We start from the raw sequence: 53608 nt of genomic DNA on the forward strand, positions 1-53608 counted from the left end.
GCGAGGACCAGGAGGTTCTCGCCGTTGCGGCGCATACGGGTGGCGAGGTGGTCCAGCCGGAAGAGGTTCTCCAGCTGGTCGGGGTCGGCCTCGTTGTTCTCCAGGTCGGTGATCAGGCTCAGCTGGCCCTCGATCAGCGACTGGTTGCGGCGCGACAGGTTGGTGAAGATCGCGTTGATGTTGCCCCGCAGCAGAGCCTGCTCGGAGGCGAGCCGGACCGCCTCGCGGTGCACCTGGTCGAAGGCGCGGGCGACTTCGCCGATCTCGTCGGTCGAGGTGATCGGGATCGGCTGGACCCGGGTGTCGACCCGGCCGGGGTCGGTGCGGGAGAGCTGGTCGACCAGCATCGGCAGGCGCTGCTCGGCGATGCCGAAGGCGGCGTTGCGCAGCTGGCGCATGGAACGGCTCATCTGGCGCGCCACCATGCCGGCCAGGATGAACGCGGCGAGCAGCGCGATCACGACCGCGGCACCCGTGATGTAGGCGTCCCGCTCGGCGTCGTCGGCGATCGTGGACGCCTCGGAGACCGCCTTGTCGGCCAGATCCGACTCGATCTTCTGGTACGCGTCGAACTTGAGGGTGTTGACCGCCCACCAGTTTTCCGGCGTGATGCCCTGCTGGGCCAGCTCCGCCCGCGCACCGGTGTCCGTGGAGTCCAGCTGGGCCAGCTCCGAGATCATCGTGGTGGGGTTGGACGGCGGCGGCACGTAGTCCGGGTCACTGGCCCTGGCCTCCTTGGCCATGGCCGCGCCGTCCGTCTTGAGCTTCGCCTCGGCGTCCTCGAGCTTCTGCGCGTCCGCCTCGGTACCGCCGCCGATGTACTCCTCGATCGCGATGCGCTCCAGGTAGGCGTACGAGGAGAGGGCGACCCGCTGGCTGGCGAGGTGGCTGGGGTCCGGACCGGGCTTGACCAGCATGTGCATGCCGATGGAGCGCTCCAGGGAGAGCGCCGCCTTGGTCAGGGAGATCGCGTAGACGGTACGGCCGTAGGAGGTGATGTTGCCGGTGCCCAGACCGAGTTCGTTGGCGAACTCCATCAGGGGGTGGGCCACACCGGTGTAGCCCTCCTCGGTCTCCACGCCCTTGAGCTTGGTGGTGTACGCGGCCGCCCGCAGCGTCTGGAGCTTGGGCTCCTGCTCGCGGAAGACCTTCAGCCGGCGCTCCAGACCCGGCTTGGCGGGCATGCCGGCCGCCGCCTCGTCGAAGGTGTCGGCGGCGTCGTCGGTCGCCTGACGGGCCTTGGTGACGGTCGCGTCCTTGTCGCCCTTGCCCTGCAATAGCGGGGCCGCCGTGATGTCGCGCTCGTTGTAGAGGGCGTTGGCGTACCCGAGGGAGGCCTGCACCAGACGCGCGGTGCTCTCCGCGTCCTCGGCGTCGCCCCAGGTGTCGATGGAGCTCTTCACCTGGAAGCCGCCCATGACCAGGCCGACCAGCACGGGTATGAGCAGGATCGCGTTCAGCCGGGTGGTCACCCGCCAGTTGCGCGGCGAGAAACGGCCACCGGCGGCGGCGGGTTCGTCCTGGGGTTCCGCAGCAGACGCGGGGGCGGGCGCCGCTGTGCGCGGCGGCGGGGTGAAGTTGCCCCGGGCCGATGGCTCGGGACTGTTCTTGCTTCGCCTCACTCGACCAACAACCTCTCGGCGGTCGGCACCTACGTCGTGCCGCTGTGTCTCAGAGCCCAGTCCGTCGACGAGTACGTGCTACTGCTGAGTACGTCTCGTGCGTGATTGACCCTTGGGCAGTTCTGGCATTCCAGCACGGCGACCAGCGCTCTTCCAAACAGTGGAACGCGGGGGTTACACGTGATGTAAGCCCCGCGTAAAACGGTCATAAAGAGCGAGGCCCGTCAAAAGACGGGGCCTTCGTGCGCGCAGCGAGAGCAGTTGACCGCGTCGCGTGTCGGTACCACCCGATTCCTCTGCCGAAACGTTATGAACAGCCGAGCCGACCGTGTCAAAGGACACAGCCGGCTCCGACCGGTCTACGACAAGTGCCGTAGGGCCCTGCCGACTTGGCCGCGATCACCCGCGGACCCGCGCGGCCCTACCGCAGGCGGGCCATCAGCGCGTGTTCCACCAGCGTGATCAGGGCGGACTTGGCGTCGGCGCGGTGCCGGGCGTCCGTCGTGATGATCGGGGTGTCCGGGCCGATCTGCAGCGCCTCGCGCACCTCGTCCGGGGAGTACGGCTGCTGCCCGTCGAAGCCGTTGAGCGCGACGACGAACGGCAGACCGCTGTTCTCGAAGTAGTCGACGGCCGGGAAGCAGTCGGCCAGCCGGCGGGTGTCGCAGAGCACGACCGCGCCGATGGCGCCGCGCACCAGGTCGTCCCACATGAACCAGAACCGGTCCTGTCCGGGCGTACCGAACAGGTACAGGATCAGGTCCTGGTCGAGCGTGATGCGGCCGAAGTCCATCGCGACCGTGGTGGTCGTCTTGTCACCGGCGTGTGTGAGGTCGTCGATCCCGGCGCTGGCAGAGGTCATCACGGCCTCGGTGCGCAGCGGGTTGATCTCGGAGACGGCGCCCACGAACGTGGTCTTGCCGACGCCGAAGCCGCCGGCGACCACGATCTTCGCGGAGGTGGTCGCCCGGCCTCCGTCAGAGCTTTCGAAGTCCACTGAGCACCCTTTCGAGCAGTGTCACGTCAGGTGCACCGCCGTTGTTCTCGTCCCCGCCGGGCTGGTGGATGGCGACGAGCCCGGCCTCCGCGAGGTCGGCGACCAGGATCCTGGCCACGCCGAGCGGCATCGCCAGCAGGGCCGACACCTCGGCCACCGATTTCACCTCGCGGCACAGGTGGCAGATCCGCTGGTGCTCCGGGAGCAGTCCCATGAGCGCTGCCGGGTCGGCCGTCGTGCTGATCAGCGCCTCGATGGCGAGCTGGTAGCGCGGCCTGGTCCGGCCACCGGTCATCGCGTAAGGACGTACCAGCGGCTGGTCGCCCTCGTCCTCGTACGGCTCCGCGTACGGATCATGAGAGGCGGTGGGCGGGGTCATGAATCCTCCGGGCGGGACAGCAAGTCGGTCAGTCAAGCCGTCTGATGTGGCCGGTGGGGGGATTGTGGCGGCCGGACGGTGATTTGGTAACACGGGTGGTGCCGGGGCGGATCAGTGGAGCAGACTTCCTTGTAGTTCAGCGCGCAAGTCGGGTGTGAGGACCGCACCCGCGCGGTCGACCAGGAGCGCCATCTCGTAGCCGACGAGGCCGATGTCGCACTCCGGGTGGGCGAGGACGGCCAGTGAAGAGCCGTCCGAGACGGACATGAGGAAGAGGAACCCACGTTCCATCTCCACGACCGTCTGCGCCACGTCGCCGCCCTCGAAGATCCGGGACGCCCCGGCGGTCAGCGAGGTCAGACCCGAGGCGACGGCCGCGAGCTGGTCGGCGCGGTCGCGGGGGAATCCCTCGGACATCGCCAGAAGGAGTCCGTCGGCGGACACGACGACGGTGTGGGACACCCCCGGGGTGTTGTCCACGAAATTCGTGATCAACCAGTTGAGGTTCTGTGCCGCCTGGCTCATCGGGCTCAACTAACGCTCCTGCTGGTGAGTGGGCCGCGGGTAGCTGCCGGTCTGGTTGGTACCGGCCTGACGGCCCTGTGCGATTCCCCGACGGAGATTGGTCAGCCGGCCGCGCACGTCGTCCGGCGCGCGCGAGATCTGCGGACCGTTCTGGTGCGACTGCTGCTGAGCCGTCCCCGGGACGAGGTTGGCCCGGGGGACGCGGCGCGGGAGGCCGGAGGTGGTGACCCCGCCCGCCGCCGGCTGCCGTACGCGTTCCGCCTGCCGGACGAGGTCGTCGTTGGGCGAACTGCGCCAGGCAGCGGTGGCGGGCCGCTGCGGGGCCGCCGGGGTCTGGGGCTGGGCGGCCTGCGGCTCCGGGGCGGCGGGCTGGGCCTGCTGCTGCGCCCTCGCCTCGCGGTCGCCGTGGAACCAGTTGGTCTCCAGCGTGTCGTACAGCGGCGTGCGCCCGTCACCGGGGCCGGTGGCCGGGGGCAGGGCCCAGCCGTCCTGGGGCCGCTGCTGCGCGGGGGTCCCGTTGGTGTGGCCGCCCGCGGGCTCCTGGTGGACGGGGCGCTGCGGGGACGGGGCCGGCGGGCGCGGTGCGCCGAAGTCGTTGCCGCCCTGCGCGCCGTTGACCTGCGGGCGCTCGAACGGGCCGGGGGCGGCCGGGTTCGCGCGGCTCGGCAGGCCCTGCTGTCCGGCGGAGCCGTTGTCGTACCCCTGGGCGCCGGCGAACCGGTCGGCCTGGGCGGGTCCGTTCGGGCCGGTCTGACGGGGCTGGCCGCCGAAGACGTCCGAGCGGACGAAGGCGCCGTTGCCCTGCTGCGGGCCGGTCTGCTCGGGCCGCGCGAACTGGTCGTTGCGCGGGGCGTCCGCGGGGCCGCCCTGACCGTACTGGTCCCGGCCGTACTGGTTCTGCGGGTACGCGCCCTGGTCGTACTGGTTCTGGTTCTGGTCCGGCCGGGTGAACTGGCCCGTGTTCTGCGGGACGTCCTGGCGAGGGGCCGGGGCGTCGAAGTCGGGGCGGGCGAACTCGGCCGTGGCGGCGGGGGACTGGGGCTCGCCGAACCGCGGCACGGCCGGCATCTCCGCCGTGGAGCCCGGGCCCTGCCGGTCGTCGAAGTCCGGGGTGCGGCGGGTGCGGGAGCTGTCCGGCTCCTCGTGGCCGCGCGGGGCGTCCAGCGGGGCGCGCTCCACGGACGGCTGCGCGTTCTCGTCGCTCCAGCTGGGTGTGCGGGGCTGCGGGTTGCCACCGGGCAGCTCGGCCCGCGGACCACCGCGCGGCGGCAGCTGCGGACGACGGCCCTGTCCGGCGTCGCCGTTGTTCCCGCGCTTGCCGCGCTGCGGCGGCGCGGCGGGACCGCGGCCACCGCCGAAGACGTCCTGGCCCTGCGGGGCGTTGCCCTGCGGCGCGTTCATGCCCGCGGCCTGCAGACCCTGCGGGGCACCGGGCGCCTGACCGGCACCGGCTCCCGCGCCGGCCGGGGCCGGTCGGTTCTGCTGGCCGGGACCGGCCGGGGACTGGGGACCGCGCGGACCGCCGGGCGCGCCCGGGCGGCCGTCCGTGTCCCGTCCGGGGAGCGCGGCCCGCGGACCCTGGGCGGCACCGAGCCGGCCGCCCGGAGCACCGCCACCACCGAGCGCGCCACCGCCGCCGAAGGCACCTCCGGCGAGGGCGCCGCCCTGACCGCCACGGCGGGCCGCGGCGACACCGGCGGCGGCCTGCGCGGCCGCCGGACCGCCGTTGCCGGAGGCGGACTGCCCCGGCTTCGGCTGCGGCTTGCGGCCGCCCTGGGCGACGTCCACGGGCAGCATGACCAGCGCGGTCGTGCCACCGGAGTCGGACGGCCGCAGCTGGATGCGGATGCCGTGGCGCTGCGAGAGGCGGCCGACCACGAACAGACCCATGCGGCGGGAGACGGAGACGTCCACGGTGGGCGGCGAGGCGAGCCGCTCGTTGATCGCGGCGAGGTCCTCGGGGGAGAGGCCGATACCGGTGTCGTGGATCTCGATCAGCACCCGCCCGTCGGGCAGCGCGTGACCGGTGACCTTGACCTTGGTCTGCGGCGAGGAGAACGAGGTCGCGTTCTCCAGCAGCTCGGCGAGCAGGTGCACGAGGTCGTTGACCACGCGGCCGGCGACCTCGGTGGTCGGCACGGAGGCCAGTTCGATGCGCTCGTACTGCTCCACCTCGGAGGCGGCGGCACGGAGCACGTCGACCAGCGGGACCGGCCGGGTCCAGCGCCGGCCGGGCTCCTCACCGGCGAGGACGAGGAGGTTCTCACCGTTACGGCGCATGCGCGTCGCGAGGTGGTCGAGCTTGAACAGCGAGGACAGCTGGTCCGGGTCGGCCTCGCGGGACTCCAGTTCGGAGATGAGCGAGAGCTGACGCTGGATGAGGCCCTGGGAGCGGCGCGAGAGGTTGGTGAACATCGCGTTGACGTTGCCCCGCAGCAGGGCCTGCTCGGCGGCGAGGCGGACGGCCTCGCGGTGCACGTCGTCGAAGGCCGCGGCCACTCGGCCGATCTCGTCCCGGGAGTGCACACCGACCGACTCCACCGAGGTGTCGACGTCCTGCGGGTCGGTCTCGGAGAGCTGCTTGACCAGCTCGGGCAGGCGGTCCTGGGCGACCTTGGTCGCGGTGTCCTCCAGGCGGCGCAGCGAGCGGATCATGGACCGCGCCACGACGAAGGCGCCGACCAGCGAGACGCCGAGCACGAGCAGGATGAGGACACCGGAGATGATGGCCTCGCGCTCGGACTCGTTGCGCAGCTCGCGGGCCTGCTGCTCCATGTCCTCCAGCAGCTTCAGCTCGATGTTCTTCATCTGCTGGATCTTGGTGGAGCTCTCGTCCAGCCAGTCCTGGTACGACCGGGGCTTGAGGTCGCCCAGGCCGTTGACGCCGCTGAGGGCGCGGCCGGCGTACTGGTCGGACGCCTCGATGACCGGGTTGCCCTCGGAGATCGGCTTGAGGAGTTCCTCGGCGCCGTCGCCGTAGATGCTGGTGAAGCTGCGGATCTCGGACGTCTGGCTCTGGAGCGCCGACTGGGCGTAGAGCCGGTCGTTCTCGGAGAGCTTGCCCTTGCTGGTGTTGTTCGCGGGGAGTGCCGCCGCCAGGACCGCGCGCTGGATGGACGCGTACTCCTTGGCCGAGGAGAAGGCCGACAGGGCGCGCGTGCGCTGAATCATGTCGGGGTTGCTGGTCGCCTCCGCCATGTCCTGCGAGAGGTCGAGCAGGTGGTTGATCAGGCGGTGGTAGGCCTCGACGGTCTGGGTCGAGTTCTGCTTGGCCTGGTAGGCCGTGCCGCGGATCTTGTTCAGGTCGTTCAGGTCGCTCGCGAGGCCGACGAGGCTGTCGCGGACACCGACGAGGTTGCCGTCCTTGCTGGCGGCGTCGATCTCCTCGGAGTTGTCGAGGAAGTTCTTGAGCGCCCGGTCGGTTTTCTCGCGGTCGCCCTTGACGGCGATGGCGCTGGACGCCGAGCCGTGTGCCAGGGGGCCGGCGGACTGGTCGCGCTCCTCCTGGAGCGCGGCGGCCAGTTCGGTGGCCTGCTTGGTCATCTCGGTCAGCAGCTTCATGTTGTCGAGCTGCTGGATGTCGTCCATCGACTGGCTGATGCGCATCGCGCCCAGCGAGGTGGCCGCGACCACCGGGAGCGCGAGCAGCGACACCAGACGGGTGGAGATACGCCAGTTGCGCAGGGCTATTCGCGGACCGGGGCCGCTCGGCGCGCCCTTGGCCGGCTTGGCGGACGGCTGCTGGCCGGGGGCGGCCGAACCGGCCGTCTGACCGGCGCGCTCTCCACTGTCGCCGGGCGGGGTCTGGCCCGGGTTCTGGGCGTGCTGGGGCGAGGAGCCGACGGCCTTGGGGCCGGTCCCGCCGTGCGGCTCCGGCTCCGCCGAAGCGCTGCCATCCCTCTTGAAACGTCCCTGCACTAGCGTCGCAACCTCTGGACCAGGCGCCCCTCCGCGTGAACGGCGGGACACGGTGTCGGCGTCATGGGAGCGCCCTGAATACGCCCCCGTGGTGGTCGTGAGTGACCGGCGCTGGTTCCCCCTTCTCGCCGCCGCCCGGCGCTGCTTTGCGCCCCCTGCGCGCCGGCTCGATCCTGCGGCGGTCCGTGGAATTCCAGCACAGTGCAGGATCTCCAACAAGGCCCGTGGGGTACGCCGTGAGATACGTGACAGCACGTGAGGGCCGAGTCACCAGACGTAGAAGATGATCACCCGCAAAAGGGACGTATGCCCGCGAGTTGTCGAGGTGCGGAGGGTGTCCCAGTCGCCATGATCAGGAGCGGAATGCGGGCTTCAACGGTGGAATGTCTTATTGGTCCCAGTGTCGCTGGAGTCGCAATTGACCGGTTTGACCCTTGATAAGTGAGCAAACTCACACGCAGATCGCGGGCCCTCCCCGAGTTGCCGGGGAATTGCATGTTTAGCCTGACGCTTTACAGAGAAGGCAAAACCGACAACCCGCGCCCTCGCAGGGGTCATCGCAGCCCCTCGGGCGCCCGGACACGACAGGGCCTCCCACAACCGTGAAGACGACGATGATGTTCCACCAGATCGCCAACCCGCGGCGCACGACGCTGGCGCACCTCGACGACGCCGACGACCTGCGCACGCAGGAGCAGCCGGAGCACGCCGTCGAGCTCCCCGCCCAGACCGCCAACCCCCGGCGCACCGTCCTCATGGAGGTCCCGGTCGGGGCCGCCGTCGCAGAGTAGTACGTCACCCCGGCGCCGCCCGTTCAGGCGGCCCCCTAGGGCCTGTCTGACCATTCCCGTCTGCCCCGCGACGCCATGCACGCACTCTCGCCGCACCGGGCGCAGAGCCAAGTACATCCAGTACGAGGCTCTACGCCCGGCACGGCGAGAGCACGCACCTGACGCCGCGAGGCCGCCCTTCCGGGCGACGACGGGAATGGTCAGACAGGCCCTGAGCACCAAGCGCCCGTCCGGCGGATCATGCCGGACGGGCGCGCCGCGTTAGCCTGGGGCGTCAGACTCCAGCCAGCTCAGTCAAGGGGCCAAGCAACCCGTGCGCATCGCCAGGTTCTCCATCGACGGGAACGTCGCCTTCGGCGCGGTCGAGGGCGACCAGCCGGACCAGCTCGTCCTCGACATCATCAAGGGCATCCCGTTCGGGGACTACGAGCTCTCCGGCACCAAGGTGCCCCTGAGCAAGGTGCGGCTGCTGCCGCCGGTGCTCCCGAACAAGGTCGTCGCCTTCGGCCGCAACTACGCCGAACACGCCCGCGAACTCGGCAACGAGGTGCCCGACGCCCCGTTCGCCTTCTTCAAGCCGTCCACCTCGGTGATCGGCCCCGGCGACGCCATCCAGTACCCCTCCTTCTCCGAGGAACTGCACCACGAGGCCGAACTCGCCGTGGTCATCGGCCGCATGTGCCGCGAGGTCCCGCGCGACCGCGTGCAGGACGTGATCTTCGGCTACACCTGCGCCAACGACGTCACCGCCCGCGACGTGCAGCGCCGCGAGAAGCAGTGGGCCCGGGCGAAGGGCTTCGACTCCGCCTGCCCGCTGGGGCCCTGGGTGGAGACGGACATCGACCTCGCCGCCGCGGCCGACCTGACCATCCAGCTCACGGTCAACGGCGCCCAGCGGCAGCTCGGCCGCACCAGCGAGATGATCCACTCCATCGAGGACCTGATCGTCAACATCTCCGAGGCCATGACGCTGCTCCCCGGCGACGTCGTCCTCACGGGGACCCCGGCCGGCGTCGGCCCCCTCAACGTCGGCGACGAGGTCGCCGTCACCATCGAAGGCATCGGCACTCTCACCAACAAGGTTGTCAAGCGTGGCTAGCGCACCCGGCTCACCCGTACGCGTACGTTTCTGTCCGTCCCCCACCGGCAACCCCCACGTGGGTCTGGTGCGCACCGCCCTGTTCAACTGGGCGTTCGCCCGGCACCACCAGGGCACGCTGGTCTTCCGCATCGAGGACACCGACGCGGCCCGCGACTCCGAGGAGTCGTACACCCAGCTGCTCGACGCGATGCGCTGGCTGGGCTTCGACTGGGACGAGGGCCCCGAGGTCGGCGGCCCGCACGCGCCGTACCGCCAGTCGCAGCGCATGGACATCTACAAGGACGTCGCCGAGAAGCTGCTCGCCGCCGGCCACGCCTACCGCTGCTACTGCTCCCAGGAGGAGCTGGACAGCCGCCGCGAGGCCGCCCGCGCGGCAGGCCGGCCCTCCGGGTACGACGGCCACTGCCGCGACCTGAGCGACGCCGAGGTCGAGGGGTACAAGGCCGAGGGCCGCGCGCCCATCGTCCGCTTCCGGATGCCCGACGAGGCGATCACCTTCACGGACCTGGTCCGCGGCGAGATCACCTACCTCCCGGAGAACGTCCCGGACTACGGCATCGTCCGCGCCAACGGCGCCCCCCTCTACACGCTGGTCAACCCGGTCGACGACGCCCTGATGGAGATCACCCACGTCCTGCGCGGCGAGGACCTGCTCTCCTCCACCCCGCGCCAGATCGCCCTGTACAAGGCGCTGACCGAGCTGGGCATCGCCAAGGAGATCCCGGCCTTCGGCCACCTCCCGTACGTCATGGGCGAGGGCAACAAGAAGCTCTCCAAGCGCGACCCCCAGTCGAGCCTGAACCTCTACCGCGAGCGCGGCTTCCTCCCCGAGGGCCTGCTCAACTACCTCTCCCTGCTCGGCTGGTCGCTCTCCGCCGACCAGGACATCTTCACGATCGACGAGATGGTGGCGGCCTTCGACGTCTCCGACGTGCAGCCCAACCCGGCTCGCTTCGACCTGAAGAAGTGCGAGGCGATCAACGGCGACCACATCCGGCTGCTGCCGGTGAAGGACTTCACCGAGCGCTGCCGCCCGTGGCTGAAGGCCCCGGCCGCCCCCTGGGCGCCCGAGGACTTCGACGAGACCAAGTGGGAGGCCATCGCGCCGCACGCGCAGACCCGCCTCAAGGTCCTCTCCGAGATCACGGACAACGTCGACTTCCTGTTCCTGCCGGAGCCGGTCCTCGACGAGGCGAGCTGGGCGAAGGCGATGAAGGAGGGCTCGGACGCCCTGCTCGTCACCGCCCGCGAGAAGCTGGACGCGGCCGACTGGACGTCCCCCGAGTCCCTCAAGGAGGCCGTCCTGGCCGCCGGCGAGGCGCACGGCCTCAAGCTCGGCAAGGCCCAGGCCCCGGTCCGCGTCGCGATCACCGGCCGCACCGTCGGCCTGCCCCTCTTCGAGTCCCTGGAGGTCCTGGGCAAGGAGAAGGCGCTGGCCAGGATCGACGCGGCGCTGGCCCGGCTCGCGGCCTGACGCCCGTACGCGCCCAAGGGGCGGCACCCGGACCACCGGGCGCCGCCCCTTCGCCGTTCCCCGGATCGGGCGGACACGGTCCGCCCCTCGGCGTTACCGTCGGATCATGAGCATCCGAGCCGTGGTCTGGGACGTCGACGACACCCTCTTCGACTACACCACCGCCGACCGGGAGGGCATGCGGGCCCACCTGGTGGCCGAAGGGCTCCTCGCCGGGTACGGGTCGGCCGAGGAGGCCCTCGTGCGCTGGCGGCAGATCACCGACCGGCAGTGGGCGCGCTTCTCCGCCGGTGAGGTGGACTTCGTCACACAGCGGCGCGACCGCATCCGCGAGTTCCTGGGCCGGCCGGAGCTGACCGAGGCCGAGGCCGACACGTGGTTCCAGCGCTACGTCACGCACTACGAGGCCGCCTGGTCCCTCTTCCCGGACGTGCTGCCCGTCCTCGACGCCCTCGCCGACAGCCACCGGCACGCGGTGCTCTCCAACTCCAGCCTCACCGTCCAGGACCGCAAGCTGCGCGTCCTCGGTGTGCACGACCGCTTCGAGACCATCCTGTGCGCCGCCGAACTGGGCGTCTCCAAGCCCGAGCCCGCCGCCTTCCTCGCGGCCTGCGACGCCCTGGCTCTCCCCCCGGCCGAGGTCGCCTACGTCGGCGACCACCCGGAGATCGACGGACGCGGCGCCGCCGACGCCGGGCTGCTCTCCGTGTGGATCGACCGGGGCGGCGTCTACGCGACGGTGGAGCCGCCGGAGGGGCCGCGCCGTATCGCCTCCCTCTCCGAACTCCCCGCGCTGCTCCGCGCCGATACCCGTTTTGGAGCCCCGTCCACCTTCGGGTAATGTTCTTCCTGCGCCGCCGAGGAGCGGGCCGAAAGGGCCGGGAACCGGAAGCGCGACGCTAGAGCGAAACCCCATCAGGGGCTTGCGTTCCAGTGGCCTATGGTGTAATTGGCAGCACGAGTGATTCTGGTTCACTTAGTCTTGGTTCGAGTCCAGGTAGGCCAGCTCGCAGAGCTATATCTGCAATGCCCCCGTTGTGTAGCGGCCTAGCACGCCGCCCTCTCAAGGCGGTAGCGCCGGTTCGAATCCGGTCGGGGGTACGGTGATCTCTCACGAGATGATCGCTAGGGCCCCCGTTGTGTAGCGGCCTAGCACGCCGCCCTCTCAAGGCGGTAGCGCCGGTTCGAATCCGGTCGGGGGTACGAACTGGTCTAAACCACATTGGTCTATGGTGTAATTGGCAGCACGACTGATTCTGGTTCAGTTAGTCTAGGTTCGAGTCCTGGTAGACCAGCTCGGATCTGCGGCGATTGAGCATGAAACGCCCGCAAGATCCACGCCCCCGTTGTGTAGCGGCCTAGCACGCCGCCCTCTCAAGGCGGTAGCGCCGGTTCGAATCCGGTCGGGGGTACAAGATCAGAAGGCCCTCCGCTTCGGCGGGGGGCCTTCTGGCGTTCCCAAGTACCCGTGGGTCCGCGCCGGTTCGGCGCAGCGGGCCCGGTCGGGGTCCTGACCGGGGGAGGGGCCGCCGCGGCGTTGAGGCGGGCCCGTCCCCGGTCACACAGGGGAAGGTGCCGGTCAGCCCGTACGGCGCAGCGCCTCCGAGAGGCGGCCGGCGGCGTCGATGATGGCCTGGGCGTGCATCCGGCCCGGGTGGCGCGTCAGACGCTCGATGGGGCCGGAGACGGACACGGCCGCCACCACGCGGTTGGAGGGGCCGCGCACCGGCGCCGAGACGGACGCGACGCCCGGCTCCCGCTCGCCGATGGACTGGGCCCAGCCGCGCCGCCGCACGCCGGACAGCGCCGTCGCCGTGAAGCGGGCGCCCTGGAGGCCGCGGTGCAGGCGCTCGGGCTCCTCCCAGGCCATCAGGATCTGCGCCGAGGAGCCGGCCTTCATCGTGAGCGTCGAGCCGACCGGGACCGTGTCCCTCAGGCCCGACAGACGCTCGGCCGCGGCCACACAGATACGCATGTCGCCCTGGCGGCGGTAGAGCTGAGCGCTCTCGCCCGTGACGTCGCGAAGGTGGGTGAGCACCGGGCCCGCGGTCGCCAGCAGCCGGTCCTCGCCGGCCGCCGCGGCCAGCTCGGCCAGGCGCGGGCCGAGAATGAAACGGCCCTGCATGTCGCGCGCCACCATGCGGTGGTGTTCCAGTGCCACGGCCAGGCGGTGGGCCGTGGGTCGTGCCAGTCCGGTCGCAGCGACCAATCCCGCGAGGGTGGCCGGGCCGGACTCCAGAGCGCTCAGGACGAGGGCCGCCTTGTCCAGAACGCCGACGCCGCTACTGTTGTCCATGAAACGATACTCCCGTCTCACTCTGTGAAACGCAAGTTCAATTTTCCATGGAACGCGCCACCCTGGATGGCACGAAGTCACAACGGCCCGTGACGTACGGGCCTGGTGGCGGTTGCCCGGAAACACAGGGGTGCGGGCGCCGCTTCCCCAAAGATCTCTAGTTGGGCCGACGCTTGGTCGCCGGCCGGAGGGAAAGCGATGGGTAGGACACTCGCGGAGAAGGTCTGGGACGACCATGTCGTCCGGCGCGCCGAGGGCGAGCCCGACCTCCTCTTCATCGATCTGCACCTGCTGCACGAGGTGACCAGCCCGCAGGCCTTCGACGGCCTCCGCAAGAGCGGCCGCCCGGTGCGGCGGCTCGACCTGACCATCGCCACCGAGGACCACAACACCCCGACACTCGACATCGACAAGCCCATCGCGGACCCGGTCTCCCGGGCCCAGCTGGAGACGCTGCGCAAGAACTGCGCGGAGTTCGGCGTCCGGCTGCACCCGCTGGGCGACGTCGAGCAGGGCGTCGTGCACGTGGTCGGCCCGCAGCTGGGCCTGACCCAGCCCGGCACCACCGTGGTCTGCGGAGACTCGCACACCTCGACGCACGGCGCCTTCGGCGCGCTGGCCTTCGGCATCGGCACCTCCCAGGTCGAGCACGTGCTGGCCACCCAGACGCTGCCCCTGGCCCGTCCGAAGACCATGGCCATCACGGTCAACGGCGAACTGCCCGACGGCGTCACCGCCAAGGACCTGATCCTCGCGATCATCGCGAAGATCGGCACCGGTGGCGGCCAGGGCTACGTCCTGGAGTACCGGGGCGAGGCCATCGAGAAGCTCTCGATGGAGGCCCGCATGACCATCTGCAACATGTCGATCGAGGCCGGCGCCCGCGCGGGCATGATCGCCCCCGACGCCACCACCTTCGACTATCTCCAGGGCCGCCCGCACGCCCCCGAGGGCGCGGACTGGGACGCGGCGGTCGAGTACTGGAAGACGCTGCGCACGGACGACGACGCCGAGTTCGACGCCGAGGTCGTCATCGAGGCCGCCGAGCTGTCCCCGTTCGTCACCTGGGGCACCAACCCGGGGCAGGGCGCGCCGCTTTCCGCCGCCGTCCCCGACCCGGCTTCGTACGAAGACGCTTCGGAGCGGTTCGCCGCCGAAAAGGCCCTGGAGTACATGGGGTTGGAGGCCGGGCAGCCGCTGCGTTCCATCAGCGTGGACACCGTCTTCGTAGGTTCCTGCACCAACGGCCGCATCGAGGACCTCCGCGCCGCCGCCGAGATCGTCAAGGACCGCAAAGTCGCCGACGGCGTACGGATGCTGGTCGTCCCGGGCTCCGCGCGGGTGGGTCTCCAGGCCGTCTCCGAGGGCCTGGACGTGGTCTTCAAGGAGGCCGGCGCCGAATGGCGGCACGCGGGCTGCTCGATGTGCCTGGGCATGAACCCGGACCAGCTGGCCCCGGGCGAGCGCTCCGCCTCCACCTCCAACCGCAACTTCGAGGGGCGCCAGGGCAAGGGCGGTCGCACCCACCTGGTGTCGCCGCAGGTCGCGGCCGCGACGGCGGTTCTGGGCCACCTGGCCTCCCCGGCCGACCTGTCCGCCGCCGACGTCCCCACGCCCGCTGGAGTCTGAGAGTCATGGAAGCATTCACCAAGCACACCGGCCGGGCCGTCCCGCTGCGCCGCAGCAACGTCGACACCGACCAGATCATCCCCGCCCACTGGCTCAAGAAGGTGACCCGGGACGGGTTCGAGGACGGGCTGTTCGAGGCCTGGCGCAAGGACGGGTCCTTCGTCCTCAACCAGCCCGAGCGCCAGGGCGCCACGGTCCTGGTGGCCGGCCCCGACTTCGGCACCGGCTCCTCCCGTGAGCACGCCGTCTGGGCGCTGCAGAACTACGGCTTCAAGGCCGTGATCTCCTCCCGCTTCGCCGACATCTTCCGGGGCAACTCGCTGAAGAACGGCCTGCTCACCGTGGTCCTCGACCAGAAGATCGTGGACGCGCTGTGGGCGCTCACGGAGCAGGACCCGCAGGCGGAGGTCACCGTCGACCTGGAGGCCCGCGAGGTCCGGGCGGAGGGCGTCACGGCCTCCTTCGAGCTGGACGAGAACTCCCGCTGGCGGCTGCTGAACGGACTGGACGACATCTCGATCACCCTCCAGAACGAGGCGGACATCGCCGCGTACGAGGCGAAGCGCCCTTCGCACAAGCCGCAGACCGTCCAGGTCTGACCCCCGGGCCCGCAGAGGCTCCCGCAAGGTCGAGTTTCGGCCACCCAACACCCCCGCCGTACCCCCGATCAGCCCGATCGGGGGTACGGCCGTTTTTGGGTCGGGCGACGGACGCCCGTCAGCGGTGAGGCGCACAACTTCCCACGTTAGAGGCTTGGTTGCCGGGGTAAAGAAGTCCTGGAGGCGCGGGTTCCGGGAGTGACCGGAAGGCCGTTCGGGGCGGCAGTTGCCCCCTGCGCAGGCGACAACTCGCCCCAGATGGCACAATCTGTGCATGGACCACGACGGCCAACTCGAGCTCTATGCGGCGGTCGCGGTCCGGCTCAAGGAAGCGCACACAAGAGTGCGCGCACTGCAAGTCCCGGAGGGCGTACGGATGGCGCTGACCCGGAAGCTGCTGGTCATTACGGCCGCGGCCAAACACGATCTCGCCGGTGCGGCAAGGCGCCTGGATCGGTTCACCGACGACCTCGACGCGGGTCGATTCCCCGAAGAGGACGGCTGAACAGGCCTGGGCGGCCCGAGTCCGTTGCGGCACAAGGGTGATTAGCCCGTTTCGTGTTTGATTTGCGGTATATATCTGCCTAACGTGCGAAAAAGCTTGAACACATTCGTTCTGGCGATGTCTCCGAAGGGGAAGACGTGAACAAGGCGCAGCTCGTAGAAGCGATTGCCGACAAGGTGGGCGGCAGGCAGCAGGCCGCCGACGCCGTCGACGCGGTCCTGGACGCCCTCGTCCGTGCCGTGGTCTCGGGCGACCGGGTCTCGGTCACCGGCTTCGGTTCCTTCGAGAAGGTCGACCGTCCCGCCCGCTACGCCCGCAACCCCCAGACGGGCGAGCGGGTTCGGGTCAAGAAGACCTCGGTGCCGCGCTTCCGCGCGGGTCAGGGCTTCAAGGACCTGGTGAGCGGCTCGAAGAAGCTCCCGAAGAACGACATCGCGGTCAAGAAGGCCCCCAAGGGCAGCCTGTCCGGCCCCTCGGCCACGATCTCCAAGGCCGCGGGCAAGAAGGCCGCCGCCAAGAAGACCGCGGCGAAGAAGGCCACGGGCGCGGCGAAGAAGGCCACCGCGGCGAAGAAGACCGCGGCCAAGAAGGCCACCGGAGCGGCGAAGAAGACGACGGCGAAGAAGACCACCGCCAAGAAGTCCGCCGCCAAGACCACCGCGACGGCGAAGAAGACCGCGGCGAAGAAGGCTCCCGCCAAGAAGGCGACCGCCAAGAAGGCCCCGGCCAAGAAGTCGACCGCCCGCAAGACCACCGCCAAGAAGGCCACCGCACGCAAGAAGTAGCGGCCGGCGGTAGCGGCAGCAGGCGAACAGGGCTCTCACGCGCCGGGCCGGACTCCCTCTCGGAGTCCGGCCCGCGGCGTTTTCCCAGGTCGTTCAGAGGGTCTGGAGTGTCACCAGCGTGATCCGGCGGTCCTCGCCCGCCCCCTCCGTCTCGATCCGCACCCGCTGCCCGGGTCGCAGCAGTCGCAGGCCCCCCGCGTCGAACGCCGCCGCGTCGAAGGGCACGGGCGTGCCGTCGTCGAGCAGCACCTGCCCGCTGCGGCTTTCGGAGTCGTACGTGTACGCGGTCGCCTGCATGGCCGCAGCCTACTGCCCGGCGATCAGCAGCCGCGCCGCCACCGCCGCCGTCCGGGGCCCCACCCCCAGTGCCAGGGCGGAGCGCAGATCACCGCCGGTGTCGACGTCCTGCCGTACGGAATCCACCGCGCCGAGGGACAGTTCCACCGCGCCGGACGCGCGGTGGCGGACCCGGGAATCCGGACCGAATGCCGGGGACAATTCGGTGCCCGGTGCCGCGGTCAGCAAGGTCGTGCCGATTCCGGCCGCGTCCGGGAGAAAAGCGCGCGGGAATTGCCCGGCCGCCGCCAGGACCCGCGCCAATTCCGCCGGCCGCAGCGCGGGGAGATCCGCGTTGAGCGCCGCCACCGGAGTTCCGGGACGTGCCGCCCGGACCGCCGCGGCGCCGTGCGCCAGCGCCGCGTTCAGACCGCCCCGGGGCTCGTCCGTGACGAGGGCCGCGCCGAGCGCCGCCAGCTCCCGCCCGGCCCGTGCGTCGTCCGTGACGACTGCCACATCCGCGACCGCCGGGCAGGCCAGCGCGGCTGCCACGGCGTCCTGGGCGAACGCCAGCGCGAGATCCGGCCGGACCCCGTCGTCCGCGGTGTCCGACAGCCTGCTCTTGGCCCGGGCGAGGGGCTTCACGGGTACGACCAAGGTCCACTGCACGAGCGTTCCGTCCTTCTCTCGTCGCCGTCATTGTCACCTGGGAGACCTGGCGGTTCACTCGCCGGGGCGTACGGTGTTCTCGACAGACGGGAGGCCCGGGGCGACACTTGTCCGGCCCCAGGCCCTGGAGGAAAGGTGTCAGCGTGCCCCGCCGCAGAATCGGCTTCTGGTACCGCCTGGCCGCGGTGATCTGCAAACCGCCGCTCATGGTTCTGATCAAGCGGGACTGGCGGGGAATGGAGAACATTCCGGCCGACGGCGGATTTATCACCGCCGTGAACCACAATTCGCACGTGGACCCCTTCGCGTACGCGCACTACCAGTACAACACCGGGCGCGTCCCCCGATTCCTGGCGAAGAGCGGCCTTTTCAAGAAGGGCTTCGTCGGCGCCGCGATGCGGGGCACCGGACAGATCCCCGTCTACCGCGAGAGCACGGACGCCCTCAGCGCCTTCCGGGCCGCGATCGAGGCCGTGGAGCGCGGCGAGTGCGTCGCCTTCTACCCCGAGGGCACCCTTACCCGCGACCCGGACGGCTGGCCGATGACCGCCAAGACCGGTGCCGCGCGCGTCGCCCTGCAGACCAAGTGCCCGGTGATCCCGGTCGCCCAGTGGGGCTGCAACGAACTGCTGCCGCCCTACGCCAAGAAGCCGAACCTCCTCCCGCGCAAGACCCACCGCGTGCTGGCGGGGCCGCCGGTCGACCTCGCGCGGTTCTACGACCGGGAGATGACCGCGGAGCTGCTGAAGGAGGCCACCGAGGTTATCATGGCCGCCGTCACCGGCCACCTGGAGGAGATCCGGGGCGAGAAGGCACCGAGGACCCCCTACGACCCACGCCGCGAGCGGATCGAGCAGCGGCGCCGTACGCAGTCGCAGACACCGTCGCCGTCGCAGCAGGCGCCGGCACGCACGCGGGGAACGCAGGCAGAAGGGCAGAGCACGTGAGCAAGCCGGTCAAGGCGGCCGTCTTCGGCACCGGATCCTGGGGCACCGCCTTCGGCACGGTCCTCGCCGACGCGGGGTGCGACGTCACCCTGTGGGGGCGCCGCGCCGACCTCGCCGACGCCGTCAACTCCACCCGGACCAACCCGGACTACCTGCCCGGCGTGGAACTCCCCGCCGGCCTGCGGGCCACCACCGACGCCGCCGAGGCCGCGCGCGACGCCGACTTCACGGTCCTCGCCGTCCCCTCCCAGACGCTGCGCGCGGGCCTCGCCGACTGGGCGCCGCTGCTGGCGCCCGGCACGGTCCTGGTGTCGCTGATGAAGGGCGTCGAACTCGGCTCCGCGATGCGGATGAGCGAGGTCATCGAGGACGTCGCCAAGGTCGGCGCCGAGCGCATCGCCGTGGTCACCGGGCCCAACCTGGCCCGCGAGATCGCCGCCCGCATGCCGGCCGCCGCCGTGGTCGCCTGCCCCGACGAATCCGTCGCCCAGCGCCTCCAGACCGCCTGCCACACGCCGTACTTCCGCCCGTACACCAACACCGACGTCGTCGGCTGCGAACTGGGCGGCGCCGTGAAGAACGTGATCGGGCTGGCCGTCGGCATCGCGGACGGCATGGGCCTGGGCGACAACGCCAAGGGCTCCCTGATCACCCGCGGCCTCGCCGAGACCACCCGCCTCGGGGTCGCCCTCGGCGCCGACCCGCTGACCTTCTCCGGACTGGCCGGGCTCGGCGACCTGGTGGCGACCTGCTCGTCCCCGCTGTCCCGCAACCACACCTTCGGCACCAACCTGGGCAAGGGCATGACCCTCCAGGAGACCATCGCGGTCACCAAGCAGACCGCCGAGGGCGTCAAGTCCTGCGAGTCGGTGCTGGATCTGGCGCGCAGGCACGGCGTCGACATGCCGATCACCGAGACCGTGGTCGCCATCGTGCACGAGGGCAAGCCCCCGGTCGTCGCGGTCAAGGAGCTGATGTCGCGCAGCGCGAAGCCCGAACGACGCTGAGCGACACCGGACCGCACCCTGGGCGCCACCCGCGCCACGCGGCCCCGCCGACGCTGTCTCGTGGCCCTACGGGCGGGTACTCTCAACGCGATATGAGCACCGAGAACCTCCCCCAGAGCCCCGAGCAGCCGCCTCGCAAGCCGCGTGTGGCCGTCGTGTTCGGCGGGCGCAGCTCCGAACACGGGATCTCCGTGGTCACCGCCGGCGCCGTCCTCGCGGCCATCGACCGGACCAAGTACGACGTCCTGCCGATCGGCATCACCAGGGACGGCCGCTGGGCCCTCACCGCCGACGAACCGGAACGCATGGCGATCACCGAGCGCCGTACGCCCGACGTCGACGAACTGGCCGAGTCGGCCGAGGGCGCCGTGGTGCTGCCCGTCGACCCCGCCAACCGCGAAGTCGTCTACAGCGAACCCGGCGCGGTGCCCAAGGCACTGGGCGAGGTCGACGTCGTCTTCCCCGTGCTGCACGGCCCGTACGGCGAGGACGGCACCCTCCAGGGACTCCTGGAGCTGTCCGGTGTGCCCTACGTCGGCGCGGGCGTGCTCGCCTCGGCCGTCGGCCAGGACAAGGAGTACATGAAGGCGGTGTTCGCCTCCTACGGGCTGAAGGTCGGCCCGTACATGGTGATCCGGCCCCGCGAGTGGGAGCAGGACCGTTCCGGCGCCCGTGGCAAGATCGTCGACTTCGCCGGCGAGCACGGCTGGCCGCTGTTCGTGAAGCCCGCGCGCGCGGGTTCCTCGATCGGCATCACCAAGGTCGACGACGTGGCCGGACTCGACGAGGCGATCGAGGAGGCCCGGCGCCACGACCCGAAGATCCTGGTCGAGGCGACCCTGCGCGGCCGGGAGATCGAGTGCGGGGTGCTGGAGTTCGAGGACGGCCCCCGGGCCTCCCTCCCCGCCGAGATCCCGCCGCCCTCGGAGCACGCGTACTACGACTTCGAGGCCAAGTACATCGACTCCACCCCCGGCATCGTGCCCGCCCCGCTGACGCCGGAGGAGACCGCCGAGGTCCAGCGCCTCGCCGTCGCGGCGTTCGACGCGGCCTCCTGCGAGGGGCTGGTGCGCGCGGACTTCTTCCTCACCGAGGACGGCGAGTTCGTGATCAACGAGATCAACACCATGCCCGGATTCACGCCGATCTCCATGTACCCGCAGATGTGGCAGGCGAGCGGGGTCGCCTACCCGGAGCTGGTGGACCGGCTGGTCCAGGCGGCGCTGCGGCGCCCGACGGGGCTGCGCTGACGTCCGCCGCCCCGCGCACAGCCAGAAGGCGACCCCCTCGGGGGTCGCCTTCTCGCAGTATGATCAGCGGGTTTCCCCGGCCCACCGGCGGCAGCGTGTTGTCCGGGTTCCGCCACAGCTTCGTGACCGGGGCCCGGGCCGGGAACCGCCGCCGACCCGCTGTCGTCTGCTGAGGAGCAGCCGGCGGCGGCGATCAACAGTACGAGAGCGAGCGGGCGGAGGGGGGTCAGAGATGAACCACGGGGCAGGTCAGTGTGCGTGTGATGCCGTCCACTTGCTGGACCTTGGCGACCACCATGCGACCGAGTTCGTCGACGGTGTCGGACTGGGCGCGCACGATGACGTCGTAGGGTCCTGTCACGTCCTCGGCCGTGATCACCCCGGGGATCTTGCTGATCGTCTCGGCGACGGTCGACGCCTTGCCGACCTCCGTCTGGATCAGGATGTACGCCTGTACCACGGAACCTCCAGAGCGGCCACGAGGATCATGTGGGGAAAAGGAACGCCACGGTATCGCGTAGCCGCTCTCCGCGGGGAGACCCGTGGGCCGAGGGCCCCGCGCGCCGGGGTGGCGGAATGACACGAGTTGACGATCACGCCGACCGTGGCGACGGTCATTTCGACCGTAACGAGGACAGAGATGACGCGCGACCGGGCACGGACAGGGACAGAAGGGGAGCCAAGGCGATGAAGGGCACTGTTGGTGAGCTGGGGGAGTTCGGGCTCATCAGGGAGCTCACCTCCCGTCTCACCACCACCCCGGCGGTCCGGGTGGGCCCCGGCGACGACGCCGCGGTGGTGGCCGCGCCCGACCGCCGGGTGGTGGCCAGCACCGACATCCTCGTGGAGGGGCGGCACTTCCGCCGGGACTGGTCCACCGCGTACGACGTGGGCCGCAAGGCGGCCGCGCAGAACCTCGCGGACATCGCCGCCATGGGCGCGGTGCCGACCGCGCTGCTGCTCGGCCTGGTCGTCCCCGCCGAACTGCCGGTGACCTGGCCGACCGAGCTGATGGACGGCCTGCGCGACGAGTGCCAGGTGGCCGGCGCCTCCGTGGTCGGCGGCGACGTGGTGCGCGGCGACACCATCACCGTCTCCATCACCGCGCTGGGCGACCTGCGCAACCAGGAGCCCGTCACCCGGGGCGGCGCCCAGCCCGGCGACCTCGTCGCGGTGACCGGCTGGCTGGGCTGGTCCGCCGCCGGGTTCGCCGTGCTGTCCCGCGGCTTCCGCTCGCCGCGCGCCTTCGTCGAGGCCCACCGGCGCCCCGAGCCCCCGTACCACGCGGGTCCGGCCGCGGCCGGGCTCGGCGCCACCGCCATGTGCGACGTGAGCGACGGGCTCATCGCCGACCTGGGGCACATCGCCGAGGCCAGCAAGGTCAGGATCGACGTCCGCTCCGGCCAGATCGACATCCCGTCCCAGATGAACGACATCGGGCAGGCCGTCGGCGTCGACCCCATGCAGTGGGTGCTCACCGGGGGAGAGGACCACGCGATCGTGGCGACCTTCCCGCCGGACGTGAAGCTGCCCGCCCGCTGGAAGGTCATCGGCGAGGTCCTCAACCCCTCCGCGCTGCCCCAGGTGACCGTCGACGGGGCGCCCTGGACCAGCAAGGGCGGCTGGGACCACTTCGGCGGGGAGGTCGAGGCATGAGGCCGCCCCTGGTGCTCACCGTGGCCGGCTCCGACTCCGGCGGCGGCGCCGGCATCCAGGCCGACCTGAAGACCATGCTCGCCCTCGGCACCCACGGCATGAGCGTGCTCACCGCGGTCACCGCGCAGAACTCCCTCGGCGTGCAGGGCGCCTGGGAGCTGCCCGTGGAAGCGGTACGGGCCCAGTACCGCAGCGTCGTCGACGACATCGGCGTCCAGGCGGTCAAGACCGGGATGCTCGCCTCCGCGGAACTGGTGGAGACGGTCGCCGAATTGCTCGGCGGCACGGACGCCCCGGCCGTCGTCGACCCGGTCGGCGTCTCCAAGCACGGGGACGCGCTGCTCGCCGCCTCCGCCCTGGACTCGGTCCGCACCAAGCTGCTGCCGGTGGCCACCGTCGCCACCCCGAACCTCGACGAGGTCGCGCAACTGACCGGCGTACGCGTCGAGTCCGAGGGCGACCTGCGCCGGGCGGCCGCCGCCCTGCTGGAGTACGGGCCGCGCTGGGCGCTGATCAAGGGCGGCCACCTGCGCGGCGAGGCCGTGGACCTGCTCACCGACGGCTCCGAGGAGCACTGGCTGCGCGCCCCGCGCCTCGACAACCGGCACACGCACGGCACCGGCTGCACCCTCGCGTCGGCCATCGCGTGCGGCCTGGCGAAGGGGCGGTCGGTGCCGGAGGCGGTGACCGAGGCGAAGGAGTACGTCACCGGGGCGATCGGGGCCGGCTTCGCGCTCGGCGACGGGATCGGGCCGGTCGATCACGGGTGGGCGCTCGGGCGGGACACCGCCTGAGCCGGGCGTGACCCGCGAGCGGATTCCACGAGGGTGACCTACGAGTCCGATCTACGAGTGTGATCTACGACCGCGGCCTGTGAGCACGGCAAAAAGCCGGTCCACCCGAGGTGGACCGGCTCCCTACAGCGGACCAGGCAGTGGCCGCGCGCTCAGCTGACGCGTCAGCGCGAGACCTTGCCGGCCTTGATGCACGAGGTGCAAGCGTTCACGCGCTTCGGCGTCCCGCCCTCCACGGTACGCACGCGCTGGATGTTGGGGTTCCAGCGACGGGGCGTACGGCGGTGGGAGTGCGAGATGTTGTTGCCGAAGCCCGGCCCCTTGCCGCAGACGTCGCAGTTGGCAGCCACGGGTCACTCCAAAGACTTCAGATGCACTTACGGTTGATCCCGGCATGCCGGGATCAAGTTCTCGGACTCGACGGTCCGGGATCTGAGTGGCGGTGCCAGGGGGATGGCCCGATCGGGATCGGGCAACCGGAGCAGCATACAACGGCTGCTCCCGTACAACGAAACTACCACGGCAGCTCAGGGGCCCGCCCCGGCCCTCTTCCGCCGGGCACCCGCCCAAGGTCTACGCTGCCAGCCACGGCCGGCAGCTCAGGGAGGCACAGGTGGCGCAGGTGCCGCAGAGGTTCTTCGACGCTCTGGCGGTGCGTACCTGGTGCGGTCTGTCACTGCGCGCGCTGGGACGGGCGCGCGAGGAGATCGACGCGATCAACGTCTATCCCGTCGCGGACGGGGACACCGGCACGAACCTCTATCTGACCCTCGAATCGGCCGTCGCGGCCGTGGAGGCCGTGTTCGCGGCGCACGAGCTGGACGACGGGGCGCCGGAGGCCGCCGACGGCCCCTCGCTGGCGGAGACCGTCGGCGCGATGGCCCACGGCGCGCTGATCGGCGCGCGGGGCAACTCCGGGACGATCCTCGCGCAGCTGCTGCGCGGCATGTCCCAGGTGCTCACCGCGCGGAGTGAGTCCGCGCACACCGAGGGCCCCGGCCTGCGGCTGGCCCTGCGGAACGCGGCCGAGTCCGCCCGCCAGGCCGTGGCCCATCCGGTCGAGGGCACCGTCCTGACCGTCGCCTCCGCCGCCGCCGACGCGGCCGACGACGCGGAGGGCGACTGCGCGGAGGTGGCCCGCGCGGCCTACGAGGGCGCCCGCGCGGCGCTCGCCGCCACCCCGGCCCAGCTGCCGGTCCTGGAGCGCGCCGGAGTGGTCGACGCCGGCGGACACGGGCTCGTGACGGTCCTCGGCGCCCTGGTGGAGACGTTCACCGGGCAGGCGCCCGGCCCGGGAGCGGCCACCGTCGCGCACGCACGCGTGGAGCCGCACGCGCGTGTGGCGCCGCACGGGGGCGTCCCGCCGCAAGCGTCCCCGGCGCCGGGCGACGAGGAGGCGCTCGCGGGCGAGTGCGCGGTGACGGAGGCCGACCGCAGCGACGAGCCCGCCTTCGAGGTGATCTACCTCCTGGAGGCCGAGGACGCGGCCGTCACGCGGCTGCGGCAGCGGCTCGACGCGCTCGGGGACTCGCTCGTCGTGGTCGGCGGCGACGGACTGTGGAACGTCCACGTGCACGTCGACGACGCGGGCGCCGCCGTCGAGGCGGGCGTCGAGGCCGGGCGGCCCCACCGGATCCGCATCACCCACTTCGGGCACGGCGACGCCCACACCGCCGGGACCGGCCGCCCGCCCCGGGAACGGAGCCGCCGCGCCGTGGTGGCCGTCGTACCGGGGGAGGGGCTGGCCGGGCTGTACGCCGAGGCCGGCGCGACCACCCTGCTCGCCCGCCCCGGGGAGCCGCCCGCCAGCGGGGAGCTGGTCCAGGCCGTACGGCGGGCGCACGCGCACGAGGTCGTCCTGCTGCCCAACGACGCCGAACTGCGCCACACCGCCGCCGCGGCCGCCGAGCAGGCCCGTGCCGAAGGCGTCAGGGTCGCCCTCATCCCCACCCGCTCCGCGGTCCAGGGCATCGCCGCGCTCGCCGTGCACGAGCCCGAGCGGCGCTTCGACGAGGACGTGGTGGCGATGACCTCCGCGGCCGGCGCCACCCGCTACGCCGAGGTCACCGTCGCCGAGCACCGGTCCTGGACCACGGCGGGCATCTGCCAGGCCGGTGACGTGCTCGGCCTCATCGACGGCGACGTGGCGGTCATCGGCGCGGACGTCACGGAGGTCGCGGCGACCGTCCTGGACCGGATGCTCTCGGCCGGCGGCGAGCTGGTCACCCTCGTCCTCGGCGACGAGGCGCCCCGAACCGTCACCGAGCACCTGGAGGCCCGGGTCCGTGCGGCGTACCTCGCGGTCGACACCGTGGTCCACCGGGGCGGCCGGCAGGGGGCGCTGCTGCTGGTCGGCGTGGAGTAGTACGGCGCTTCCGGCGACCGATGTCAGTGGCGTGGTGTGCAATGGATCTCGTGCCCGCACTGCGAGAACCCCTGAAGAAGGTCCTCGGCCCCGCCACCGCGAAGGTGATGGCCGAGCACCTCGGCCTGCACACCGTCGGCGACCTCCTCCACCACTACCCCCGCAGATACGAGGAGCGCGGCCAGCTCACCCACCTCGCCGACCTGCCCATGGACGAACACGTCACGGTGGTCGCGCAGGTGGCCGACGCCCGGCTGCACTCCTTCGCCTCGTCCAGGGCACCACGCGGCAAGGGACAGCGCCTGGAGGTGACCATCACGGACGGCAGCGGCCGCCTCCAACTGGTCTTCTTCGGCAACGGCGTCCACAAGCCGCACAAGGAACTCCTGCCGGGCACCCGCGCGATGTTCGCGGGCAAGGTCTCCGTCTTCAACCGCCGCCTGCAACTGGCCCATCCGGCGTACGAGTTGCTGCGCGCCGACGATGACGACGAAGCGAGCGAGAGCGTCGAGTCCTGGGCCGGCGCCCTCATCCCCCTCTACCCGGCCACGGCCAAACTGGAGTCCTGGAAGATCGGCAAGGCCATCCAGACGGTGCTGCCGAGCGCCCAGGAGGCCGTCGACCCGCTCCCCGGCTCCCTGCGCGAGGGCCGGGGCCTGGTCTCCCTGCCCGAGGCCCTCCTCAAGATCCACCGCCCGCACACCAAGGCCGACATCGAGGACGCCCGCGCCCGCCTGAAGTGGGACGAGGCCTTCGTCCTCCAGGTCGCCCTGGCCCGCCGCCGCCACGCCGAGACCCAACTCCCCGCCGTCCCCCGCGAACCCGCCCCGGACGGCCTGCTCACCGCCTTCGACGACCGCCTCCCCTTCACTCTCACCGACGGCCAGCAGAAGGTCTCCCGCGAGATCTTCGACGACCTCGCCACCGACCACCCGATGCACCGGCTGCTCCAGGGCGAGGTGGGCAGCGGGAAGACGATGGTGGCCCTGCGCGCCATGCTCGCCGTCGTGGACGCGGGTGGGCAGGCCGTGATGCTCGCGCCCACCGAGGTGCTCGCGCAGCAGCATCACCGGTCGGTCGTCGAGATGATGGGGGAGCTGGCCGAGGGGGGAATGCTGGGCGGTGCCGAGCATGCCACCAAGGTGGTGCTGCTCACCGGGTCCATGGGCGCCGCCGCCCGGCGGCACGCCCTGCTCGACCTGGCCACCGGCGAGGCCGGCATCGTCATCGGCACGCACGCGCTGATCGAGGACAAGGTGCGGTTCCACGACCTCGGCCTGGTCGTCGTCGACGAACAGCACCGCTTCGGCGTCGAGCAGCGCGACGCCCTGCGGGGCAAGGGGAAGCAGCCCCCGCACCTGCTCGTCATGACCGCCACCCCGATCCCGCGCACCGTCGCCATGACCGTCTTCGGCGACCTGGAGACCTCGGTCCTGGACCAGCTCCCGGCCGGCCGGTCCCCGATCGCCAGCCACGTCGTCCCGGCCGCCGACAAGCCCCACTTCCTCTCCCGGGCCTGGGAAAGGGTCCGGGAGGAGGTGTCCAACGGCCACCAGGCGTACGTCGTCTGCCCGCGCATCGGCGACGAGGAGGACGACCCCGGCAAGAAGGGCGCCCCGCGGAAGTCGCCGGAGGACGACGCCGAGAAGCGGCCCCCGCTGGCCGTCCTCGACATCGCCGAGCAGCTGGCGAAGGGCGCCCTGCACGGCCTCAAGGTCGAGATCCTGCACGGCCGTATGCAGCCCGACGACAAGGACGCGGTCATGCGCCGCTTCGCCGCCGGGGAGACCGACGTGCTGGTCGCCACGACCGTCATCGAGGTCGGGGTCAACGTCCCCAACGCCACCGCGATGGTGATCATGGACGCGGACCGCTTCGGCGTCTCCCAGCTGCACCAGCTGCGCGGCCGGGTCGGTCGCGGCTCCGCCGCCGGTCTGTGCCTGCTGGTCACCGAGATGCCCGAGGCGAGCGCGGCCCGCCAGCGGCTGAACGCGGTCGCCGGCACCCTCGACGGCTTCGAGCTGTCCCGGATCGACCTCGAACAGCGCCGGGAGGGCGACGTCCTCGGCCAGGCCCAGTCCGGTGCCCGCACCTCCCTGCGGGTCCTCGCCGTCATCGAGGACGAGGAGATCATCGCTCAGGCGCGACAGGAGGCCGCGGCCCTGGTGGCCACCGACCCGGAGCTGACCGGCCTGCCCGGACTGAAGACGGCGCTGGAGGCACTCTTGGACGAGCAGAGGGAGCAGTACCTGGAGAAGGGCTGAGCACCACCCGCCCAGGGGCCGCGAGGCTGTGCCGGTGTGCGGCTCCGCCGCGTGGGCGCGACCAGCCACACTGAACACAGAGCCGCTCACAACCAAGGACCTCAGATGACCCGAGTGATCGCCGGCAAGGCCGGCGGACGCCGCCTGGCCGTCCCGCGGGGGACCGGCACCCGCCCCACCTCCGACCGCGCGCGCGAGGGGCTCCTCTCCACGTGGCAGTCCCTGCTCGGCGGCCCGCTGGACGGCGAACGCGTCCTCGACCTGTACGCCGGTTCCGGCGCCGTCGGCCTGGAGGCGCTGTCCCGGGGCGCGGGACACGTCCTGCTCGTCGAGGCCGACGCCCGCGCCGTCCGCACCGTCCGGGAGAACGTCAAGGCGCTCGGCCTGCCCGGCGCCGAGGTCCGGGCGGGCAAGGCGGAGCAGACCATCCGCACCCCCGCCCCCGGGGAGCCGTACGACATCGTCTTCCTGGACCCGCCGTACGCCGTCTCCGACGACGATCTTCGGGAGATCCTGCTCACACTCCGTACGGAAGGCTGGCTCGCCGGGGAAGCGCTCGTCACCGTGGAGCGCAGCACCAGAGGCGGGGAATTCGGCTGGCCGGACGGTTTCGAGGCGATCCGTGCCCGTCGCTACGGCGAGGGAACGTTTTGGTACGGTCGCGCCGCCTCTACGTGCGAAGACGCACGATGACCGGACCGGAGAGCGAGGGAATTCAAGTGCGCCGTGCCGTCTGTCCCGGGTCGTTCGACCCGATCACCAACGGACACCTCGACATCATCGGCCGGGCCTCCAGCCTCTACGACGAGGTCTACGTCGCCGTGATGATCAACCAGGCGAAGAAGGGCCTCTTCGAGATCGAGGAGCGGATCGACCTCATCCGCCAGGTCACCGCCGAGTACGGCAACGTGCGCGTGGAGTCCTTCCACGGCCTCCTCGTCGACTTCTGCAAGCAGCGCGACATCCCGGCCATCGTCAAGGGCCTGCGCGCGGTCAGCGACTTCGACTACGAACTGCAGATGGCCCAGATGAACAACGGCCTCTCGGGCGTGGAGACCCTCTTCATCCCCACCAACCCGACCTACAGCTTCCTGTCGTCCTCCCTGGTCAAGGAGGTCGCGACCTGGGGCGGCGACGTGTCCCACCTGGTACCGCCGCTGGTCCTCGACGTCCTCTCCGAGCGCCTGAAGAAGCACTGAACCGCCCGCCGTACCGCCTCCGGAGGCTGACAATCCGTCACCCGGTGTCCCGGGGACACCCCAGGGTCGTACAGTCGTCCCGTCCGTCTCCAACACAGCTGTAGAGAGTGGCGAGCACACGGTGGACGTCCAGAAGAAGCTCGACGAGATCACCGCGATGGTCTCCGGGGCCCGCGCCATGCCCATGTCGGCCTCGTGCGTGGTCAACCGCGCGGAACTGCTCGCCACGCTGGAGGAGCTGCGCGCCGAGCTGCCCGGCTCGCTCGCCCAGGCCCAGGAACTGCTCGGCGGCCGGGAGCAGATGGTCGCGCAGGCCCGCCAGGAGGCCGACCGGATCATCGAGACCGCGCACGCCGAGCGGGGCTCCCTGATCGCCGACACCGAGGTCGCCCGCCGCTCCCAGACGGAGGCCGACCGGATCCTCGCCGAGGCCCGCCAGGAGGCCGAGGAGGTCCGCGCCGAGGCCGACGACTACGTCGACTCCAAGCTCGCCAACTTCGAGGTCGTCCTCACCAAGACCCTCGGCTCGGTGGGCCGCGGCCGCGAGAAGCTGCTCGGCACCGGACCCGGCCTCGACGAGAACGGCTACGAGGACGAGGACGCCCCCGAGCGCAGCCACGACCCGGAGACCCTGCGCCGCGACGCCGACGCCTACGTCGACACCAAGCTCGGCGCCTTCGAGGCGGTGCTGGCCAAGACCCTGGAGGCGGTCGGCCGGGGCCGCCAGAAGCTGCACGGCCGGATCGCCACCGACGACCTCGGCGCCCTCGCCGACGACGCCACCACCGTCCAGCACTCCAGCGACGCCGACTACCTGGCCGGCCTCGCGGCCCTCTCCGACGCCCCCGCCGAGCAGCCCCGGCAGCCCGAGTACGGCGAGCCGCAGCCGGCCGCGGCACAGATCCCGGCCCAGGCCGTGCCGGACATGCCCACGCAGGAGCCGGCCTACGGCTACGCGCAGCAGCAGCCCGATCCGTACGCCGCCTACCAGCAGGCCTACGGTGCCGGTCAGGACCCGTACGGCTACCAGCAGCAGCCCGGCGACCCGTATGCCTACCAGGGCTACGACGCCCAGCAGCAGGCCTACGACCCCCAGCACGGCTACGCCCAGCCCCAGCAACCGCAGCAGCCCCCGCAGCCCCCGCAGGTCCAGCCGCAGGCGCTCGACGAGACCAGCCTCTTCGACACCAGCATGATCAGCGCCGAACAGCTGCGGGCCTACGAGCAGGGCCGCGGAGTCTAGGGCGTTCCCACGGGCCCCGCAGGTCCGGATTGGGCCATGAGCGAATGGTCCAGTATCCTGGCTCTTCGGTCGCGCGTACGTCCGCGATCGCCGCTGCCCTGGAACATCGCAGGGTGGCATCCCCGAGCTACGAAGACCGAAAGCAGGAATGGTTCTGAACGCGCGCCTCGACCACCGCGACCCCCTCGTGTTCGACACGCACGAGCTGGGACGGCGGCCCGGTGCGCTCCAGCGCCTGACCCGCACGGTCGACGCTCCCAAGGACTTCGGTGTCCAGGGAGTCATCGGAGTGCCGGAAGGCGCACCGGTGGAGCTCGGTCTCCGACTCGAGTCGGTCATGGAAGGGGTGCTCGTCACAGGCACCGCCCGTGCCACGGCCGAGGGGGAGTGCGTAAGGTGTCTGGAGCCGCTTGAGCAGCAGCTCACAGCGGACTTCCAGGAGTTGTTCTCGTACCCTGACGCCGACGACCGGGGCCGCCCTGCGGCGGAACCGGGCGACGACGCCGAGGACGACGAGGACAGGCTCTTCATCGAGGACGGTCTGATCGGCCTCGAACCCGTGCTGCGCGACGCGGTGGTGCTCGCACTGCCGATGCAGCCGGTGTGCCGGGAAGACTGCCCGGGTCTGTGCTCCGAGTGCGGAGCACGCCTGGCGGACGACCCGGACCACCACCACGACGCCGTCGACATCCGTTGGGCGGCACTGCAGGGACTCGCCGGTTCACTCGAAGACGGCGAGAAGGACGAGATGAGCGGCGACGGGCCAGATTCCGCGGACGCCGCCGAGAAGCAGGAGAAGTAGCCGTGGCTGTTCCGAAGCGGAAGATGTCGCGCAGCAACACGCGCCACCGCCGGTCGCAGTGGAAGGCTGCGGTCCCCACCCTGGTTGCGTGCGAGCGCTGCCACGAGCCCAAGCAGCAGCACATCGCGTGCCCGTCTTGCGGCACTTACAACAAGCGCCAGGTCCTCGAGGTCTGAGCGGCTGGTGAGAGGCACTGTGTCAGTCCCCAAGAAGGCGGAAGACGCCAAGGCGGACCCACCCGCCAAGAAGAAGGCGGACACCCAGGCCTCGTCCCACACGCTTCTGGAAGGGCGGCTCGGCTACCAGCTCGAGTCCGCCCTTCTGGTGCGTGCACTGACCCACCGTTCCTACGCGTACGAGAACGGCGGCCTGCCGACGAACGAGCGGCTGGAGTTCCTCGGTGACTCCGTCCTCGGCCTCGTCGTCACGGACACGCTGTACCGCACCCACCCCGACCTGCCCGAAGGCCAGCTGGCCAAGCTGCGGGCCGCGGTGGTCAACTCGCGTGCGCTGGCGGAGGTGGGCCGCGGGCTCGAACTGGGCTCCTTCATCCGGCTCGGCCGCGGTGAAGAGGGCACGGGCGGCCGGGACAAGGCGTCCATCCTCGCCGACACCCTCGAAGCGGTGATCGGCGCGGTCTATCTCGACCAGGGCCTCGACGCGGCCTCCGAACTGGTGCACCGCCTGTTCGACCCGCTGATCGAGAAGTCCTCCAACCTCGGTGCCGGCCTGGACTGGAAGACCAGCCTCCAGGAACTCACCGCGACCGAAGGACTCGGTGTCCCCGAGTACCTGGTCACGGAGACCGGCCCCGACCACGAGAAGACCTTCACTGCTGCCGCCCGCGTCGGAGGCGTCTCGTACGGCACCGGCACCGGCCGCAGCAAGAAGGAGGCGGAGCAGCAGGCCGCGGAATCCGCGTGGCGGTCCATCCGGGCCGCGGCGGACGAGCGTGCCAAGGCGACGGCGAACGCCGTCGACGTGGACCCCGACGAGGCGTCCACCTCCGCCTGACCATCCACCGCACGGCCCGAACGCCCGCCCCACCTCCGGGGCGGGCGTTCGGCTCGTCGTCCGACCACCAGGCCCGGTCCGCCGGCCCGCCCGAGGGGATCCCATGCCCGAGCTGCCCGAGGTGGAGGTCGTCCGGCGCGGCCTGGAGCGCTGGGTCGCCCACCGCACCGTCGCCGACGCCGAGGTACTGCACCCGCGCGCCGTACGCCGGCACATCGCCGGCCCCGACGACTTCGCCCACCGGCTGAAGGGGCACCGCTTCGGCACCGCCGCCCGGCGCGGCAAGTACCTGTGGCTGCCGCTGGCGGACACCGGTCAGGCGGTCCTGGCCCACCTCGGCATGAGCGGCCAGCTGCTGGTCCAGCCGCACGAGGCACCGGCCGAGAAGCACCTGCGCATCCGCGTCCGCTTCGCCGACGACCTCTCCACCGAACTCCGCTTCGTCGACCAGCGCACCTTCGGCGGCCTGTCGCTGCACGACACGTCCCCCGACGGCCTGCCCGACGTCATCGCGCACATCGCCCGCGACCCGCTGGACCCCCTCTTCGACGACGAGGCATTCCACCTCGCCCTGCGCCGCAAGCGCACCACGATCAAGCGGGCCCTGCTCGACCAGTCCCTGATCAGCGGCGTCGGCAACATCTACGCCGACGAGGCGCTGTGGCGCTCCCGGCTGCACTACGAGCGCCCCACGGCCACCTTCACCCGCCCCCGCACCGCGGAACTCCTCGGCCACGTCCGGGACGTGATGAACGCGGCCCTCGCCGTGGGCGGCACCAGCTTCGACAGCCTGTACGTCAACGTCAACGGCGAGTCCGGCTACTTCGACCGCTCGCTCGACGCGTACGGCCGCGAGGGCCTGCCCTGCCGCCGCTGCGCCACACCCATGCGCCGCCGGCCCTGGATGAACCGCTCCAGCTACTTCTGCCCGAAGTGCCAGCGACCGCCCAGGGTCACGCCGTAGGCATCCGCTGCGTGTCGTAGCGCTCGCGCGACGCCAGCACCTCGTCCATCCGTCCCTCCAGGCACTGGATGAGCGCGATGAGCCGCTGCGCCACGTCACGGCCCGAGGCCGTGAGTTCGTAGTCCACGCGGGGCGGGTTGGTGTGCTGCGCCTCGCGGTGCACCAGACCGTCGCGCTCCAGCGCGTGCAGGGTCTGGGCCAGCATCTTCTCGCTGACGCCGTCGACACGGCGGCGCAGCTCGTTGAACCGGAAGGAACCCTCGTACAGCGCGCCGAGCGTCAGCGCACCCCAGCGCCCGGTGACGTGCTCCAGTGTGCCGCGCGAGGGACAGCCCCGGGCGAACACGTCGTACGCCGGCTCCTGCTCAGCCGCGCGCTCCTGCGTGGTCGACATGCACCAAGCGTACGTGAGCACAGCGCTGTCCCGCAGAGTGCGCTGCGCGAGGGACAGTGGGGGTGGTGGCGGTCAGTAGCCGAAGTTCTGCGTCCACCACGGTCCGCCGGAGCCGAAGTGGACTCCGACGCCGAGGGTCTGGAAGTCGCAGTTCAGTATGTTGGCGCGGTGGCCGGGGCTGTCCATCCAGGCGTCCATCACGGCCTGGGCGTCGGCCTGGCCGCGGGCTATGTTCTCGCCGCCGAGGTTGCTGATGCCGGCCGCCGCCGCCCGGTCCCACGGGGTCGCGCCGCCCGGGTCGGTGTGGTCGAAGAAGCCCTCCGTGGCCATGGCCTTGCTGAAGCCCTCGGCCAGTTCGCGCAGGGCGCTGTTCGCGGCCACCGGGCTGCAGCCCACCTTGGCCCGCTCGTCGTTGACCAGCTTGAGCACCTGGGCCTCGGCGACGGACTCCTCCGACACGGCGGCCGGCGCGCTGGGCGGCGCGGGCTCCTTGGTGGCCGGGCGCGAGGGCGTGGTCTCCGGCTTGGCGCTCGGTGTCGTCTTCGGCTTCTTCGTCTTCGACGGGGTCTCGGCCGGGGCCGTCGGCTTCGAGGCCGAGGGGGAGGTCGAGGACGGTGCGGGGGAGGGGGTGTCCTTGGACGACGCGGACCCGGAGGGCGACGACGGCGACGAGGACCGGTCGGTGCCGCGGCTCGTGGAGCCGTCGCCGCCGCGGCCGGTGTCGGCGCTGCCGGAGGTGCCGCCCTGCTCGCTCGGGCTGTTCGTCGGCGTGTCCTGGGCCTGCACCCGGTCGCCCCCGCCGCTGCCGCCGCCGATCCGGTAGTTGTCGAGGCCGGGTACCGCGCCCGTGGCCACCGCCACGGTGCCGATGGCGACCGCGGCGGAGACACCGAGCAGTCCGGTGCGGACCGGGGTGGCGGCCTTCTTCCGGCGCCTGCGGTGACCTCCCGCGGGCTGCGGGCCGCCCTCGGGGGCGTAGCCCGCACTGGGGAAGGCGACCGTGCGGCCGGCCTGCGGGCCCTCGCCGTCGGGGTCGTCCGCGTACAGGTAGGCGTCGCTCCTGGCGCGGACCTCGGCGTACGCCTCGGGGTTCAGGTAGGGCGCGATCCCCATGGTCGGGCCCTCGCCCGCGTCCGGCGTCCGGGCGTCGCGTCCCGCCGTAGCGTCCGGCTGGTGGTCCCCCGTGGCGCGGCCCGTGGCGGCGCGGCCGGCGGCGGAGCGTCGGTGGCGTCCCATGTCCTGGCCTTCCTCGTCCTCGCCGTCTCGGGCGACGGGTCCTCACGATCAACACCGAACTCACACCTTCGAGTGAGTTTCAGATGAGATTCATTGGACCGGGACGGTACCGCATGGCGCGAGGGGGTGAAGTGTCCGGCGGGACATTGACTGGTTAGGTTGCAGTCATGAGCGAGGATGTACGACTGGTCGCGTGGGTGCGCGGACAGGTCCAGGGCGTCGGTTTCCGCTGGTTCACGCGGGCCAGGGCGCTGGAACTCGGCGGCATGAGTGGTTTTGCTCTCAATCTGGCCGACGGCCGCGTCCAGGTCGTCGCCGAGGGCCCGCGGGAGCGCTGCGAAGGGCTCCTCGACTGGCTGCACGGCGACGACACGCCCGGACGCGTGGACGGCGTCACCGAGATCTGGGACACACCTCGCGGCGGCTACGACGGCTTCGCCATCCGCTGACACCGCGCCGTCCGAGATCTCCCCGGCGCCCGCTCCGACCCGCCCCGCAGGGGTGGCCGGAGCGAAAACGGGCAGGTGGTTGCCAAGGGACGGCCCGTCGTGGGAGGCTCCGCAACCAGAAAGATCGCCACGCCCCGAGGGGCCCGCAGGAGTCGCAGCGTCGCCGCTTCCCGGCCGCATGCCCCCGGACGCCCGTCGATACGGGGCGTGATCGTGTTGACCGTCAAACTTTTTGGTGAGACGCTGAAAGCCCCGCGCACCTTAGCTGTTTGGCATGGTTGAACGGCAGTAAAAACTCCAAAGTGCCAAGCACCGCGGGTGCGAATCCCTCACGACCCACACCGCTTCGGTCGGTCACTCATTGTGGAGGACCATCCATCATGGCAAAGGCGCTTCTCGGTTACGTCGGCGGCTCCGACCCTCGACTCCTCGCCGAGATGCGACGGCTCCAGCAGCGCGTCCAGGACCTGGAATCCGAGCTCGGACGAATCCAGGCGGAGAACGACGTGCTGGCGGCTGCCGCTTCTCACGACAGGATCATGGAGAGCATGGAGAGCGTTGACGCACACCAGGCGGAGCCTGCGCTCACCTGATCACTGCATCGCTCCACGCACGGCACGCAGTGGTCGGGCCCGCCCGTACAACCGCTAGGTGTCAGAGTCTGCAAGGGACGCTTCGGCGTCCCTTCTTTCTTTCCTGCCCCCGTCTCAGCGCCCCGTCCGACCGGACTTCCCTGCCCCGCGCATCCTTTCACCCTCTTCAACGTCTGATGTGCCCTGCACGTTCACCGGCGAAACCGCGGTGGTTCACCGGTTCATGGAGTGAGACACCCCCGAAAGGTAGAGTCCGGCGGCGTGCACCTGAAGGCCCTGACCCTGCGCGGGTTCAAATCGTTCGCCTCGGCGACCACGCTCCGGTTCGAGCCCGGCATCACCTGCGTCGTCGGACCGAACGGCTCGGGCAAGTCCAACGTCGTGGACGCGCTCAGCTGGGTCATGGGCGAACAGGGCGCCAAGTCGCTGCGCGGCGGCAAGATGGAGGACGTCATCTTCGCCGGCACCACCGGCCGCCCGCCGCTCGGCCGGGCCGAGGTGTCGCTGACCATCGACAACTCCGACGGGGCGCTGCCCATCGAGTACGCCGAGGTCACCATCACGCGGATCATGTTCCGCAACGGCGGCAGCGAGTACCAGATCAACGGCGACACCTGCCGCCTCCTGGACATCCAGGAGCTCCTGTCCGACTCCGGCATCGGCCGGGAGATGCACGTCATCGTCGGTCAGGGCCAGCTCGACTCCGTCCTGCACGCCGACCCGATGGGCCGCCGCGCCTTCATCGAGGAGGCGGCCGGCGTCCTCAAGCACCGCAAGCGCAAGGAGAAGGCGCTCAGGAAGCTGGACGCGATGCAGGCCAACCTCGCGCGCGTGCAGGACCTCACCGACGAGCTGCGGCGCCAGCTCAAGCCGCTGGGCCGGCAGGCCGCGGTGGCGCGGCGGGCCGCCGTCATCCAGGCCGACCTGCGGGACGCGCGCCTCAGGCTCCTCGCCGACGACCTGGTACGGCTGCGCGAGGCGCTCCGGGCCGAGATCGCCGACGAGGCCGCGCTCAAGGAGCGCAAGGAGGCCGCCGAACGGGAACTGGGCAAGGCACTGCGCCGCGAGGCCGACCTGGAGGACGAGGTCCGCCGGCTGACCCCGCGCCTCCAGCGCGCCCAGCAGACCTGGTACGAGCTGTCCCAGCTCGCCGAGCGGGTGCGCGGCACCGTCTCGCTGGCCGAGGCGCGGGTGAAGAGCGCCACCTCCGCGCCTCCCGAGGAGCGCCGCGGCCGGGACCCGGAGGAGCTGGAGCGCGAGGCCGCCCGCGTCCGCGAGCAGGAGGCGGAACTCGAAGCGGCCCTGGAGGCGGCCGAGCACGCCCTGGAGGACACCGTCGCCCACCGCGCGGACCTCGAACGTGAGCTGGCCCAGGAGGAGCGCCGCCTCAAGGACGCCGCACGGGCGATCGCCGACCGCCGTGAGGGGCTGGCCCGGCTCAGCGGCCAGGTCGGCGCCGCACGTTCGCGCGCCGCCGCGGCGCAGGCCGAGATCGAGCGGCTGGCCGAGGCCAGGGACGAGTCCCGGGAACGGGCCGCCGCCGCCCAGGAGGAGTACGAGACGCTCCAGGCCGAGGTCGACGGCCTCGACGCCGACGACCAGGAACTCGCCGAGCGGCACGACGCCGCCAAGCGCGGGCTGGCCGAGGCGGAGGCCGCGCTCGGTGCCGCCCGTGAGGCGGCCACCGTGGCGGAACGCGAGCGCGCGGCCACCCGGGCCCGCCACGAGGCCCTGGCCCTCGGACTGCGCCGCAAGGACGGCACCGGTGCGGTGCTCGCCGCCAAGGACCGGCTCACCGGCCTGCTGGGCCCGGCCGCCGAACTGCTCACCGTGACGCCCGGTCACGAGGTCGCCCTGGCCGCCGCCTTCGGTGCCGCCGCCGACGCGCTGGCGGTCACCTCCCCGGCGGCCGCCGCCGACGCCATCCGCCTGCTGCGCAAGCAGGACGCCGGCCGGGCCGCCCTGCTGCTCGCCGGCGGCCCCGACGACGTACCGGGCGAACCGCGCGCCGACGGGGCGCCGTACGCGGCCGACCTCGTCCGGGGCCCGTCGGACCTGATGCCCGCGGTGCGGCGGCTGCTGCGCGGGATCGTCGTCGTCGCCACCCTGGAGGACGCCGAGGACCTCGTCTACGCCCGCCCCGGGCTGACCGCCGTGACCGCCGACGGCGACCTGCTCGGCGCGCACTTCGCGCAGGGCGGGTCCGCCGGGGCGCCCAGCCTGCTGGAGGTGCAGGCGTCCGTGGACCGGGCCGCCGCCGAGCTGGAGGAGCTGGCCGTGCGGTGCGAGGAGCTGGCCGGGGCCCAGGAGGCGACCGCCGCCCGGCGCCGGGAGTGCGCGGGGCTCGTCGAGGAGCTGGGGGAGCGGCGCCGCGCCGCCGACCGGGAGAAGTCCTCCGTCGCCCAGCAGCTCGGCCGGCTCGCGGGCCAGGCGCGGGGCGCCGCCGGTGAGGCCGAACGGTCCACCGCGGCGGCGGCGCGGGCGCAGGAGGCGCTGGACAAGGCGCTGCTGGACGTCGAGGAGCTGGCCGAGCGGTTGGCTGTCGCCGAGGAGATGCCGGTCGAGGAGGAGCCGGACACCTCCGCGCGCGACCGGCTCGCCGCCGACGGCGCCAACGCCCGCCAGACCGAGATGGAGGCCCGCCTCCAAGCCCGTACCCACGAGGAGCGGGTCAAGGGCCTCGCCGGACGGGCCGACTCCCTGGACCGGGCCGCCCGCGCCGAACGCGAGGCACGCGCGCGTGCCGAACAGCGCCGGGCCCGGCTGCGGCACGAGGCGGCCGTCGCCGAGGCGGTCGCCGCCGGCGCCCGGCAACTGCTCGCCCACGTCGAGGTCTCGCTGACCCGCGCCGACGAGGAACGCACCGTCGCCGAGGCGGCCAAGGCCCGGCGCGAGCAGGAACTGACCGCCGAGCGCAACGCGGGGCGCGACCTCAAGGCGGAGCTGGACAAGTTGACGGATTCGGTTCACCGCGGGGAGGTACTCGGCGCCGAGAAGCGGCTGCGCATCGAGCAGCTGGAGACCAAGGCGCTGGAGGAGCTCGGTGTGGAACCGGCGGGGCTGGCGGCCGAGTACGGCCCGCATCAGCAGGTGCCGCCCTCGCCCCCCGCCGAGGGCGAGGAGCTCCCGGAGGACCCCGAGCACCCGCGCAACCGCCCGCGCCCCTTCGTCCGTTCCGAGCAGGAGAAGCGCCTGAAGGCCGCCGAGCGCGCCTACCAGCAGCTGGGCAAGGTCAACCCGCTGGCCCTGGAGGAGTTCGCGGCGCTGGAGGAGCGGCACCAGTTCCTCAGTGAGCAGCTGGAGGACCTGAAGAAGACCCGCACCGACCTCCTCCAGGTCGTCAAGGAGGTCGACGAGCGCGTCGAGCAGGTCTTCACCGAGGCCTTCCGGGACACGGCCCGCGAGTTCGAGGGCGTGTTCAGCAGGCTTTTCCCGGGCGGTGAGGGCAGGCTGATCCTGACCGACCCCGACAACATGCTCACCACGGGCGTGGACGTCGAGGCACGGCCGCCGGGGAAGAAGGTCAAACGGCTCTCGCTGCTCTCCGGCGGGGAGCGTTCGCTGACCGCGGTGGCGATGCTGGTGTCGATCTTCAAGGCGCGGCCCAGCCCGTTCTACGTCATGGACGAGGTCGAGGCGGCGCTCGACGACACCAACCTCCAGCGGCTGATCCGGATCATGCAGGAGTTGCAGGAGGCCTCGCAGCTGATCGTCATCACGCACCAGAAGCGGACGATGGAGGTCGCCGACGCGCTGTACGGCGTGTCGATGCAAGGCGACGGTGTGTCGAAGGTCATCAGTCAGCGGCTGCGCCAGCCCTGACCTCAATTGCTTCAACTCTTGAACACATATCTCACTGAGGCATCTGCAAACTCACAGCACTCGCCCTATTGACTTCGATACTTGAAGGCATAGTCTCTGCAACGTTGCTTTTACCTTCAGGTTCCTTTCAGGGGGCCGAAGGCGATCCACCCCGGCGGCGTTGCCGGAAGCCCGAGGAGTACACGTGTCCCGCACACCGCAGGCAGCCAGTTCAGGAGCCAGGACGGCTCATCCCGAGCATCTCGGGCACGTCGTCTTCATCGCGGCGGCGGCCGCGATGGGCGGTTTCCTCTTCGGCTACGACAGTTCCGTGATCAACGGTGCCGTCGAGGCCATCCGCGACCGTTACGACGTCGGTTCCGCGGTACTGGCCCAGGTCATCGCCGTAGCGCTGATCGGCTGTGCCATCGGCGCCGCCACCGCCGGCCGGATCGCGGACCGGATCGGCCGCATCCGCTGCATGCAGATCGCGGCGGTCCTCTTCACCGTCAGCGCCGTCGGCTCCGCACTGCCCTTCGCGCTGTGGGACCTCGCCATGTGGCGCGTCATCGGCGGCTTCGCCATCGGCATGGCCTCCGTGATCGGCCCCGCCTACATCGCCGAGGTCTCCCCGCCCGCCTACCGCGGCCGGCTCGCCTCCTTCCAGCAGGCCGCGATCGTCTTCGGCATCGCGGTCTCGCAGCTGGTCAACTGGGGTCTGCTGAACGCCGCAGGCGGCGACCAGCGCGGTGAGCTGATGGGCCTGGAGGCCTGGCAGGTCATGCTCGGCATCATGGTCGTCCCGGCGATCGTCTACGGCCTGCTCTCCTTCGCCATCCCGGAGTCCCCGCGGTTCCTGGTCTCCGTCGGCAAGCGCGAGCGCGCCAAGGAGATCCTCCAAGAGGTCGAGGGCAAGGACGTGGACTTCGACGCCCGCGTCGCCGAGATCGAGCACGCGATGCACCGCGAGGAGAAGTCCTCGTTCAAGGACCTGCTCGGCGGCAGCTTCTTCTTCAAGCCGATCGTCTGGATCGGTATCGGCCTCTCGGTCTTCCAGCAGTTCGTCGGCATCAACGTCGCGTTCTACTACTCGTCGACGCTGTGGCAGTCGGTCGGTGTCGACCCCACGGACTCCTTCTTCTACTCGTTCACGACGTCGATCATCAACATCGTCGGCACCGTGATCGCCATGATCTTCGTGGACCGCGTCGGCCGCAGGCCGCTCGCCCTCATCGGCTCGGTCGGCATGGTGATCGGTCTGGCCCTGGAGGCCTGGGCCTTCTCCTTCGACCTGGTCGACGGCAAGCTCCCGGCCACCCAGGGCTGGGTCGCCCTGATCGCCGCCCACGTGTTCGTGCTCTTCTTCGCCCTGTCCTGGGGTGTCGTCGTCTGGGTCTTCCTCGGCGAGATGTTCCCCAACCGCATCCGAGCCGCCGCGCTGGGCGTGGCCGCCTCCGCGCAGTGGATCGCCAACTGGGCCATCACGGCGAGCTTCCCGTCGCTGGCCGAGTGGAACCTGTCCGGCACGTACGTGATCTACACGGTCTTCGCCGCGCTCTCCATCCCGTTCGTCCTGAAGTTCGTGAAGGAGACGAAGGGCAAGGCCCTGGAGGAGATGGGCTGACCGCCCCGCCCCGAACCCGGGGAGAAGGGCCAAGTCCCCGCTGCCCCTCTCCCCGTACCGTCCGCCGCCCCCGGCCCGCGCATCCGCCCGGACCGGGGGCGGCGGTCTGTCGTGTCCCGTCGGCCGTCGACAGCGGTGGGGGAGACGCCGGCGGCCCTATGTCATGCGAACCCGGGCGTGGTTGAGAACCGGCTTCCTGAGCATGGCCTCGGTGGGCATGGGCGCGGAAACGCCGACGCCCCCCGCACCAAACGGTGCGGGGGGCGCGCGGATTCGTCCGCGGGCGGCGTCAGACGGTCACCGACTCCGCCTGCTCGGCGGCACGGTCGGCGGCCGCCGCCGGGACGACCACCGCCGGCTTCGGCAGTACGACGTACAGCAGGCCGGAGATGACGACCGTGGCGACCCAGCCCAGGCCGTACTCGCCGACGAAGTTGTTCGCGGCCAGGGGGCCGGTGAACCAGTCGGAGGTGGTGAACATCAGGCCCGCGGCCAGACCCACCGCCCACGCGGCGACGGCCGCGGGGGAGAAGCCGCCGCGGTACCAGTAGGCACTGGTCCGGCCGGTGTCGGCCAGGGCCTCGCCGTCGTACTCCTTGCGGCGCAGCATGTCCGCTCCGAAGACGCCGACCCACGCGGAGAAGGCGACCGCGAGCAGCGACAGGAAGGCGATGAAGGAGCCCATGAAGCTGGTCGCCACCAGCATCAGCACACCGCCGAAGATCAGCGAGATCACCGCGTTGACCGAGACCGCCCAGTGGCGCGGGACGGTGAAGCCCAGGGTCTGGGCCGTGAAGCCGGCCGAGTACATCGACATCGAGTTGATCAGCAGCATGCCGATCAGCGCGATGATCAGGTACGGCACCGCGATCCAGGTCGGCAGGATCTCCCCGAGGAAGGAGACCGGGTCGGAGGCCGAGGCCAGGTCCGGCGTGGAGACGGCCATGATCATGCCCATCAGCACCATGGGCAGGACGACGATGCCGGCCCCGCCGATGGTCACGCCCACGATCCCCTTCGAGGACGCCGTGCGCGGCAGGTAGCGCGTGAAGTCCGGGGCGGACGGGATCCAGCTGACGCCGCCGGCCGCGATCAGACCGACGCCGGTGATCATCGCGGCCACCGAACCGGCGGACCGGTCGAAGACCGCGGACCAGTCGGTGTCGACGACCAGGTAGCCGAGGACCAGCACCGAGAAGGCGCCGAAGAGGTACGTCGCGTACTTGTTGCACTTCTGGACCGCGTTGATCCCCAGCCCCGAGATCGCGAACGTCGCCACGACGAAGGCGAGCAGCGTGACCATGTCCAGCACGCTGTTGGCCCGCACGCCGAACACGATGTCCAGCACGGTGAGCACCGCGTACGCCCCGGTCACCGCGTTGATCGTCTCCCAGCCCCAGCGGGCGACCCAGATCAGCGACCCCGGCAGCAGATTGCCCCGCTGGCCGAACACGGCCCGCGACAGCGCCATGCCCGGAGCCCCGCCGCGCTTCCCGGCGATGCCGATCAGCCCGACCAGGCCGTACGACACGACCGGCGCCGCGGCCGCGACGACCAGCGCCTGCCAGAAGTTGAGCCGGTACGCCACGACGAGGCTCGCGCCCATCGTGAGCAGCAGCACGCTGATGTTGGCGCCGACCCAGGTCGGGAACAGCTCGCGGGTCCGGGCGGTGCGCTCGTGGTCGGGCACCTGCTCGATGCCGCGGGTTTCCAGGGCGCCTTCGTTCTCGGCGGTCTTGCTCATGTGGGGGGTCCGTGCCTCGATCGTGGGAGAAGAGGGGGCGGTCGGGACTCTACGCGCGTTGACGCAGCCTCCTCCATCGTACTTTGATCCGACTCCTGCCCTCCAGGGGCCTTTGTCCTTTGGAGGAAGTGACGAGGGGGGTGTCCCCGGGGTCCATGACTGATACTGGACGCGTTATGGAAATCGTCATCCTTGCTGTAGTCATCGCCGTGGTCGTGATCGGCGCGCTCGGCGGGCTGCTCGTGGGCTCGCGTCGCAAGAAGCAGCTGCCTCCGCCGCCGCCCGCCACTCCCGACATCACCGCCCCTCCGGCCGAGCCGCACGTCGGCGACGAGGCCGAGACGCCGCGCGACGAAACGCGCCGGACGATAGAGGAGGTCGACCTCCCGGACGGCGGCACCGCCACCGTCGAGGAGCCGCCCGTCGCCGAAGAGCTCGAGATCCCGCAGATCGAGGTTCCCGAGCCCACCGCCGGCCGACTGGTCCGGCTCCGTGCCCGCCTCTCCCGCTCGCAGAACGCCCTCGGCAAGGGCCTGCTCACCCTGCTCTCGCGGGAGCACCTCGACGACGACACCTGGGAGGAGATCGAGGACACCCTGCTCACCGCCGACGTCGGCGTGCAGCCCACCCAGGAGCTGGTCGAGCGGCTGCGCGAGCGGGTGAAGGTGCTCGGCACCCGCACCCCCGACGAGCTGCGCACCCTGCTGCGCGAGGAGCTGATCAACCTCGTCGGCCCCGACATGGACCGCGAGGTCAAGACCGAGCCGCCGAACAGCAAGCCCGGCATCGTGATGGTCGTCGGCGTCAACGGCACCGGCAAGACCACCACCACCGGCAAGCTCGCACGCGTCCTGGTCGCCGACGGCCGCAGTGTCGTCCTCGGCGCCGCCGACACCTTCCGTGCCGCCGCCGCGGACCAGCTCCAGACCTGGGGCGAGCGGGTCGGCGCGCACACCGTGCGCGGCCCGGAGGCCGGCGACCCGGCCTCCGTCGCCTTCGACGCGGTCAAGGAGGGCAAGGAGATGGGCTCGGACGTCGTGCTCATCGACACCGCCGGCCGCCTCCACACCAAGACCGGCCTCATGGACGAGCTGGGCAAGGTCAAGCGCGTCGTGGAGAAGCACGCCCCGCTGGACGAGGTGCTGCTCGTGCTCGACGCCACCACCGGCCAGAACGGTCTGATCCAGGCCCGGGTCTTCGCCGAGGTCGTCGACATCACCGGCATCGTGCTCACCAAGCTGGACGGCACGGCCAAGGGCGGCATCGTGGTCGCCGTGCAGCGCGAGCTGGGCGTGCCGGTCAAGCTGATCGGGCTCGGCGAGGGTGCGGACGACCTGGCGCCGTTCGATCCCGCGGCCTTCGTGGACGCCCTCATCGGAGAGTGACCTCCCGCGCGACGCGACGAACCAGAGCGGACTCGGACGCACGTGAGCGCCCGCCCCCGGGATCATCCCGGGGGCGGGCGCTTCGTCGTACCGGGCGTGGGCCGGTCGCCGCAGGGCGCGCGCTCGCGCGGTCGTAGGCGGTAGGGGCACGCAGTGGCGGGCGGGCCGGTCGCATCGCCGTACGGGCCTTGGTGCCGCGTCGCCCACGGGCCTCCGTGCGGAGCCGCCTTACGGGCCGTGCGCAGGGGCGCCGCACCGCCCTTCGCGCAGGGGCGATGCGCGGCCTTTCGCGCAGGGGCGCCGTACGGCCCTTCGCGGAAGGTCGGCGTACGGCCCTCCGTGCCAAGGTCGCCGTAGGGCCCTCGCGCCGAAGCGGCGGGCCGTCTACGCCCGCGAGCGGTGGGCCACGTACGCCAGCGTCCCCAGCAGCAGACGGGCCGCCGGCGGCCTGGTGGCCGAGTCGAGGTCCGGGTGGCGCAGCCAGCGCACCGGGCCCCGGCCGCCGCGGTCGGAGGGCGGGGCCGTGACGTACGTACCGGAACCGAGGCCGCGCAGGTCGAGGGCGGACGGGTCGTCCCAGCCCAGCCGGTAGAGCAGCCGGGGCAGTTCGGCGGCGGCGCCCGGAGCGACGAAGAAGTGGGCGCGGCCCTCGGGGGTCGCCGCGACCGGGCCGAGCGGGAGGCCCATGCGCTCCAGCCGGGTCAGCGCCCGCAGCCCGGCGGCCTCGGCGACCTCGATCACGTCGAAGCTCCGCCCGACCGGCAGCATCACCGCGGCACCCGGGAACTGGGCCCAGGCCTCGCTCGCCCCGTCCAGGGTTGCCCCGGCCGGTACCCGGGGGGCGAAGTCCAGCGGATGCGCGCCCGGTGCCGGGCAGTCGGACCGCCCGCACGAGCAGGCCCCCGCCGCGGTCCGGGCGCCCGGCACCACGTCCCAGCCCCAGAGCCCGGTGAACTCGGCCACGACGGTGCACTCGGCGGCGCGGCCCCGGCGGCGCGCGCCGGACCGGGTCTCGCGCATGCCCCGACTGCTGCCGATGCCGATCGTGAAGCCCATGCCCCCTCCAACGGGTCCGACGCAGCGGCGGTTACGCAGCGGACGTGAAACGTGACTCTCTGCTTCCAACTCCCCAGTGCGGCGCGGTTCAGACAGCGTCCGGAAGCACTCCGGGGTGGTGTGCCCGACGGCGCACGCCCCGGTGTGCACCCTCGCACCTACTCACGGTTGGCCTATGTCAAGTGAATCGCGTACCGGCCGGGGGGAGTTCATTCGAAGGGGTGGCGAATGGTGGCGATTCCGCAATCGCCATGGCTGGAGGAGTGATCGCGGGACTACTTTGTGTGCATGGAGCCGTGGGGCACATGCACTCGTGGGTATGCCGGAGGCAACACGGCTTTCCGTTCGAAGGGTGGCAACCGCCGGACGGAGGGCCCCAATCACCGGCATTCTGATAGGGCTTGGCGCACTCGGCGACAGGTGGTCTCAGGGATGGGGGCGTTCCAGTGAGCGGCAACGGCGGAAGCGGTACGAGCGCGGGAAGCGCGTCGCACGCTGACAAGCGCCCGAACGAGCTGCTCACTTCGTGGTTCGCCCGCAGCGGCTGGTCCAAGGGCGAACTGGCCCGCCAGGTCAACCGCCGGGCCCGTCAGCTGGGCGCCGGCCACATCTCCACCGACACCTCCCGGGTGCGCCGCTGGCTGGACGGGGAGAATCCGCGCGAACCGATCCCGCGGATCCTGTCCGAGCTGTTCTCCGAACGCTTCGGTGTCGTCGTCTCCGTCGAGGACCTGGGCCTGCGCTCCACCCGGCCCACACCCTCCGCGACCGGGGTCGACCTGCCCTGGACGGGCCCGCAGACCGTGGCCCTGCTCAGCGAGTTCTCGCGCAGCGACCTCATGCTGGCGCGGCGCGGCTTCCTCGGCAGCTCGCTGGCCCTCTCCGCGGGCCCGTCCCTCATCGAGCCCATGCAGCGCTGGCTCGTCCCCTCGCCCGCGGCCGCCCCGCCCGCCGGCCGTGAGCCCGCTCCCGTCTCCCGCGCGCGCGGCCGGCTCTCCCGCCCGGAGCTGGAGCTGCTGGAGTCCACCGCCGTGATGTTCCGCCGCTGGGACGCCCAGTGCGGCGGCGGCCTGCGCCGCAAGGCGGTGGTCGGCCAGCTGCACGAGGTGACCGACCTGCTCCAGGAACCGCAGACCGAGACCACCCGCGCCAAGCTGTTCAAGGTCGCCGCCGAGCTGGCCGAGCTGGCCGGCTGGATGTCGTACGACGTGGGCTTACAGCCCACCGCGCAGAAGTACTTCGTGCTCGCCCTGCACGCCGCCAAGGAGGCGGGGGACCGGCCGCTCGGCTCGTACATCCTCTCCAGCATGAGCCGCCAGATGATCCACCTCGGCCGGCCCGACGACGCCCTGGAGCTGGTCCACCTCGCGCAGTACGGCAGCCGGGACTGCGCCGGCCCCCGCACCCAGTCGATGCTGTACGCGATGGAGGCCCGCGCCTACGCCAACATGGGACAGCCCGGCCGCTGCAAGCGCGCGGTGCGCATGGCCGAGGACACCTTCGCCGAGGCCGCCGAGTGGGACGAGCCGGACCCCGACTGGATCCGCTTCTTCTCCGAGGCCGAGCTGTACGGAGAGAACAGCCACTCCTTCCGCGACCTCGCCTACGTGGCCGGCCGCAGCCCCGCCTACGCCTCCCTGGCCGATCCCCTGATGCGCCGGGCCGTGGAGCTGTTCGCCGAGGACGACGAGCACCAGCGCTCCTACGCGCTGAACCTGATCGGCATGGCCACCGTGCACCTGCTGCGCCGCGAACCCGAGGAAAGCACCGGCGTGGCGGTCGAGGCCATGCGCATCGCCAAGAAGGTCCGCTCCGAACGCGTCAACACCCGCATCCGCAAAACCGTCGACACGGCCGTACGCGATTTCGGCGACCTCGGCGAGATCGTCGACCTCACCGAGCGGCTCGCCGTCGAGCTTCCGGAGACCGCCGAAGCGGTCTGACACCCACCGACCCCGGCCGCGGCCGGCCCTCCCGAACTGCCCGACTCGGCTCCCCCATGCCAGGTCATTCGGAGGCCGCCGCGGCCGGCCCACCCCCCGGTGCGGACGTTGCGCCACCATAACGATCGCTTGGACCCGCATCCGGCAGTTCACTCACGCGTAACACGCACGGCGCCTTCGTCACGGCGGCGAAACAACGAGGGGCACCGACCGAAACCGCGCTGCGCCAATGTCTTGGCGCATAACCGGCCCGCCCCCTCAGTCCCGCCCAGGCTTCGCCCGCACGGGGCCGTACCAACGACGAGGAGACGCCGATGGCTCCAGCCATCACGCTTGCCGCAGAGACGGAGCTCTCTGCCGCCAACACAGGCTTCATGCTCATCTGCTCCGCCCTGGTGATGCTGATGACGCCGGCCCTGGCCTTCTTCTACGGAGGCATGGTCCGCGTCAAGAGCACCCTGAACATGCTGATGATGAGCTTCATCAGCCTCGGCATCGTCACCGTCCTGTGGGTGCTGTACGGCTTCTCGATGGCGTTCGGCACCGACACCGGCTCCGTCGTCGGCTGGAACTCCGACTGGGTCGGCCTCAGCAACATCGGCCTGACCGAGCTGTGGGACGGCTACACCATCCCCGTCTTCGTCTTCCTGGTCTTCCAGCTGATGTTCGCGGTGCTCACACCCGCCCTGATCAGCGGCGCCCTCGCGGACCGGGTGAAGTTCACCGCCTGGGCGCTGTTCATCGCCCTGTGGGCCACGGTCGTCTACTTCCCGGTCGCCCACTGGGTCTGGGGCGCCGGCGGCTGGGCCTTCGAGCTGGGCGTGATCGACTTCGCCGGCGGTACGGCCGTGCACATCAACGCCGGCGCCGCGGCCCTCGGCGTGATCCTGGTGATCGGCAAGCGGGTCGGGTTCAAGAAGGACCCGATGCGCCCGCACAGCCTGCCGCTGGTCATGCTCGGCGCCGGCCTGCTGTGGTTCGGCTGGTTCGGCTTCAACGCCGGCTCCTGGCTCGGCAACGACGACGGCGTGGGCGCGCTGATGTTCGTCAACACGCAGGTCGCCACCGGCGCCGCGGTCCTCGGCTGGCTCGCCTACGAGAAGATCCGGCACGGTGCCTTCACCACCCTGGGCGCGGCCTCCGGCGCGGTCTCCGGCCTGGTCGCCATCACCCCGGCGGGCGGCGCGGTCTCCCCGCTCGGCGCGATCGCCATCGGCGTCATCGCCGGCGTGCTGTGCGCCATGGCGGTCGGCCTGAAGTACCGGTTCGGCTACGACGACTCGCTCGACGTGGTCGGCGTCCACCTCGTCGGCGGCATCCTCGGCTCCCTCCTCGTCGGCCTCTTCGCCTCCGGCAAGGGCCAGTCCGACGTCGAGGGCCTCTTCTACGGCGGCGGCCTGGACCAGTTCTGGAAGCAGTGCGCCGGTGTCTTCGGGGTGCTCGCCTACTCCCTGATCGTCTCTGCCATCCTCGCCCTGATCCTGCACAAGACCATCGGCATGCGGGTACCGGAGGACGACGAGGTGACCGGCATCGACCAGGCCGAGCACGCCGAGACCGCATACGACTTCAGCGGTGCCGGCGGCGGTGCCGCCCGGACCACCGCCGCCACGGCCGCCCCGACGGCCACGCAGACCGCGAGCAAGAAGGTGGACGCATGAAGCTCATCACCGCCGTCGTCAAGCCGCACCGGCTCGACGAGATCAAGGAGGCCCTCCAGGCCTTCGGGGTCCACGGCCTGACCGTCACCGAGGCCAGCGGCTACGGGCGCCAGCGCGGCCACACCGAGGTCTACCGGGGCGCCGAGTACACCGTCGACCTGGTGCCCAAGATCCGCATCGAGGTGCTGGTCGAGGACGGCGACGCCGATCAGCTGATCGAGGTCGTGGTCAAGGCGGCCCGCACCGGCAAGATCGGTGACGGCAAGGTGTGGTCGGTTCCGGTCGACACGGCCGTACGGGTCCGGACCGGCGAGCGCGGTCCGGACGCCCTCTGAGGCGGGAAACCAGAACAGGAGTCGCCGGGTGACGAGTACGGACGTGACGAAAGAAGCAGAGGACTCGGGACCCGGCGGCTACGCGGCGGCCCGGCTGCGCCTCCTCACCGAGGGGGCGCGGTCCGGGCCGCCGCGCCGTTCGGCCCTCGCCGGACTGACCGACGACTGGCTGTCGGGCCTCTTCGACGCGGGCACCGGCGGGTCGGGCAGAGGCGTGTCGCTCGTCGCCGTCGGCGGCTACGGGCGCGGCGAGCTGTCCCCGCGCAGCGACCTGGACCTGCTCCTGCTGCACGACGGGAGCGACGACGCGGCGGTCGCCGCCCTCGCCGACCGCCTCTGGTACCCCGTCTGGGACCTCGGCCTCGACCTCGACCACTCCGTGCGCACCCCGGCGCAGGCCCGGAAGACGGCCGGAGAGGATCTGAAAGTCCAACTCGGTCTCCTGGACGCCCGCCACCTCGCCGGCGACCTCGGCCTGACCGCGTCCCTGCGCACCACCGTTCTCGCCGACTGGCGCAACCAGGCCCCCAAGCGCCTCCCCGAACTCCGGGAGCTGTGCGCCGAGCGCGCCGAGCGCCAGGGCGAGCTGCAATTCCTGCTGGAACCCGACCTCAAGGAGGCCCGGGGCGGCCTGCGCGATGCCACCGCCCTGCGCGCCGTCGCCGCCTCCTGGCTGGCCGACGCCCCGCGCGAGGGTCTCGCCGACGCCCGGCGCCGACTGCTCGACGTACGCGACGCGCTCCACCTGACGACGGGGCGGGCGACCGACCGGCTGGCGCTGCAGGAGCAGGACCAGGTGGCGGCCGAGCTGGGCCTGCTGGACGCCGACACGCTGCTGCGGCAGGTCTACGAGACGGCGCGGGTCATCGCGTACGCCGGCGACGTCACCTGGCGCGAGGTGGGGCGCGTGCTGCGCTCGCGCTCGGTGCGGCCGCGGCTGCGGGCCATGCTGGGCGCCGGGAAGCAGGCGCCCGAGCGCTCCCCGCTCGCCGAGGGCGTCGTCGAGCACGACGGTGAGGCGGTGCTCGCCCGCACCGCGCGCCCCGAACGCGATCCCGTGCTGCCGCTGCGGGCCGCGGCCGCCGCCGCGCAGGCCGGGCTCCCGCTCTCCCGGCACGCCGTCCGGCGCCTGGCGGCCACCACCCGGCCGCTGCCCACGCCCTGGCCCGCCGAGGCCCGCGAGCAACTGGTGACCCTGCTGGGCTCGGGCCGGCCCACCGTGCAGGTCTGGGAGGCGCTGGAGGCCGAGGGCCTGGTCACCCGGCTGCTGCCCGACTGGGAGCGGGTGCGCTGCCGCCCGCAGCGCAACGCGGTGCACCTGTGGACCGTCGACCGGCACCTGATCGAGACCGCCGTCCGCGCCGCCGGGTTCACCCGCCGTGTGCACCGCCCCGACCTGCTCCTGGTCGCCGCGCTGCTGCACGACATCGGCAAGGGCTGGCCCGGCGACCACTCCGTGGCCGGCGAGACGATCGCCCGGGACGTGGCCGCCCGCATCGGCTTCGACCGCGCGGACACGGCCGTCCTGGCCACCCTCGTACGGCACCACCTGCTGCTCGTCGAGACCGCCACCCGGCGCGACCTCGACGACCCGGCCACCGTGCGCGCGGTCGCCGACGCGGTCGGCTCGGAGCACACCCTGGAGCTGCTGCACGCGCTGACCGAGGCGGACGCGCTGGCCACCGGCCCCGCCGCTTGGTCGTCCTGGCGCGGCTCCCTCGTCGCCGACCTGGTGAAACGGGTGTCGGGGGTGCTGGCCGGGGACCCGCTGGAGGAGCCCGAGGCCGCCGCGCCCACCGCCGAGCAGGAGCGGCTCGCCGTCGAGGCGTTCCGCACGCGCGGGCCGGTGCTGGCGCTGCGGGCCCAGACCGAGCCGCCCGTCGACCCGGCATCGGCCGATCCGGCGGCGGTCGCCGGTCCCGAGCCGCTCGGTGTGGAGCTGCTGATCGCCGTGCCGGACCAGGAGGGCGTGCTCCCGGCCGTCGCCGGGGTGCTGGCCATGCACCGGCTGACCGTCCGCACCGCGGAGCTGCGGTCCCTGCCGCTCCCGGACGGTGTCGAGGGCTCCGTGCTGCTCCTGGACTGGCGGGTCGCCGCCGAGTACGGCTCGCTGCCCCAGGCCGCGCGGCTCCGGGCCGACCTGGTCAGGGCCCTGGACGGCAGCCTGGACATCGCCGCCCGGCTCGCCGAGCGGGACGCCGCCCATCCGCGGCGCCGGGGTGTGGAGCCGCCGCCGCCCCGGGTGACCGTCGCCCCGGCCGCGTCCCGGCTGGCCACGGTGATCGAGGTCCGCGCCCAGGACGCGCCGGGCCTGCTGTTCCGGCTCGGGCGGGCGCTGGAGGCGGCCGGCGTGCGGGTGCGCAGCGCGCACGCCTCGACCCTGGGCTCGAACGCGGTGGACGCCTTCTACGTCACGGGCCCGGAGGGCGCGCGGCTGCCGGGGGAGGAGGCCGGGGACGTGGCACGGACCCTGGAGGAGGCGTTGCGGGGTCGTCCCTGACGGGGCGGCCCGCGTAATCCGGCGGGCGGGGACGAATGTCTTGCCAAGCCAGATACCCTGGAAGACGCTCAGACCGCCCCCGACTCCGAGGACCGACGCCACCGTGTTCGATACCCTCTCCGACCGCCTTAGCGCGACTTTCAAAAATCTCCGCGGCAAGGGCAGGTTGTCCGAGGCGGACATCGACGCCACGGCCCGCGAGATCCGCATCGCGCTCCTCGAGGCCGACGTCGCCCTGCCCGTGGTGCGCGCGTTCATCAAGAGCGTCAAGGAACGCTCCCTGGGCGCCGAGGTCTCCAAGGCGCTCAACCCCGCCCAGCAGGTCCTCAAGATCGTCAACGAGGAACTGGTCGGCATCCTCGGCGGTGAGACCCGCCGCCTGCGCTTCGCCAAGCAGCCGCCGACCGTGATCATGCTGGCGGGTCTGCAGGGTGCCGGTAAGACCACCCTCGCGGGCAAGCTGGGCCGCTGGCTCAAGGAGCAGGGCCACTCGCCGCTCCTGGTCGCCTGCGACCTCCAGCGCCCCAACGCCGTCAACCAGCTCAGCGTCGTCGCCGAGCGCGCCGGTGTCGCGGTCTACGCGCCCGAGCCGGGCAACGGGGTCGGCGACCCGGTCAAGGTCGCCAAGGACTCCATCGAGTACGCCAAGTCCAAGGTCCACGACCTGGTCATCGTCGACACCGCCGGCCGCCTGGGCATCGACCAGGAGCTGATGCAGCAGGCCGCGGACATCCGCGACGCGGTCTCGCCGGACGAGATCCTCTTCATCGTCGACGCGATGATCGGCCAGGACGCCGTCAACACCGCCGAGGCCTTCCGCGACGGCGTCGGCTTCGACGGCGTGGTGCTCTCCAAGCTCGACGGCGACGCCCGTGGTGGTGCGGCCCTGTCGATCGCCTCGGTGACCGGCAAGCCGATCATGTTCGCGTCGAACGGCGAGAAGCTCGAGGACTTCGACGCCTTCCACCCGGACCGGATGGCCTCCCGCATCCTCGACATGGGTGACCTGCTCACCCTGATCGAGCAGGCGGAGAAGACGTTCAGTCAGGAAGAGGCCGAGAAAATGGCCTCCAAGCTGGCGTCCAAGAAGGGCCAGGACTTCACCCTGGACGACTTCCTGGCCCAGATGGAACAGGTCCGGAAGATGGGCTCCATCTCCAAGCTGCTCGGCATGCTGCCGGGCATGGGCCAGATGAAGGACCAGATCAACAACCTCGACGAGCGCGACGTCGACCGCACGGCCGCCATCATCAAGTCGATGACCCCGGCCGAGCGCCAGGAGCCGACGATCATCAACGGCTCGCGCCGCGCCCGTATCGCCAAGGGCTCCGGCGTCGACGTCAGCGCGGTCAAGGGCCTGGTCGAGCGGTTCTTCGAGGCCCGCAAGATGATGTCCCGGATGGCCCAGGGCGGCGGCATGCCGGGGATGCCGGGCATGCCGGGCATGGGTGGCGGACCCGGGCGGCAGAAGAAGCAGCAGAAGAAGGCCAAGGGCAAGCAGCGCTCCGGCAACCCCATGAAGCGCAAGCAGCAGGAGCAGGAGGAGGCCGCCCGCCGCGCGGCCGCCGCGCAGAACGGGGGCGCCCTCGGACTGCCCAAGCAGGGCGGCCAGGACTTCGAGCTGCCGGACGAGTTCAAGAAGTTCATGGGCTGACCTCGGGCCGACGGCCCGATCGGTGTGTACGGCGCTGGGGGGGCCCCCCTCGAAGGGGGGGGCCCCCCCACCTTTCCCCGCCACCTCCCAGCCTGTTTCCCTTCTTTCAATTCTGCCATTCCCCCACCCTTCCCCCTCCCCACAAACGCCAAAATACCCCC

General features: G+C 71.6%; 45 protein-coding genes, 5 tRNA genes and 1 pseudogene (1 of these 51 running past the window's edge). 37 read left to right on the forward strand and 14 right to left on the reverse strand.

Annotated features, from left to right (window positions below):
* The 5 genes from ACZ67M_RS35830 to ACZ67M_RS35850 all read right to left on the reverse strand — a co-directional run.
* Positions 1-1622: the beginning of a nitrate- and nitrite sensing domain-containing protein gene (locus ACZ67M_RS35830; RefSeq protein ID WP_392016591.1), read on the reverse strand. The gene continues 1669 nt to the left of window position 1, outside the view; only the first 1622 of its 3291 coding nucleotides appear in the window; it begins with the start codon at positions 1620-1622; its stop codon lies beyond the left edge, outside the window.
* A gap of 421 nt (positions 1623-2043) precedes the next feature.
* Positions 2044-2619 carry a GTP-binding protein gene (locus tag ACZ67M_RS35835; protein ID WP_003973455.1) on the reverse strand — a complete coding sequence of 192 codons (576 nt, stop codon included), beginning with the start codon at positions 2617-2619 and terminating at the stop codon, positions 2044-2046.
* A complete protein-coding gene (locus ACZ67M_RS35840) occupies positions 2600-2998 on the reverse strand; it encodes a DUF742 domain-containing protein (protein WP_003973454.1) in 399 nt (132 codons plus the stop codon). The genes ACZ67M_RS35835 and ACZ67M_RS35840 overlap by 20 nt, the downstream gene beginning before the upstream one ends.
* A 111-nt stretch (positions 2999-3109) precedes the next feature.
* Positions 3110-3523 carry a roadblock/LC7 domain-containing protein gene (locus ACZ67M_RS35845; protein ID WP_005479910.1) on the reverse strand — a complete coding sequence of 138 codons (414 nt, stop codon included), beginning with the start codon at positions 3521-3523 and terminating at the stop codon, positions 3110-3112.
* Positions 3524-3532: 9 nt separating this feature from the next.
* The gene (locus tag ACZ67M_RS35850) at positions 3533-7441 is read right to left on the reverse strand and encodes a sensor histidine kinase (RefSeq protein ID WP_392239702.1); all 3909 of its coding nucleotides are present in this window, start codon (positions 7439-7441) and stop codon (positions 3533-3535) included.
* A gap of 602 nt (positions 7442-8043) precedes the next feature.
* On the opposite strand from ACZ67M_RS35850, the gene ACZ67M_RS35855 reads away from it, so the two are divergent.
* The 9 genes from ACZ67M_RS35855 (at position 8044) to ACZ67M_RS35895 (ending at position 12220) form a co-directional block, all read left to right on the forward strand.
* Positions 8044-8232, forward strand: coding sequence for a hypothetical protein (locus ACZ67M_RS35855; protein ID WP_064730001.1), 189 nt, complete (start codon positions 8044-8046; stop codon positions 8230-8232).
* A 313-nt stretch (positions 8233-8545) separates the two neighbouring features.
* Positions 8546-9331: a fumarylacetoacetate hydrolase family protein gene (locus tag ACZ67M_RS35860; RefSeq protein ID WP_361365264.1), complete on the forward strand. Its 786-nt coding sequence runs from the start codon at positions 8546-8548 to the stop codon at positions 9329-9331.
* Complete coding sequence (gene gltX, locus ACZ67M_RS35865) at positions 9324-10808, forward strand: glutamate--tRNA ligase (protein WP_385799951.1); 1485 nt, start codon at positions 9324-9326, stop codon at positions 10806-10808. The genes ACZ67M_RS35860 and gltX overlap by 8 nt, the downstream gene beginning before the upstream one ends.
* A 106-nt stretch (positions 10809-10914) precedes the next feature.
* Positions 10915-11649: an HAD family hydrolase gene (locus ACZ67M_RS35870; RefSeq protein WP_361365269.1), complete on the forward strand. Its 735-nt coding sequence runs from the start codon at positions 10915-10917 to the stop codon at positions 11647-11649.
* A 93-nt stretch (positions 11650-11742) separates the two neighbouring features.
* Positions 11743-11814, forward strand: a tRNA-Gln gene (locus tag ACZ67M_RS35875).
* A 22-nt stretch (positions 11815-11836) separates the two neighbouring features.
* A tRNA-Glu gene (locus tag ACZ67M_RS35880) sits at positions 11837-11909 on the forward strand.
* 29 nt (positions 11910-11938) lie between these two features.
* Positions 11939-12011 (forward strand) — tRNA-Glu (locus ACZ67M_RS35885).
* A 20-nt stretch (positions 12012-12031) separates the two neighbouring features.
* Positions 12032-12103: transfer RNA gene (locus tag ACZ67M_RS35890), tRNA-Gln, on the forward strand.
* Positions 12104-12147: 44 nt separating this feature from the next.
* Positions 12148-12220, forward strand: a tRNA-Glu gene (locus ACZ67M_RS35895).
* Positions 12221-12387: 167 nt separating this feature from the next.
* On the opposite strand, the gene ndgR is transcribed toward ACZ67M_RS35895, so the two are convergent.
* Positions 12388-13104, reverse strand: coding sequence for an IclR family transcriptional regulator NdgR (gene ndgR, locus ACZ67M_RS35900; protein ID WP_053137572.1), 717 nt, complete (start codon positions 13102-13104; stop codon positions 12388-12390).
* Positions 13105-13302: 198 nt separating this feature from the next.
* Here ndgR and leuC point away from each other — a divergent pair, with 198 nt between their 5' ends.
* From leuC to ACZ67M_RS35920, 4 genes are all read left to right on the forward strand, one after another.
* On the forward strand, positions 13303-14733 hold the full coding sequence (gene leuC, locus ACZ67M_RS35905) for a 3-isopropylmalate dehydratase large subunit (protein ID WP_125491703.1): 1431 nt from the start codon (positions 13303-13305) through the stop codon (positions 14731-14733).
* A 5-nt stretch (positions 14734-14738) separates the two neighbouring features.
* Positions 14739-15332, forward strand: coding sequence for a 3-isopropylmalate dehydratase small subunit (gene leuD / locus ACZ67M_RS35910; RefSeq protein ID WP_361365273.1), 594 nt, complete (start codon positions 14739-14741; stop codon positions 15330-15332).
* Positions 15333-15606: 274 nt separating this feature from the next.
* Complete coding sequence (locus ACZ67M_RS35915; protein WP_064731981.1) at positions 15607-15837, forward strand: SCO5555 family protein; 231 nt, start codon at positions 15607-15609, stop codon at positions 15835-15837.
* Between the two features lie 137 nt (positions 15838-15974).
* Positions 15975-16622: an HU family DNA-binding protein gene (locus ACZ67M_RS35920; RefSeq protein WP_392016604.1), complete on the forward strand. Its 648-nt coding sequence runs from the start codon at positions 15975-15977 to the stop codon at positions 16620-16622.
* 93 nt (positions 16623-16715) lie between these two features.
* Here the strand turns inward: ACZ67M_RS35920 and ACZ67M_RS35925 are convergent, their stop codons facing one another.
* On the reverse strand, positions 16716-16919 hold the full coding sequence (locus ACZ67M_RS35925) for a hypothetical protein (protein WP_361365279.1): 204 nt from the start codon (positions 16917-16919) through the stop codon (positions 16716-16718).
* Positions 16920-16928: 9 nt separating this feature from the next.
* A complete protein-coding gene (gene cofC / locus ACZ67M_RS35930; RefSeq protein WP_392239704.1) occupies positions 16929-17567 on the reverse strand; it encodes a 2-phospho-L-lactate guanylyltransferase in 639 nt (212 codons plus the stop codon).
* Between the two features lie 143 nt (positions 17568-17710).
* Between cofC and ACZ67M_RS35935 the strand changes: the two genes are divergently transcribed.
* The 3 genes from ACZ67M_RS35935 (at position 17711) to ACZ67M_RS35945 (ending at position 20771) form a co-directional block, all read left to right on the forward strand.
* Positions 17711-18514: a lysophospholipid acyltransferase family protein gene (locus ACZ67M_RS35935; protein WP_385799957.1), complete on the forward strand. Its 804-nt coding sequence runs from the start codon at positions 17711-17713 to the stop codon at positions 18512-18514.
* Positions 18511-19521, forward strand: coding sequence for an NAD(P)H-dependent glycerol-3-phosphate dehydrogenase (locus tag ACZ67M_RS35940; RefSeq protein ID WP_392016610.1), 1011 nt, complete (start codon positions 18511-18513; stop codon positions 19519-19521). Before ACZ67M_RS35935 ends, ACZ67M_RS35940 begins: the two co-directional genes overlap by 4 nt.
* 92 nt (positions 19522-19613) lie before the next feature.
* Entirely contained in the window at positions 19614-20771 is a 1158-nt protein-coding gene (locus ACZ67M_RS35945) for a D-alanine--D-alanine ligase family protein (RefSeq protein ID WP_467321293.1), read from the forward strand.
* 226 nt (positions 20772-20997) lie between these two features.
* On the opposite strand, the gene ACZ67M_RS35950 is transcribed toward ACZ67M_RS35945, so the two are convergent.
* Entirely contained in the window at positions 20998-21231 is a 234-nt protein-coding gene (locus tag ACZ67M_RS35950) for an Lrp/AsnC ligand binding domain-containing protein (protein WP_122617661.1), read from the reverse strand.
* 227 nt (positions 21232-21458) lie between these two features.
* On the opposite strand from ACZ67M_RS35950, the gene ACZ67M_RS35955 reads away from it, so the two are divergent.
* Together ACZ67M_RS35955 and thiD are read left to right on the forward strand one after the other, a co-directional pair.
* Complete coding sequence (locus ACZ67M_RS35955) at positions 21459-22427, forward strand: thiamine-phosphate kinase (RefSeq protein WP_064730013.1); 969 nt, start codon at positions 21459-21461, stop codon at positions 22425-22427.
* Positions 22424-23221, forward strand: a complete 798-nt coding sequence (gene thiD, locus ACZ67M_RS35960; protein ID WP_469854143.1) for a bifunctional hydroxymethylpyrimidine kinase/phosphomethylpyrimidine kinase — start codon at positions 22424-22426, stop codon at positions 23219-23221. Before ACZ67M_RS35955 ends, thiD begins: the two co-directional genes overlap by 4 nt.
* Positions 23222-23460: 239 nt before the next feature.
* Here the strand turns inward: thiD and rpmB are convergent.
* Positions 23461-23571 (reverse strand): annotated as a pseudogene (gene rpmB / locus ACZ67M_RS35965) (50S ribosomal protein L28); the annotation flags it as partial.
* Between the two features lie 263 nt (positions 23572-23834).
* On the opposite strand from rpmB, the gene ACZ67M_RS35970 reads away from it, so the two are divergent.
* The 9 genes from ACZ67M_RS35970 to mutM all read left to right on the forward strand — a co-directional run bounded on the left by ACZ67M_RS35970 (position 23835) and on the right by mutM (position 33072).
* Positions 23835-25586 carry a DAK2 domain-containing protein gene (locus ACZ67M_RS35970; protein WP_469854144.1) on the forward strand — a complete coding sequence of 584 codons (1752 nt, stop codon included), beginning with the start codon at positions 23835-23837 and terminating at the stop codon, positions 25584-25586.
* Positions 25587-25627: 41 nt separating this feature from the next.
* Positions 25628-27850 (forward strand): ATP-dependent DNA helicase RecG, encoded by a 2223-nt coding sequence (gene recG / locus ACZ67M_RS35975; protein ID WP_392016620.1) that lies wholly within the window; start codon positions 25628-25630, stop codon positions 27848-27850.
* Between the two features lie 105 nt (positions 27851-27955).
* Positions 27956-28543, forward strand: a complete 588-nt coding sequence (gene rsmD / locus ACZ67M_RS35980) for a 16S rRNA (guanine(966)-N(2))-methyltransferase RsmD (RefSeq protein WP_361365298.1) — start codon at positions 27956-27958, stop codon at positions 28541-28543.
* 26 nt (positions 28544-28569) lie between these two features.
* Positions 28570-29049 carry a pantetheine-phosphate adenylyltransferase gene (gene coaD, locus ACZ67M_RS35985; RefSeq protein WP_125491692.1) on the forward strand — a complete coding sequence of 160 codons (480 nt, stop codon included), beginning with the start codon at positions 28570-28572 and terminating at the stop codon, positions 29047-29049.
* 121 nt (positions 29050-29170) lie between these two features.
* The gene (locus ACZ67M_RS35990) at positions 29171-30292 is read left to right on the forward strand and encodes an ATP synthase F0 subunit B (protein WP_385799969.1); all 1122 of its coding nucleotides are present in this window, start codon (positions 29171-29173) and stop codon (positions 30290-30292) included.
* A gap of 148 nt (positions 30293-30440) precedes the next feature.
* Positions 30441-31094, forward strand: coding sequence for a YceD family protein (locus ACZ67M_RS35995; protein WP_361365305.1), 654 nt, complete (start codon positions 30441-30443; stop codon positions 31092-31094).
* A 2-nt stretch (positions 31095-31096) separates the two neighbouring features.
* Complete coding sequence (rpmF, locus tag ACZ67M_RS36000) at positions 31097-31270, forward strand: 50S ribosomal protein L32 (RefSeq protein ID WP_003951102.1); 174 nt, start codon at positions 31097-31099, stop codon at positions 31268-31270.
* A 7-nt stretch (positions 31271-31277) separates the two neighbouring features.
* On the forward strand, positions 31278-32108 hold the full coding sequence (gene rnc / locus ACZ67M_RS36005; protein ID WP_361365308.1) for a ribonuclease III: 831 nt from the start codon (positions 31278-31280) through the stop codon (positions 32106-32108).
* A 103-nt stretch (positions 32109-32211) separates the two neighbouring features.
* Positions 32212-33072 carry a bifunctional DNA-formamidopyrimidine glycosylase/DNA-(apurinic or apyrimidinic site) lyase gene (gene mutM, locus ACZ67M_RS36010; protein ID WP_122617669.1) on the forward strand — a complete coding sequence of 287 codons (861 nt, stop codon included), beginning with the start codon at positions 32212-32214 and terminating at the stop codon, positions 33070-33072.
* Here mutM and ACZ67M_RS36015 read toward each other — a convergent pair.
* Together ACZ67M_RS36015 and ACZ67M_RS36020 are read right to left on the reverse strand one after the other, a co-directional pair.
* Positions 33062-33466 carry a winged helix-turn-helix transcriptional regulator gene (locus ACZ67M_RS36015; RefSeq protein WP_385799976.1) on the reverse strand — a complete coding sequence of 135 codons (405 nt, stop codon included), beginning with the start codon at positions 33464-33466 and terminating at the stop codon, positions 33062-33064. The genes mutM and ACZ67M_RS36015 overlap by 11 nt on opposite strands.
* Before the next feature lie 72 nt (positions 33467-33538).
* On the reverse strand, positions 33539-34702 hold the full coding sequence (locus ACZ67M_RS36020) for a CAP domain-containing protein (RefSeq protein ID WP_469854145.1): 1164 nt from the start codon (positions 34700-34702) through the stop codon (positions 33539-33541).
* Positions 34703-34869: 167 nt separating this feature from the next.
* Here ACZ67M_RS36020 and ACZ67M_RS36025 point away from each other — a divergent pair, with 167 nt between their 5' ends.
* The 4 genes from ACZ67M_RS36025 (at position 34870) to ACZ67M_RS36040 (ending at position 41169) form a co-directional block, all read left to right on the forward strand.
* On the forward strand, positions 34870-35151 hold the full coding sequence (locus ACZ67M_RS36025) for an acylphosphatase (RefSeq protein WP_125491686.1): 282 nt from the start codon (positions 34870-34872) through the stop codon (positions 35149-35151).
* A gap of 380 nt (positions 35152-35531) precedes the next feature.
* Positions 35532-35744, forward strand: a complete 213-nt coding sequence (locus tag ACZ67M_RS36030; protein ID WP_064730026.1) for a hypothetical protein — start codon at positions 35532-35534, stop codon at positions 35742-35744.
* Positions 35745-36005: 261 nt separating this feature from the next.
* Positions 36006-39566: a chromosome segregation protein SMC gene (gene smc / locus ACZ67M_RS36035; RefSeq protein ID WP_469854146.1), complete on the forward strand. Its 3561-nt coding sequence runs from the start codon at positions 36006-36008 to the stop codon at positions 39564-39566.
* A 184-nt stretch (positions 39567-39750) separates the two neighbouring features.
* Positions 39751-41169: a sugar porter family MFS transporter gene (locus tag ACZ67M_RS36040; RefSeq protein ID WP_361365320.1), complete on the forward strand. Its 1419-nt coding sequence runs from the start codon at positions 39751-39753 to the stop codon at positions 41167-41169.
* Positions 41170-41458: 289 nt separating this feature from the next.
* Here ACZ67M_RS36040 and ACZ67M_RS36045 read toward each other — a convergent pair whose 3' ends face one another.
* A complete protein-coding gene (locus ACZ67M_RS36045) occupies positions 41459-42913 on the reverse strand; it encodes a cytosine permease (RefSeq protein ID WP_361365323.1) in 1455 nt (484 codons plus the stop codon).
* Positions 42914-43089: 176 nt separating this feature from the next.
* Between ACZ67M_RS36045 and ftsY the strand changes: the two genes are divergently transcribed.
* On the forward strand, positions 43090-44298 hold the full coding sequence (gene ftsY / locus ACZ67M_RS36050) for a signal recognition particle-docking protein FtsY (RefSeq protein ID WP_361365326.1): 1209 nt from the start codon (positions 43090-43092) through the stop codon (positions 44296-44298).
* Between the two features lie 384 nt (positions 44299-44682).
* Here the strand turns inward: ftsY and ACZ67M_RS36055 are convergent, their stop codons facing one another.
* On the reverse strand, positions 44683-45354 hold the full coding sequence (locus ACZ67M_RS36055) for a bifunctional DNA primase/polymerase (RefSeq protein ID WP_361365329.1): 672 nt from the start codon (positions 45352-45354) through the stop codon (positions 44683-44685).
* Positions 45355-45800: 446 nt separating this feature from the next.
* On the opposite strand from ACZ67M_RS36055, the gene nsdA reads away from it, so the two are divergent.
* The 5 genes from nsdA to ffh all read left to right on the forward strand — a co-directional run bounded on the left by nsdA (position 45801) and on the right by ffh (position 53447).
* Positions 45801-47297 (forward strand): transcriptional repressor NsdA, encoded by a 1497-nt coding sequence (gene nsdA, locus ACZ67M_RS36060; protein WP_361365332.1) that lies wholly within the window; start codon positions 45801-45803, stop codon positions 47295-47297.
* Positions 47298-47611: 314 nt separating this feature from the next.
* Complete coding sequence (locus ACZ67M_RS36065) at positions 47612-48958, forward strand: ammonium transporter (protein WP_450733969.1); 1347 nt, start codon at positions 47612-47614, stop codon at positions 48956-48958.
* Positions 48955-49293, forward strand: a complete 339-nt coding sequence (locus ACZ67M_RS36070) for a P-II family nitrogen regulator (protein WP_122615177.1) — start codon at positions 48955-48957, stop codon at positions 49291-49293. Before ACZ67M_RS36065 ends, ACZ67M_RS36070 begins: the two co-directional genes overlap by 4 nt.
* Positions 49294-49321: 28 nt before the next feature.
* On the forward strand, positions 49322-51793 hold the full coding sequence (locus ACZ67M_RS36075) for a [protein-PII] uridylyltransferase (protein ID WP_469854147.1): 2472 nt from the start codon (positions 49322-49324) through the stop codon (positions 51791-51793).
* Between the two features lie 103 nt (positions 51794-51896).
* A complete protein-coding gene (gene ffh / locus ACZ67M_RS36080) occupies positions 51897-53447 on the forward strand; it encodes a signal recognition particle protein (protein ID WP_469854148.1) in 1551 nt (516 codons plus the stop codon).
* The last annotated feature ends 161 nt before the right edge of the window (positions 53448-53608 follow it).

The sequence above is a fragment of the Streptomyces sp. NPDC107500 genome (assembly GCF_055582785.1).

Bases quoted from the DNA above. Each gene is read 5' to 3' on its own strand.
- ACZ67M_RS35840 (WP_003973454.1), bottom strand. From the start codon at position 2,998: ATGACCCCGCCCACCGCCTCTCATGATCCGTACGCGGAGCCGTACGAG.
- ACZ67M_RS35845 (WP_005479910.1), bottom strand. From the start codon at position 3,523: ATGAGCCAGGCGGCACAGAACCTCAACTGGTTGATCACGAATTTCGTG.
- ACZ67M_RS35870 (WP_361365269.1), top strand. From the start codon at position 10,915: ATGAGCATCCGAGCCGTGGTCTGGGACGTCGACGACACCCTCTTCGAC.
- ndgR (WP_053137572.1), bottom strand. From the start codon at position 13,104: ATGGACAACAGTAGCGGCGTCGGCGTTCTGGACAAGGCGGCCCTCGTC.
- leuC (WP_125491703.1), top strand. From the start codon at position 13,303: ATGGGTAGGACACTCGCGGAGAAGGTCTGGGACGACCATGTCGTCCGG.
- leuD (WP_361365273.1), top strand. From the start codon at position 14,739: ATGGAAGCATTCACCAAGCACACCGGCCGGGCCGTCCCGCTGCGCCGC.
- ACZ67M_RS35915 (WP_064731981.1), top strand. From the start codon at position 15,607: ATGGACCACGACGGCCAACTCGAGCTCTATGCGGCGGTCGCGGTCCGG.
- ACZ67M_RS35925 (WP_361365279.1), bottom strand. From the start codon at position 16,919: ATGCAGGCGACCGCGTACACGTACGACTCCGAAAGCCGCAGCGGGCAG.
- ACZ67M_RS35945 (WP_467321293.1), top strand. From the start codon at position 19,614: ATGAGCACCGAGAACCTCCCCCAGAGCCCCGAGCAGCCGCCTCGCAAG.
- ACZ67M_RS35955 (WP_064730013.1), top strand. From the start codon at position 21,459: ATGAAGGGCACTGTTGGTGAGCTGGGGGAGTTCGGGCTCATCAGGGAG.
- thiD (WP_469854143.1), top strand. From the start codon at position 22,424: ATGAGGCCGCCCCTGGTGCTCACCGTGGCCGGCTCCGACTCCGGCGGC.
- recG (WP_392016620.1), top strand. From the start codon at position 25,628: ATGGATCTCGTGCCCGCACTGCGAGAACCCCTGAAGAAGGTCCTCGGC.
- rsmD (WP_361365298.1), top strand. From the start codon at position 27,956: ATGACCCGAGTGATCGCCGGCAAGGCCGGCGGACGCCGCCTGGCCGTC.
- ACZ67M_RS35995 (WP_361365305.1), top strand. From the start codon at position 30,441: ATGGTTCTGAACGCGCGCCTCGACCACCGCGACCCCCTCGTGTTCGAC.
- mutM (WP_122617669.1), top strand. From the start codon at position 32,212: ATGCCCGAGCTGCCCGAGGTGGAGGTCGTCCGGCGCGGCCTGGAGCGC.
- ACZ67M_RS36015 (WP_385799976.1), bottom strand. From the start codon at position 33,466: ATGTCGACCACGCAGGAGCGCGCGGCTGAGCAGGAGCCGGCGTACGAC.
- ACZ67M_RS36020 (WP_469854145.1), bottom strand. From the start codon at position 34,702: ATGGGACGCCACCGACGCTCCGCCGCCGGCCGCGCCGCCACGGGCCGC.
- ACZ67M_RS36025 (WP_125491686.1), top strand. From the start codon at position 34,870: ATGAGCGAGGATGTACGACTGGTCGCGTGGGTGCGCGGACAGGTCCAG.
- ACZ67M_RS36030 (WP_064730026.1), top strand. From the start codon at position 35,532: ATGGCAAAGGCGCTTCTCGGTTACGTCGGCGGCTCCGACCCTCGACTC.
- ACZ67M_RS36045 (WP_361365323.1), bottom strand. From the start codon at position 42,913: ATGAGCAAGACCGCCGAGAACGAAGGCGCCCTGGAAACCCGCGGCATC.
- ftsY (WP_361365326.1), top strand. From the start codon at position 43,090: ATGGAAATCGTCATCCTTGCTGTAGTCATCGCCGTGGTCGTGATCGGC.
- ACZ67M_RS36055 (WP_361365329.1), bottom strand. From the start codon at position 45,354: ATGGGCTTCACGATCGGCATCGGCAGCAGTCGGGGCATGCGCGAGACC.
- ACZ67M_RS36065 (WP_450733969.1), top strand. From the start codon at position 47,612: ATGGCTCCAGCCATCACGCTTGCCGCAGAGACGGAGCTCTCTGCCGCC.
- ACZ67M_RS36070 (WP_122615177.1), top strand. From the start codon at position 48,955: ATGAAGCTCATCACCGCCGTCGTCAAGCCGCACCGGCTCGACGAGATC.